General features: G+C 68.0%; 46 protein-coding genes, 3 tRNA genes and 1 pseudogene (1 of these 50 only partly in view). 41 read left to right on the plus strand and 9 right to left on the minus strand.

The genetic code is table 11. The features are described from left to right. From EPN29_00295 to EPN29_00305, 3 genes are all read right to left on the minus strand, one after another. Positions 1–601: the 5' portion of a hypothetical protein gene (locus EPN29_00295; protein ID TAN35101.1), read on the minus strand. The gene continues 2,120 nt to the left of window position 1, outside the view; only the first 601 of its 2,721 coding nucleotides appear in the window; the start codon lies at positions 599–601; its stop codon lies beyond the left edge, outside the window. 145 nt (positions 602–746) lie between these two features. Continuing rightward, positions 747–998 carry a hypothetical protein gene (locus tag EPN29_00300; protein ID TAN35102.1) on the minus strand — a complete coding sequence of 84 codons (252 nt, stop codon included), beginning with the start codon at positions 996–998 and terminating at the stop codon, positions 747–749. 38 nt (positions 999–1,036) lie between these two features. Continuing rightward, the gene (locus EPN29_00305) at positions 1,037–2,680 is read right to left on the minus strand and encodes a fatty-acid--CoA ligase (protein TAN35147.1); all 1,644 of its coding nucleotides are present in this window, start codon (positions 2,678–2,680) and stop codon (positions 1,037–1,039) included. 51 nt (positions 2,681–2,731) lie between these two features. Here EPN29_00305 and EPN29_00310 point away from each other — a divergent pair, with 51 nt between their 5' ends. The 12 genes from EPN29_00310 to EPN29_00365 all read left to right on the plus strand — a co-directional run bounded on the left by EPN29_00310 (position 2,732) and on the right by EPN29_00365 (position 13,255). Continuing rightward, positions 2,732–3,457 carry a PHP domain-containing protein gene (locus EPN29_00310; protein ID TAN35103.1) on the plus strand — a complete coding sequence of 242 codons (726 nt, stop codon included), beginning with the start codon at positions 2,732–2,734 and terminating at the stop codon, positions 3,455–3,457. Positions 3,458–3,581: 124 nt separating this feature from the next. After that, a tRNA-Arg gene (locus EPN29_00315) sits at positions 3,582–3,657 on the plus strand. A 50-nt stretch (positions 3,658–3,707) separates the two neighbouring features. Beyond that, positions 3,708–3,792, plus strand: a tRNA-Leu gene (locus tag EPN29_00320). 1,298 nt (positions 3,793–5,090) lie between these two features. Next, positions 5,091–5,336 carry a hypothetical protein gene (locus EPN29_00325; protein ID TAN35104.1) on the plus strand — a complete coding sequence of 82 codons (246 nt, stop codon included), beginning with the start codon at positions 5,091–5,093 and terminating at the stop codon, positions 5,334–5,336. Between the two features lie 505 nt (positions 5,337–5,841). After that, on the plus strand, positions 5,842–7,257 hold the full coding sequence (locus EPN29_00330; protein ID TAN35105.1) for an FAD-dependent oxidoreductase: 1,416 nt from the start codon (positions 5,842–5,844) through the stop codon (positions 7,255–7,257). A gap of 173 nt (positions 7,258–7,430) precedes the next feature. Beyond that, a complete protein-coding gene (locus tag EPN29_00335; protein ID TAN35106.1) occupies positions 7,431–7,931 on the plus strand; it encodes an Lrp/AsnC family transcriptional regulator in 501 nt (166 codons plus the stop codon). A 113-nt stretch (positions 7,932–8,044) separates the two neighbouring features. Further along, a complete protein-coding gene (locus EPN29_00340) occupies positions 8,045–9,295 on the plus strand; it encodes an ABC transporter ATP-binding protein (GenBank protein ID TAN35148.1) in 1,251 nt (416 codons plus the stop codon). Beyond that, positions 9,292–10,563 (plus strand): extracellular solute-binding protein, encoded by a 1,272-nt coding sequence (locus EPN29_00345; protein TAN35107.1) that lies wholly within the window; start codon positions 9,292–9,294, stop codon positions 10,561–10,563. Before EPN29_00340 ends, EPN29_00345 begins: the two co-directional genes overlap by 4 nt. 41 nt (positions 10,564–10,604) lie before the next feature. Beyond that, positions 10,605–11,477 (plus strand): ABC transporter permease, encoded by an 873-nt coding sequence (locus tag EPN29_00350; protein TAN35108.1) that lies wholly within the window; start codon positions 10,605–10,607, stop codon positions 11,475–11,477. Positions 11,478–11,502: 25 nt separating this feature from the next. Next, positions 11,503–12,375 (plus strand): ABC transporter permease, encoded by an 873-nt coding sequence (locus tag EPN29_00355; protein ID TAN35149.1) that lies wholly within the window; start codon positions 11,503–11,505, stop codon positions 12,373–12,375. A 36-nt stretch (positions 12,376–12,411) separates the two neighbouring features. Continuing rightward, positions 12,412–12,987 carry a sigma-70 family RNA polymerase sigma factor gene (locus EPN29_00360; GenBank protein ID TAN35109.1) on the plus strand — a complete coding sequence of 192 codons (576 nt, stop codon included), beginning with the start codon at positions 12,412–12,414 and terminating at the stop codon, positions 12,985–12,987. Between the two features lie 49 nt (positions 12,988–13,036). Next, positions 13,037–13,255, plus strand: a complete 219-nt coding sequence (locus EPN29_00365; GenBank protein TAN35110.1) for a hypothetical protein — start codon at positions 13,037–13,039, stop codon at positions 13,253–13,255. Here EPN29_00365 and EPN29_00370 read toward each other — a convergent pair. Continuing rightward, positions 13,252–14,223 carry an ornithine cyclodeaminase family protein gene (locus EPN29_00370; protein TAN35111.1) on the minus strand — a complete coding sequence of 324 codons (972 nt, stop codon included), beginning with the start codon at positions 14,221–14,223 and terminating at the stop codon, positions 13,252–13,254. The genes EPN29_00365 and EPN29_00370 overlap by 4 nt on opposite strands. On the opposite strand from EPN29_00370, the gene EPN29_00375 reads away from it, so the two are divergent. The 6 genes from EPN29_00375 (at position 14,144) to gcvH (ending at position 20,201) form a co-directional block, all read left to right on the plus strand. Then, positions 14,144–15,514, plus strand: coding sequence for a homoserine dehydrogenase (locus tag EPN29_00375; protein ID TAN35112.1), 1,371 nt, complete (start codon positions 14,144–14,146; stop codon positions 15,512–15,514). The two genes, EPN29_00370 and EPN29_00375, sit on opposite strands and share 80 nt — an antisense overlap. 8 nt (positions 15,515–15,522) lie before the next feature. Continuing rightward, entirely contained in the window at positions 15,523–16,566 is a 1,044-nt protein-coding gene (locus tag EPN29_00380) for a threonine synthase (protein ID TAN35113.1), read from the plus strand. 44 nt (positions 16,567–16,610) lie between these two features. Continuing rightward, positions 16,611–17,423, plus strand: coding sequence for a homoserine kinase (locus tag EPN29_00385; protein ID TAN35114.1), 813 nt, complete (start codon positions 16,611–16,613; stop codon positions 17,421–17,423). Then, positions 17,420–18,631 (plus strand): aspartate kinase, encoded by a 1,212-nt coding sequence (locus EPN29_00390; protein TAN35115.1) that lies wholly within the window; start codon positions 17,420–17,422, stop codon positions 18,629–18,631. The genes EPN29_00385 and EPN29_00390 overlap by 4 nt, the downstream gene beginning before the upstream one ends. Next, entirely contained in the window at positions 18,632–19,645 is a 1,014-nt protein-coding gene (gene ychF / locus EPN29_00395) for a redox-regulated ATPase YchF (GenBank protein TAN35116.1), read from the plus strand. Positions 19,646–19,826: 181 nt separating this feature from the next. Continuing rightward, positions 19,827–20,201, plus strand: coding sequence for a glycine cleavage system protein GcvH (gcvH, locus tag EPN29_00400; protein TAN35117.1), 375 nt, complete (start codon positions 19,827–19,829; stop codon positions 20,199–20,201). A gap of 7 nt (positions 20,202–20,208) precedes the next feature. On the opposite strand, the gene EPN29_00405 is transcribed toward gcvH, so the two are convergent. Then, positions 20,209–20,766 carry a zinc ribbon domain-containing protein gene (locus tag EPN29_00405; protein TAN35118.1) on the minus strand — a complete coding sequence of 186 codons (558 nt, stop codon included), beginning with the start codon at positions 20,764–20,766 and terminating at the stop codon, positions 20,209–20,211. A gap of 282 nt (positions 20,767–21,048) precedes the next feature. Between EPN29_00405 and EPN29_00410 the strand changes: the two genes are divergently transcribed. From EPN29_00410 to EPN29_00480, 15 genes are all read left to right on the plus strand, one after another. Next, positions 21,049–21,408, plus strand: a complete 360-nt coding sequence (locus EPN29_00410; GenBank protein TAN35119.1) for a hypothetical protein — start codon at positions 21,049–21,051, stop codon at positions 21,406–21,408. Positions 21,409–21,474: 66 nt separating this feature from the next. Next, positions 21,475–21,978, plus strand: a complete 504-nt coding sequence (locus EPN29_00415; protein ID TAN35120.1) for a DUF1003 domain-containing protein — start codon at positions 21,475–21,477, stop codon at positions 21,976–21,978. Further along, positions 21,975–23,243 (plus strand): ArsA family ATPase, encoded by a 1,269-nt coding sequence (locus EPN29_00420; protein TAN35121.1) that lies wholly within the window; start codon positions 21,975–21,977, stop codon positions 23,241–23,243. The genes EPN29_00415 and EPN29_00420 overlap by 4 nt, the downstream gene beginning before the upstream one ends. Beyond that, a complete protein-coding gene (locus tag EPN29_00425) occupies positions 23,240–23,494 on the plus strand; it encodes a hypothetical protein (GenBank protein TAN35122.1) in 255 nt (84 codons plus the stop codon). The genes EPN29_00420 and EPN29_00425 overlap by 4 nt, the downstream gene beginning before the upstream one ends. After that, on the plus strand, positions 23,491–24,201 hold the full coding sequence (locus EPN29_00430) for a site-2 protease family protein (GenBank protein ID TAN35123.1): 711 nt from the start codon (positions 23,491–23,493) through the stop codon (positions 24,199–24,201). Before EPN29_00425 ends, EPN29_00430 begins: the two co-directional genes overlap by 4 nt. Further along, positions 24,147–25,514: an L-seryl-tRNA(Sec) selenium transferase gene (locus tag EPN29_00435; protein TAN35124.1), complete on the plus strand. Its 1,368-nt coding sequence runs from the start codon at positions 24,147–24,149 to the stop codon at positions 25,512–25,514. Before EPN29_00430 ends, EPN29_00435 begins: the two co-directional genes overlap by 55 nt. Continuing rightward, entirely contained in the window at positions 25,511–27,397 is a 1,887-nt protein-coding gene (gene selB, locus EPN29_00440) for a selenocysteine-specific translation elongation factor (protein TAN35125.1), read from the plus strand. Before EPN29_00435 ends, selB begins: the two co-directional genes overlap by 4 nt. Positions 27,398–27,434: 37 nt before the next feature. Then, entirely contained in the window at positions 27,435–28,307 is an 873-nt protein-coding gene (locus EPN29_00445) for a methylenetetrahydrofolate reductase [NAD(P)H] (protein ID TAN35126.1), read from the plus strand. A 29-nt stretch (positions 28,308–28,336) separates the two neighbouring features. Beyond that, a complete protein-coding gene (locus EPN29_00450; GenBank protein ID TAN35127.1) occupies positions 28,337–29,212 on the plus strand; it encodes an ROK family protein in 876 nt (291 codons plus the stop codon). Beyond that, the gene (locus EPN29_00455) at positions 29,191–30,567 is read left to right on the plus strand and encodes an HD domain-containing protein (GenBank protein ID TAN35128.1); all 1,377 of its coding nucleotides are present in this window, start codon (positions 29,191–29,193) and stop codon (positions 30,565–30,567) included. Before EPN29_00450 ends, EPN29_00455 begins: the two co-directional genes overlap by 22 nt. Further along, complete coding sequence (locus EPN29_00460; protein TAN35129.1) at positions 30,503–31,174, plus strand: polymer-forming cytoskeletal protein; 672 nt, start codon at positions 30,503–30,505, stop codon at positions 31,172–31,174. The genes EPN29_00455 and EPN29_00460 overlap by 65 nt, the downstream gene beginning before the upstream one ends. Next, positions 31,161–31,592 (plus strand): hypothetical protein, encoded by a 432-nt coding sequence (locus EPN29_00465; protein ID TAN35130.1) that lies wholly within the window; start codon positions 31,161–31,163, stop codon positions 31,590–31,592. Before EPN29_00460 ends, EPN29_00465 begins: the two co-directional genes overlap by 14 nt. Before the next feature lie 39 nt (positions 31,593–31,631). Then, positions 31,632–32,633, plus strand: a complete 1,002-nt coding sequence (glpX, locus tag EPN29_00470; GenBank protein ID TAN35131.1) for a class II fructose-bisphosphatase — start codon at positions 31,632–31,634, stop codon at positions 32,631–32,633. A gap of 41 nt (positions 32,634–32,674) precedes the next feature. Continuing rightward, positions 32,675–33,421, plus strand: coding sequence for a hypothetical protein (locus tag EPN29_00475; GenBank protein TAN35132.1), 747 nt, complete (start codon positions 32,675–32,677; stop codon positions 33,419–33,421). Positions 33,422–33,596: 175 nt separating this feature from the next. Next, positions 33,597–34,943 carry a DUF2029 domain-containing protein gene (locus tag EPN29_00480; GenBank protein ID TAN35133.1) on the plus strand — a complete coding sequence of 449 codons (1,347 nt, stop codon included), beginning with the start codon at positions 33,597–33,599 and terminating at the stop codon, positions 34,941–34,943. On the opposite strand, the gene EPN29_00485 is transcribed toward EPN29_00480, so the two are convergent. Together EPN29_00485 and EPN29_00490 are read right to left on the minus strand one after the other, a co-directional pair. Next, a complete protein-coding gene (locus EPN29_00485; protein ID TAN35134.1) occupies positions 34,896–35,078 on the minus strand; it encodes a hypothetical protein in 183 nt (60 codons plus the stop codon). The genes EPN29_00480 and EPN29_00485 overlap by 48 nt on opposite strands. Beyond that, the gene (locus EPN29_00490; protein ID TAN35135.1) at positions 35,054–36,157 is read right to left on the minus strand and encodes an MFS transporter; all 1,104 of its coding nucleotides are present in this window, start codon (positions 36,155–36,157) and stop codon (positions 35,054–35,056) included. The genes EPN29_00485 and EPN29_00490 overlap by 25 nt, the downstream gene beginning before the upstream one ends. A 231-nt stretch (positions 36,158–36,388) precedes the next feature. Between EPN29_00490 and rplI the strand changes: the two genes are divergently transcribed. Genes rplI through EPN29_00505 form a run of 3 tightly spaced genes read left to right on the plus strand, consistent with a single transcriptional unit; the run spans position 36,389 to position 40,196 of the window. Continuing rightward, positions 36,389–37,093: a 50S ribosomal protein L9 gene (rplI, locus tag EPN29_00495; GenBank protein TAN35136.1), complete on the plus strand. Its 705-nt coding sequence runs from the start codon at positions 36,389–36,391 to the stop codon at positions 37,091–37,093. 12 nt (positions 37,094–37,105) lie between these two features. Beyond that, a complete protein-coding gene (gene dnaB / locus EPN29_00500) occupies positions 37,106–38,902 on the plus strand; it encodes a replicative DNA helicase (GenBank protein TAN35137.1) in 1,797 nt (598 codons plus the stop codon). 4 nt (positions 38,903–38,906) lie between these two features. Continuing rightward, positions 38,907–40,196: an adenylosuccinate synthase gene (locus tag EPN29_00505; GenBank protein TAN35138.1), complete on the plus strand. Its 1,290-nt coding sequence runs from the start codon at positions 38,907–38,909 to the stop codon at positions 40,194–40,196. A gap of 51 nt (positions 40,197–40,247) precedes the next feature. Here the strand turns inward: EPN29_00505 and EPN29_00510 are convergent, their stop codons facing one another. Continuing rightward, positions 40,248–41,504 carry a hypothetical protein gene (locus tag EPN29_00510; GenBank protein ID TAN35139.1) on the minus strand — a complete coding sequence of 419 codons (1,257 nt, stop codon included), beginning with the start codon at positions 41,502–41,504 and terminating at the stop codon, positions 40,248–40,250. Between EPN29_00510 and EPN29_00515 the strand changes: the two genes are divergently transcribed. From EPN29_00515 to EPN29_00525, 3 genes are all read left to right on the plus strand, one after another. Next, the gene (locus EPN29_00515; protein ID TAN35140.1) at positions 41,495–42,604 is read left to right on the plus strand and encodes a hypothetical protein; all 1,110 of its coding nucleotides are present in this window, start codon (positions 41,495–41,497) and stop codon (positions 42,602–42,604) included. The two genes, EPN29_00510 and EPN29_00515, sit on opposite strands and share 10 nt — an antisense overlap. 65 nt (positions 42,605–42,669) lie before the next feature. Next, a complete protein-coding gene (locus EPN29_00520) occupies positions 42,670–43,146 on the plus strand; it encodes a RidA family protein (GenBank protein ID TAN35150.1) in 477 nt (158 codons plus the stop codon). A 16-nt stretch (positions 43,147–43,162) separates the two neighbouring features. Next, complete coding sequence (locus tag EPN29_00525; GenBank protein TAN35141.1) at positions 43,163–44,047, plus strand: phosphatase PAP2 family protein; 885 nt, start codon at positions 43,163–43,165, stop codon at positions 44,045–44,047. Here the strand turns inward: EPN29_00525 and EPN29_00530 are convergent. Continuing rightward, entirely contained in the window at positions 44,022–45,296 is a 1,275-nt protein-coding gene (locus EPN29_00530; protein TAN35142.1) for a YvcK family protein, read from the minus strand. The two genes, EPN29_00525 and EPN29_00530, sit on opposite strands and share 26 nt — an antisense overlap. A 75-nt stretch (positions 45,297–45,371) precedes the next feature. Between EPN29_00530 and EPN29_00535 the strand changes: the two are divergent. Together EPN29_00535 and EPN29_00540 are read left to right on the plus strand one after the other, a co-directional pair. Beyond that, a pseudogene (locus EPN29_00535) lies at positions 45,372–45,638 on the plus strand (hypothetical protein). Positions 45,639–45,890: 252 nt separating this feature from the next. Next, positions 45,891–45,965 (plus strand) — tRNA-Gln (locus EPN29_00540). The last annotated feature ends 779 nt before the right edge of the window (positions 45,966–46,744 follow it).

Genomic DNA, 46,744 nt, shown 5'->3' on the forward strand with positions numbered 1-46,744 from the left:
GCGCGTGCAGCACCGAGGGGAGGGCGCCGGTGAAAGGCGGTTCCCCATGCAGAAGCTCGTAAAGGATCATGCCCAGCGAGTAGATGTCCGACGTCGCGTCTACGGCCTCGCCCTTGACCTGCTCGGGAGCCATGTAGGCGGGCGTGCCGACCATGCTGCCCGTGGCCGTGAGGCTTTCCTTGTCGTCGACCAGCTTGGAGATGCCGAAGTCGAGGATCTTGGTCTTGCCCCGGTTCGAGATGAGTATGTTGTCGGGCTTCAGATCGCGATGCACGATCGAGTAGTCGTGCGCGACGCCGACCGCGGACAGCAGCTGCTGCACCAGGTCGACCGAGACATCGACGCTGAAGCGCCCGTATTCGTCGAGCCACGAGCGCATCGACCGTCCTTCGACCCATTCCATGACGATGAAGAGCACCGGGCCGTCCTCGTCGAAGTCGTAGACGCGGACGATGCCCGGATGGTTCAGTGCGGCGACCGTCGCGGCCTCGCGGTGGAAGCGCTGCCGGAAGTTCAGGTCACTCGAGTACTGCTCGGCGAGGACTTTGATCGCGACCGGGATGTCCAGCCGCGGGTGCGTCGAGCGATAAACGACGCCCATAGCTCCGCGGCCGAGCTCGGCCTCGATTGGATATCGCCCGAGTTGTGTGGTACTCAACCTGCAGACCGTTGGCGGTCAGTATGCCGCACGGTGCGTGGCAAACCGGCCCGCGGCGAGGCCTGGGATCGGCCTTGGCGGCGGCTCGCTACGCGGACCCGCCGAGCGGGAGTTGGAAGGCAGCCCGGAGGTCCGGCCGGCCGGCGATCCCGGAGATCGCGCTGCCGACCGCATGGCGCCGCAAGGCTGCCGCCTCGATGACGTTGAACCGTAGCGAAAACGTCATCGGACATTCGATCCCGGTAACGCAAACCACGCCGTGTCCCTGCGCGCCCCGGCAGCCGCCGGCTCGAAACCGCGCGCCCCGCACGGTGCCGGCGCCCTCGGCCGGCGTAGGCATCCTGGGCGCGACGGGCTCAAGGCCCGCCGGCGCGCCCATCACCGATGGACGGCTGGGGCGGCGCCCTCCTTCAAGGGGACGGCATTGGCGCGCAGGACTTTCTTGTCGAACTTGCCCACGGACGTCTTGGGCACCTCGTCGATGAACCGCACCTCGTCGGGCAGCCACCACTTCGCGACCTTGTCCTTGAGGAAGTCGACCACCTCCTCCTGCGTCACCTGGTCCTTGAATTCTGGCTTCGCCACGGCATATGCCACCGGGCGCTCGTCCCATTTCGCGTGGCCGAGCCCGATCACCGCCGCCTCCAGGATCTTGGGGTGCGCCATGATCGCGTTCTCGAGCTCGACCGAGGAGATCCACTCGCCACCGGACTTGATCACGTCCTTGGTGCGGTCGACGATCTGAATGTATCCCTCGGGCGTGATCCTGGCGACGTCACCCGTCCGGAACCAGCCGTCCTCGGTCAGCTTGTCCGGGTCGTAGCCGTTGTAGTAGCCCCGCGCGATCCACGGACCCCGCACCTGGATCTCACCGAACGCCACCCCGTCCCAGGGCAGCTCCTGGCCCGACGCCGGGTCGGTGATCCGGATCTCGACTCCCGGCACGACCACGCCCTGGGTCAGGCGGATGCTGAGCTCATCCCGCGGCTCGGTTCCGGCGCGCGGCCGGGCGACGCTCCCCAGCGGTGACGTCTCGGTCATGCCCCAGGCATGCAGCATGCGCAGCCCGAGCGCGTCCATCGATTCCATGAGCGCGCGCGGGATCGCCGAGCCGCCGCAGATGACGGTATGGACCTTGGGCAGGCGCTTGCCCGTCTCCTTCAGATAGGCGGCGGTGTTGATCCAGATCGTCGGCACGCCGGCGAGGATGGTCGCGCCCTCCTGCTCGGCGAGCTCGACGATCGACTTCGCGTCGCCCATGAATCGGTCGGGGAACAGGACTTTGCTGCCCGCCATGCCGCATGCGTAAGGGAGGCCCCAGCTGTTGGCGTGGAACATGGGGACGATGGGGAGGACCACGTCCTTTTCAGTGAGGGCCAGGTTGTCGGCCTGGAGCACGCCCATGGTGTGGATGAACTGGGAGCGGTGTGAATAGACGGTGCCCTTCGGATTGCCGGTGGTGCCGGACGTGTAGCACATGGCCGCCGCCATGCGCTCCGAGAGCTTGGGCCAGGGATAGTCGTCGCTCTCGGCGTTGAGCAGGGTGTCGTAATCGAGCATCTCGCCCAGGCCGTGGTCGCTCGCAAGAGGGCTGCCATCGCTCATGAGCACGATCTGCTTGATGCTCGGGATCTTCCCCGCCAGCGGCTTGAGGATGGGGATCAGGGGTTGATCGATGAATAAGACCTTGTCCTCCGCGTCATTGATGACGAATTCGAGGTGCTGCGGGAAGAGCCGGAGGTTGAGCGTGTGCAGGACGGCGCCCATGCACGGGACGGCGTAATACAGCTCGAGGTGCCGGTAGTTGTTGAAGGCCAGTGTCGCCACCCGATCGCCAGGCTTGATGCCGAGCCGCTTGAGCGCTCCGGCGAGACGGTTGATGCGCCGCACCATCTCCCCGTTGGTGGTCCGGTGCACCCCCTCCGCGCGCTTGGTCACGATCTCTTTCTTCTGGTGCAGACGCTCCACGCGCCATAGCACGTGCTGAAGAGAGAGCTCGTAGTCCTGCATCAAGCCTTCCACGGCCGACACCTCCAGCTTCTTAATCGAGTAGAGAACGGACCAGAAAGTTCGATGGTAAGCCTGCCGGGGGTAGCATGCACACCTATGGTTTCCTGGGGTCGCGCCGACCTCCACATGCACACCACCGCCAGCGACGGCTGGCCGACGCCCGAAGAGCTCGTCGATCATGCGGCGCGGCGTGCGGCGCTGGACGTGATCGCGGTCACCGACCACGACACGATCGAGGGCGCGCTGCGGGCTCGTGAGCATGCGGCGGCACGGGCCAGGCTCCACGTCATCATCGGCGAGGAGGTCTCGAGCCGCGACGGGCACATCGTTGCGCTCTTCCTCGAACGCCGCATCCGTCCGGGCATGTCGGCGGCTGCGACCGTCCACGCGATCCACGATCAGGGCGGACTGGCGATCGCCGCCCATCCTTTCTGGCGCACGCAGCGGCAGGTCCGCGGCGGTCCGGTCCACGGCGTCGGATGGCTGGCCGCCGAGCTCGATTTCGATGCGATCGAGGTCGAGAACGCTACGCCCGGCTTCTACGTGTTCAACCAGTTGGCGCACCGGTTGAGTCTCGGACTCGGGGCCGCGGAGCTCGGGTGCTCGGACGCCCACATAGTGGACGCCGTCGGCAGGGCCTTCACCGAGTTTCCCGGCAAGACCCCGGCTGCCCTGCGCGAGGCGATCGAGGCGGGGACCACGGTGCCGCGGCGTCGCCGCTACCGCGCGGTCGGCTTGATGCGCTACGCCGCCTGGGGACTGAACCACCAGCGCTATGCCGTGGGCTAGCTCGGACTGAGGTCCCCCCCGGGTCACTCCGGGGGATCGCCGGCAGGCGCTGGATCCTTTCGCCCTGGTGACGGCCGCGCTGGCCCGGCCCGTGGCGCCCTCCGAATGAATACGATGACGTTGCGCCCGCTTAGCTCAATGGATAGAGCGCCTGACTTCGGATCAGGAGGTTGCGAGTTCGAGTCTTGCAGCGGGTACCATCGCCGGCACTGCTTCGCCCTTCCTTCGGTAGAATCAACCGGCTGCAGCCGGGCGGCTGGCGGAACTGGTAGACGCGCACGTTTGAGGGGCGTGTGAGGCAACTCATCCGGGTTCGAGTCCCGGGTCGCCCACCATCTGTTCGATGTTCGGTACGAACGGTCCATGCCATGGCCAAGCTGGCTCCGGTCGCCGATTCTCGCGCCCGCCAGGTCGAGCGTGGGAATCGGCACGTTGTCATCTCTCGAAGCGCAGGCCGAGTCTGTGGTGGTAAATGGCGCGGGAGGCTACGAGCCGCTGATCGAAACTCGAGGCGTGCTCCCGGCGAGGAGGCTATGGATGCATGCGTGCCCACCAAGAGCCGCTGGAGGCCGAGACGGTCAGTCAACCGCGTCGGGAAGGCGGACGATGGCGCCCTGGAGGAGGCGGCGACGATGGCGATAGGCGCGACCGGGTCGGCGAAAACCTGGCCCTAATCGGCGTCCTCGGATTTGCGATTGTCAGTGATTCCCTACGACGTCTGACGATTCAATCCCTACGTTCGAAACCAATTGCAGCATTCCCCGGACGGGCTGTGACCGAGTCAAGCCAGCGTCCATTCGGACAGCATTTCTCGACGCCGGGGAATACCTGTCCGGCATGTCAGCAGCTCTGCCTCGAATTGGCGGTTGAGGCCGGGCAGGAATGCATCTAGCCTCACACCCCGGCCGGTGAAGCCTGCACACAGCTAATTAGCTGTGTATATGCATAACAGCGCTGCTAAGCAGCATCTGCACCCGTATACTCCCGCTAATTTTTTTGCAGTCCGTGGTGCCGTTGGGAGGGGACCTTGACAGAAGCGATCGAGGGTAGAGCACCGCAGTTTTCGGGTGACGGGCAATGGTGGTGGACCGGAACACAGTGGGTCTCGGCGAGCCAGGCTCCTTTACCCCCTCCGCCGCCTTCGGCTTCAGCCGCCGTGCCCCCCGCGCCCGATCCGATGAGTGCTTCAGTGCCACTGCCGGTCCAACCGGCTCAGGCAGCGGCCAGTCCTTCGAAATCATATTGGCCGCGTTGGCTTGTCGTTGTCGGGTTTATTTTTCTCCTACCAATTACCGGGCTGGTTTGGATTTGGCGTCGCGCATGGGCGCCCAGAATCAAATGGGCAACCGTAATTGGCTGGGTTGTTCTCTGGTGCATCGTCTTTGCCATTAGCGGCTCAACACACCCAAGCACCCAGGAGACGGCGAACACGAGCGCCCAGCCCGGGGAGACACCGGCCGTTCAAGAAGCGGCCACGCCATCGCCGACGCCGACTGGTGACGATCAACACCAGCTAGTACTCACCTATGCGGCCGCTGCCCGCAACACCGGACCACTTGTCGAGGCATATAACAACATTGGGACCCAGTGTGGCTCCGCCGACCCCGTCGCCTGTAGAAGCGCCCTCGAGAATGTGATTGTCGCGATCAACAACTACGAATCCGTGCTCGACAAAGCGCAGGTCCCTGCATGCCTGCAGCAGGCAGACCGCGACCTTCGCGTGGGGCTTGAGCTTGAGAAGCAGGGAGCGCAACAAGGGATTAACGGAATCGACGCTTCGGACCCTAGCGGGATCAGCGCTGGCGCCGCGCTGATTGGTCAGGGGTCCGATAGCATCGTCAAGGCGTCCAATGAAATCAGTAACTCAAACTGCCTCTAAGAGCACAGTCGGCGGCTTAAGCGGTTCGGGCTAGCAGCTCCCTGAGCTAAGTAGGGCTGTTGCCAAGAAGAACCGTAGTCGTGCTCACACTTTGGCGAGTGAAGAGGCGTATGGAGGCGACTGTTTCGGCCGCCGACGTCCCCGACATCGGTGTCTCCAAGGACGAGATAGCCGCGTACGGCGCGTTCTGCGCGAAGTCACAACCCCGGCCGGACGGGGTTGTCGAGCCTGAGTGCGAGCTGGCGAGTACGAGGCCGCCGAGGACCACCGGGTCCTCGAGCTGACTGCGACTGCCGGTGCATTTGTGAGCGTGAGTGCCAGCGGTCACCGGCTATCGATATTGCCGCGGCGCGGGATAGCTGTCCAATCGCCAGAAGTCTTATTTCACGCGTCGACGCTGAGGCGCTCCTGATCCGCCAGCCTGATCGAATTGCCCTGGACCGTGAGGTCGTCGTCGTGCGCGTTGCGGAAACTATGGCCCACTAACTGATCCGAGCGCGGGCCGATGGCGCTGGCTCAAACTTCGCGCGTGAGCGACTCGCCGCGCCGCTACCAGGACGTCAGCTACTGGTTGTCCTCGGCGGGCCCACTCGCACCGCGCCCGCCGCTCGACGGTTCGATCCGGGCCGACGTCGCCATCCTCGGCGCGGGCTTCACGGGCCTGTGGACGGCGATCGAGCTCCTCCGCCGCGAGCCGGGGCTCAAGGTCGTGATCCTCGAACGCGAGATCGCGGGCTTCGGCGCCTCCGGCCGCAACGGCGGCTGGTGCACGGCCGACCTCAACGCCAGCCTGACGCTGCTCACAAGACGCTTCGGCGCCGCTGGGGCGCGAGCCGTGCAGCAGGCGATGTACGGCGCCGTCGACGAGGTTGGTAGGGCGGCGGCGGAGGAGGGCATCGACGCCGATTTCGACAAGGCGGGAGTGCTGATGCTGGCCCGCGGTCGCCACCAGGTCCCGGCCGTGGAGGCGGCGTACCGCGAATACGCCGAGGCGGGGTTCGGCGATCGCTACCAGCTCCTTGACCAAGCAGCCTGCGCGGAGCGCGTCGCCGTCGACCGCGCCGAGGCCGGCCTTTACTCCGCCGACGGCGCCGTGGTCCACCCGGGCAAGCTCGTGCGCGGGCTCGCCGAGGCGGTCGAGCGCAGAGGCGGCATCATCCATGAGAAGACGGCTGTCACCCGCTACACGACCGGCGCCCGGCCGAGCTTGGTCACCGACCGGGGCACCGTCAGCGCCGACGTGGTCGTGCTCGCGGGAGAGGCCTACCTGACCGAGCTCCCGCCGCTGCACCGGCGTCTCCTCCCGATCTACTCGCTGATCGTCATGACCGAACCGGTCAGCGACTCCCAGCTGGCGGAAATCGGGTGGCGGCGCCGGCTCTGCCTGGCCTCCATGCGCCTGACCATCGACTACCTGTCGCGGACCCAAGACGGGCGGATCCTTTTCGGCGGTCGCGGCGCGCCCTATAACTTCGGCTCGGCGATCAAACCGCAGACCGAGCGGCACGCGCCCACCCACGCGATGCTGCGCTCGATGTTCGCGGACTGGTTCCCGAGCCTGGCCTCGGTGCCCTTCAGCCACGCCTGGGGCGGCGTCCTCGGCATGCCGCGGGACTGGATCCCAAGCTTCAGCTACGACCGCGGGCAGGGCGTCGCCATCGCCGGCGGGTACACGGGGCATGGCGTGGCCACCTCGAACCTGGCTGGGCGCGTGCTCGCCGACCTCATCACGGGGCGCCGTACCGAGCTGACCGAGCTGCCGCTGGTCGGCCATCGCTCGCCGACCTGGGAGCCCGAACCGATCCGCTGGCTCGGGGCTCGCATCGTCCAGACCGGGCTCGCCCGGGTCGACGGCCGGGCGGAGCGCAGCGACCGGCCGCCGACCGGCCGCTCCCTCGCCGAGCGTCTGAGCAGACACTGAGTCTTTCGACGGCGAATCGTCGTTTTAGGCCGTGGTCACGGCGGTAAACGCAGCCTAACAGGCCCCTATCAGCGAAATTCGTTGACAAGCGTGCCTTTGCCCACTAGCATCGGCTGGCGCTCCAGCGGCGCGACGGAGTCTCGGCGGGGCAAGGGGATTGAGGAGAGCTCGGTATGGGGAGACGGGCGGTCAGGACCGCGGACCCGACGATGGTGGGCCATGCGGCGTCGTCGATTGACGCCGCCGACAAGATCATCATCGAGCAGCTCCAGGAGGACGGTCGCCGGCCATACACCGCGATCGCGGCCGCGGTCGGACTGTCGGAGGCGGCGGTGCGGCAGAGGGTCCGCAACCTGATCGACGCCGGCGTCATGCAGATCGTGGCCGTGACCGACCCTCTTCGCCTGGGCTTTCGCCTCATGGCCATGGTCGGGATCAGGATCGAAGGCGACCTGATGGCCGCGGCCGGCGCGCTGGCTGCGGTGCCGGAAGTCGATTACGTCGTCCTCACCGTGGGCACGTTCGACCTTTTGGTCGAGCTCGTTTGCGAGGACCACGACCACCTGCTTCGGCTCCTCACCCAAAAGATCCGTGTGGTTCCCGGCGTCGCTCGCACCGAGACGTTCACCTACCTCCGGGTACTGAAGGAGACCTACACCTATGGCACCCGTTGAGCATCTCCGCCGCTCATCGCCGGCCGCGGCGAGTTCGGCGAGTTGACCTCGGTCCTGGACCAAGTGCGCGGCGAGTCAGAGGTGAAGATGGGCCTGTGAGGCGCCGGCTGGCGCTGGCGGACCTCGTTCCCGAGCCGCCTTCCGCTGGGGAGGCGAACGGCGCCTCGACGGGCGAGGCGGCAGCTCTTGGAGCTCGCCGGGTAGACGCGCGGGAGGCGCCCGGCGACCCGGTCGTGGTCCTCGAACGGGTCGTCAAGCGCTTCGGCGCCGCGACCGCGGTCGACCACCTGGACCTCGAGATCCGGCGAGGCGAGTTCTTCAGCCTGCTCGGGCCCTCCGGCTGCGGCAAGACCACCACCCTGCGCCTGATCGGCGGGTTCGAAGCTCCCAACGAGGGCGTGGTCAGGCTCGACGGCCAGGACGTCACCGGGCTGCCCGCCTACCGGCGTGACGTCAACACGGTCTTCCAGTCCTATGGTCTGTTCCCGCACCTCAACGTCTTCGACAACGTGGCGTTCGGACTCCGGCGGCGTCACGTCGCCAAGAACGAGGTCGACCGCCGGGTCGTCGAGGCGCTCGACCTTGTCGGCCTCGGCGCGTATCGCCGGCGCCGGCCGGCCCAGATGTCAGGCGGCCAGCAGCAGCGGGTGGCGCTGGCTCGGGCCCTGGTCAACCGGCCGCAGGTGCTCCTCCTCGACGAGCCCCTGGGGGCCCTCGACCTCCGGCTCCGCCGCCAGATGCAGCTGGAGCTGAAGAGGATCCAGAAAGAGGTCGGCATCACCTTCGTCTTCGTCACCCACGACCAGGAGGAAGCGATGACGATCTCCGACCGGATCGCGGTCATGAGCCAGGGCCGGATCGAACAGCTCGGCCCGCCGGAGGAGGTCTACGAGCGTCCGGCGACGGTTTTCGTGGCGGAGTTCCTGGGCGTCTCCAACCTGCTCGAGGGGACCTACTTGCGCGGCCATGAAGGTTGGGGCCTGGTCGAGCTGACCGGAGGCGTGATGGTGCGAGTCCCCGCCGATCCGGCCCGCGAGCCGGGGGAGAGGCTGCACCTGGGGGTGCGTCCGGAGAAGATCGAGATCCATCCCGCCGGCGCCGCCCTCGCCGAGCCCTTGAACACGCTGGCCGGCACCCTGCGGAGCGCGGTCTTCGTCGGCGTCAGCTACCAGTACTTCTTCGAGGCCTCGGGGGGTCAGGCCCTGTCGGCCTTCGACCGCAACTCGGGCGGCGGGGCGGTCGCCCGGCCCGGGGAGGCCGTACGGCTGGCCTGGCGGCCGGAGCACACATTCGTCATCCCGGCGGACCGCGACGAGCGGTCTCAACCGAGCCACGAACACCACATTCAAGGAGAGGAATCATGACCCGCGAGCGCGATCTTCCCCGGTACGTCGAGCCGTCGTTTCTCCGCGGGCTCACCGCGAGCCGCATCACGCGGCGAGACGCCCTCAAGGGGGCGGGCGCCCTCGGCCTGGGGACCTTCCTGGCCGCCTGCGGCGTCGGCGGCAGCACCGCGCCCTCCCGCGTCAACTGGGTGTGGGACAAGGCAACCAAGACCGGTCAGCTCGACTTCGCGAACTGGCCGCTCTACATCGACAGCACCCAGGACGCCAGCGGCGCGACGACCCACCCGTCGCTCGACCAGTTCACCAAGGACACCGGGATCAAGGTCAACTACTCGGAGCCGATCCAGGACGACCCCACCTTCTTCGCCAAGATCGCGCCCGAGCTGAAGCTGGGCCAGGCGACCGGCTACGACCTGATGGTCATCACCAACGGCATCCAGATGACCAACCTGCAGCTGAAGCACTGGCTGGTGGAGCTCGACCCCGCCAAGCTCCCCAACTTCTTCCAGAACGCCGCGCCTCGGTTGAAGGATCGCTCCTACGACCCCGGCAACCGGTTCACCATCCCCTGGCAGTCCGGGTTCACGGGCATCGCCTACAACCCGAGCCTGACCGGTCGCGAGATCACCAGCTTCGAAGACCTCTTCGACCCCAAGTTCGCGGGCAAGGTCGGCATGATGGACGGCAACCAGGACACCGGCAACCTGACTCTGATCGGGATGGGCATCAACCCGCAGAAGTCGACCCCCAAGGACTGGCAGAAAGCGGCCGACAAGCTCAAGAAGCAGCGCGACGACGGCATCGTGCGCAAGTACTACGACCAGACCTACATCAAGGCGCTCAGCGCGGGAGACACCTGGATCAGCATGGCGTGGTCGGGAGACATCTTCCAGGCCAACCTGTCCGCGGGCAACGACGACCTCAAGTTCGTCATCCCGGTGGAGGGCGGGGTCATCTGGACGGACAACATGTGCATCCCGGTCGGAGCCGCCCACCCGCTCGACGCCATCACCTACATGAACTACGTCTACCAGCCCGCGATCGCCGCGATGCTGGCCGAGAGCATCGACTACGTGACGCCGGTCCCTTCAGCCAAGGACGCGATCGACAAGGACGTCGCGCAGACCACCGATCCCGCCGCCAAGCAGTCGCTCCAGGCGACGGCCGGCAGCCCGCTCGTCTTCCCGTCCCAGAGCGAGTACGCGCACAGCTACTACTACCGGGAGCTCACGCCGAGCGAGGCGGGTCAGTGGAACGACATCTTCGGCGCCGTCATCCTCACCTAGCGCCGGCAGCTCAGCTCGGGGTGGCGGTCAAGGAGAACGTAATGGGGCGGCCGGCGCTCCGCCTCCGCTGGGGGCGGGCGCTGGCGCCATACCTGCTCGTCCTCCCGGGCGGGGCCTGGCTTTTGCTCCTCTTCGTCCTGCCGATCGTCACCCTCGCCATCACCTCGCTGCAGTCGGGGGACTTCATCACCGGTTTCGTATTCAGCTGGAACTTCGCCAACTACCCGCTGGGGCTGCAGATCTACTCGGAGCAGTACGTCCACGCGCTCGAGTACGGAGGGTCGGCGACGATCGTGGCGCTGGTCGTCGCCTATCCCGCGGCCTACTGGATCGCCTTCCACGCCGGACCCCGCAAGTCCGCCTATCTGCTGGCGGTCCTGCTCCCCTTCTTCGTCTCCTTCGTGATTCGCACCCTGGCCTGGGAAACCCTGCTCAGCGACAACGGCCCGCTCCTCGCACCGCTCAAGGCGATCCACCTGCTGCCCGAGGACGTTCGCGTCCTCGCCACCCCGGTGGCGGTGACCGGCGGCCTCGCCTACACGTTCTTCCCCTACATGCTGCTGCCCATCTACGCCTCGCTGGAGAAGGTCGACCGCCGGCTGGTCGAGGCCGCGGGGGACCTGTACGCCAACCGCTACCAGGTTTTCCGGCGGGTGATCCTTCCCCTGTCCATCCCCGGCGTCTTCGCCGGCGTGCTGCTGACGGGCATCCCGGCGGTGGCTGACTACGTGAACCAGGACATCCTGGGGGGCGTGGGCACGACCATGGTCGGGCGCGTGATCGAGCAGCAGTTCGAGGTCAACACCAACTATCCGCTGGCGGCCTCCCTCGCCTTCATCCTGATGCTCGGCCTGCTGGCGATGTTGCTGGTCTATCAGCGCCTCTTCGGGACCGAGGAGATCATGGGTGGTTGAGGAGGTGCGCGGGGCGATCGGGCCGATGCCCGCCCAGGCCCTCCCGCGCGACCCGGCGCGCCGCCCGGCGGCCGGCGTGCGCGCACGGCGCCGGTTCCGGCTGGGCTCGCTGCTCCTGCCCGCCTACACCCACCTGGTGATGCTGTGGCTGTTCGCGCCCATCATCGTCATGGTGCTCTACGGGTTCAACAACACCCACGGCCGGCTCAACATCGTGTGGTCGGGCTTCACGCTCCGCTGGTACGCAAATCCCTTCTCGATCCCCACCATGACCTCGGCGCTGGTCGTCTCGCTCATCACGGCCACCCTGGGCATGGTGATCTCGACCGTCCTCGGGACGATGATCGCCCTTGCGGGTCACCGCTACCACTATCGCGGCCGGACGATTCTCGACGCCGTGATGGTGCTCAACATCGCCGCCTCCGAGGTCGTGATCGGCTCCGCCATGCTGACGCTGTTCATCTCCGCCAGCATGCCGCTCGGGCTACCCACCATCGTGCTGGCCCAGGTCATGTTCTCGATCCCGTTCGTGGCCATCACGGTGCGGGCGCGGCTGGCGGGCTTCGACCCGTCGCTCGAGGAGGCCGCCCAGGACCTCGGCGCCTCTCCGCTGTGGACCTTCTTACTGGTGACGCTGCCCGTCATCTTTCCGGGCGTTCTGGCGGCGGCGCTTCTGGCCTTCGCCCTCTGCATGGACGACTACGTGATCACCAGCTTTGTTTCCGGCAACACCCTGACGTTTCCGCTCTGGGTCTACGGCGCGACCCGGTACGGCGTACCGCCCCAGGTCAACGTGGTGGGTACCTTCATCTTCGTCGGTGGCGGGCTGGTGGCGGTCACGGGCGCGCTGGTCCGAAGCTGGCGCAGCCGCCGCCTCGCGAAAGAGGCGGCGCTCTGACCTGCGGCTCGATCAGCCGGCCGCCCGGCACACCTCATATCGAGCGCTCAAACTTGTCGCGTGTCCGAGAGCAGGGAGCTCGACCCGGCGACTCAGTTCCGGCAGCTCTACGACCAGGAATATCTCTCGGTCTTCCGCTCGATCCGTGCCGTCGTCCTGGATTCAGCCGCCGCTGAGGACCTGACCCAGGAGACCTTCGTCCGGGCTTACCGAGCCCGCCACCGATACACGCCCACCGCGCCGCCGGGGGCCTGGCTGCGACGGATCGGAATCAATCTCGCGATCTCCCATCTGCGCCGGCAAAAGCTCGCGCGCTTTTTGCCCGCGCGCCTGTACGTGGCGCCCGACCGGCGCGACTACGATCGGGCCGAAGCCCGGGATGTGGTCGAGAAGGCGATGGCGGCCCTGAGCCCCAAGCTGCGGGCGGCGGTGGTCCTCCACTACTACGAAGGCATGACCCGCGAGGAGATCGCGTCGGTGTTGGGAGTGCCGGCGGGAACGGTGGCGTCCCGAATCGCCAAGGCGGTGGCGATCATGCGAAAAACCATCGGGAGCGATCAAGATCGGGACCCTGGGCGTTCGAGAAGTGAAGGTGCCCTACGTGGAAGATAAGACCACACGGGGAGGGTCGAGCGCGCCCTCCGAAGAAGACCTCGGCCGGATGATCCGGACGGCAGTGGATTCATGGACGCCACGGCGAGGTCCGGACTGGTCCGACGTCCTGATCCGCCTCGCGAGCGCCGGTCCGCCGCCATGGCTGGTGTACACCGCGGCCAGCGCCGCCCTCGTGCTGATCCTGGTCACCGCCTTCCTGGTCGGCTCGGCTCTGCAGCTCGGGGCACTGGGTCCGCAGCCCGTGCCCGCCAACCTCCACCACTAGAACAGGCTCACCTCTTCGCCCACGCGCCGCTCCCTGGCGGCCGCGAGCACGACCGAAGCGGCCGCCAGGTCCCACAGCGCCAGGCCGTGCGACTCGAACAGCGTTATGCCCCGCTCGCCCGGAGGCGTCCATTGGCCCGCGAGCACCGCCCCCAGCTCAACGGCCCGGTCCCACTCGAACCGGCCCGCCTCGCGGGCCTGGATCAGGTCCCCGCTCTCGAGTTGGGCCGCGGCCAGCTGATCGACCACCACCGTTTGCGCCCTGGCGACCAGGCCGGCCGGGATTTCGGCCCGGTGGCGGAAGTTCGAGCCGGCGCCGACGACCACCGCATGCGGCTCGACCCACTCGTCCTCGATGACCGGGCGGGGGCTCGTGGTCATCGTGATGACCACGTCGGCGCCGCGAACCGCGAGCTCGGCGCTGGCCGCCGCGATCGCCGGCACCCCGAGCTGGTCGGCCTGGTCGCGGGCGAACCGGGCCCGGCGCTCCTGGTCGCGGCTGAAGACGCGAAGCTCTTGGATCTCGAGCACGCGTGAAACCGCCAGCGCCTGGGTGGACGCCTGCCAGCCGGTGCCGATCAGGGCCACAGTCGCGGGGCCGGGAGGCGCCAGCGCGTTCACCGCGACGGCCGTCGCGGCGCCGGTGCGGTAGGCGCCCAGGAAGTCGGCTTCGATCAGAGCCTGCAGGGAGCCGTCCAGGCCGAACAGCACGACCAGGAACCGCACCCGGCCGTCAGCGACGGAGTAGGCCTTGAGCCCGGTGCAGCCCGCACCGGGGTAGGAGGCGAACATGACGTTGAGCCAACCGCCGGGCGCGGACGCCCGCCGGCGAGGCTCGTTCTGAGCGGCGCCCTCGCCCAGCTCGGTCATCGCGGCCCGGACCGCGGCGATGACGCCGTCCATGTCGATGAGCTCCTGGACGTCGGCTTCGCGCAGGATCAATGCCATGGCAGGGAGAATAGCGCCCATGACTCAGCGTCCCCTGAACGTGGGGCTCATCGGACTCGGCACCGTCGGCTCGCAGGTGGCCGAGCGGCTGCTCACGTGGGGGCCGCAGCTGTCGCGCCGCGCGGGCGTCGAGCTTTGCTTGCGGCGCGTCCTGGTTCGCGACCTCAAGAAACGGCGTTCGGTCGAAATCTCCCCCGAGTTGCTGACCACCGACCCGGGCGCCCTGCTCGAGGACCCGGCGATCGACGTCCTGGTCGAGGTGGCGGGTGGGGACGAGCCGATGCACGGATACCTGGAGCGCGCCATCCGCGCGGGCAAGCACGTGGTCACCGCGAACAAGGTGGTCATGGCCAAGCACGGGCCGGAGCTGCTCGACCTGGCGGCGGAGAAAAACGTCGATGTCTACTTCGAGGCCGCGGTCGGGGGCGGCGTTCCGCTCATCAGCACATTCCGCACCGACCTGCAGGCGAATCGAATCGAGCGGGTGTCGGCGGTCATCAACGGAACCACCAACTACGTGCTCGGGCGCATGGCGGCCGCGGGCCTGTCGCTCGCCCAAGCCGTCAGCGAAGCCCAGGCGGCGGGGTATGCGGAGGCCGATCCCACCGACGACGTCGGCGGTTATGACGCCGCCTACAAGCTGGCCATCCTCGGATCGATCGCGTACGAGATCAAGGTGCGGCCGGACGAGATCTTCCGTGAGGGCATCGAGGGCATCGAGCCGGTCGACTTCCGGTACGCGCGCGAGCTGGGCTACGCCATCAAGCTGATCGCGCACACCCAGCGGCACCCCGGCCGGGTCGAGGCTCGCGTGCATCCGGCGATGATCCCGCTCGACCATCCCCTGGCCCGGGTCGAGGGCGCCGAGAATGCCGTTTTCGTCGAGGGCGACCTGGTGGGCCAGGTGCTGCTCGCCGGCCAGGGTGCCGGCGGCCGGCCGACCGCATCGGCCGTGGTCGGCGACCTCATCGACCTGGCCCGGTCGATCAGGCGAGGTGTGCAGAGCCGGCCGTCGTTCAGCTTCGACGACCGCATCGGCGTCATCCCGATGGGCGAGGTGATGACGCGCGCGTACTACCGGATCCGCGTCGACGATCGCACCGGGGTGCTGGCGGCGATCGGCCAGGTGTTCGCGGAGGAGGGCGTCAGCATCTCGAGCTTCATACAGAAGGACGCGTGGTCACAGGATCGGACGGTCGAGCTGGTGGTCACCACCCATCCGTCGCCTGACGCCAGCCTGCAGCGCGCCCGGGAGCGGATGGCAAAGCTGGGCCCGGTGCGCGCCGTGTCCTCCTTCATCCGGGTCTTCTAGGCAAGCCGTTGGGCGTCATTGCCCGCTATCGCGAGCACCTGCCGGTCGGCCCCTCCACTCCGGAGGTCGATCTCAATGAAGGGTCGACGCCGCTGGTGCCGAGCCGCAACATCGCCCGGGCGCTCGGACTGAAGCACCTCTATTTCAAGTACGAGGGCCTCAACCCGACCGGCTCCTTCAAGGACCGTGGCATGGTCGTGGCGGTGGCGAAGGCGCTGGAGGCCGGGAGCAGGGTGCTCGTGTGCGCGTCGACCGGCAACACATCGGCCTCGATGGCCGCCTACGCCGCGCGCACCGGCCTCCGAGCGATCGTGGTCGTCCCCTCGGGCGAGATCGCGCTCAACAAGCTCTCGCAAGCGCTCATGTACGGCGCCAAGGTCGTGGCGCTGAAGGGCAACTTTGACAGGGCGCTGGATACGGTCCGCGAGCTGGCGAGCCACTACCCGGTCGCCCTGATGAACTCGGTCAACCCCCACCGGATCCAGGGCCAGAAGACGGCGGCTTACGAGATCGTCGACGCGCTCGGCGACGCCCCGGACTACCTGGTCCTGCCCGTCGGCAACGCGGGCAACATCACCGCGTACTGGAAAGGGTTCCGCGAGTATCACGCGGCCGGCCGCGCCACACGCCTCCCGCGCATGGTCGGAGCTCAGGCCGAGGGCGCGTCGCCGATCGTGAGCGGTCACCCGGTCGCCAATCCGAAGACCGTCGCCTCGGCCATCCGCATCGGCAACCCGGCTTCTTGGGAGGGCGCGACCACCGCCCGTGACGAGTCCGGCGGCATGATCGCCGCCGTCTCCGATACCGAGATCCTTGCCGCCCAGATCCGGCTCGCGAACAGCGAGGGCCTCTTCGCGGAGCCGGCCTCGGTGGCCCCGCTCGCCCTGCTGTTCCGGCTGGTCCGCGAGCGCAAGATCGAAAAGGACGCGACCACCGTCGTGGTGCTCACCGGTTCGGGGCTCAAAGATCCCGATGCGGCGCTGAAGAATGTCGAACCGCCCATCGAGCTCGACGGCGACGCGCGCACACTCGCTAAGGTCTTGAAGCTGTGAGGACCTGGCGGCGCTGTACGGTCCGACCTGGAGTGGCGCACTAGATGCGCGTTCGCGTCCCGGCGTCCATCGCGAACATCGGCCCCGGCTTTGATTGCATGGCGATGGCCGTCGACCTCTGGCTCGAGGTCGAAGCCGAGGCGGCCGAAAAACCTTCATGGGACTTCGAGGGCGAGGGCGAGGAATACCTCGCCGCTCACGAAAACCCCTTCACCCGGCTGCCGATGCGCGGACGGGTGCGCAGCGAGATCCCATTGGGTGTGGGCCTCGGCAGCAGCGCCGCCGCAAGGCTGGCGGCGTCGGCGCTCAGCAGCCCATGGGACGTGAAGAGCCACGTCATCGACGCGGGCGCCGACGAGGGTCACCTGGACAACGTGGCCGCGGCCGCCGCCGGCGGCATCCGAATCGTCTCCGATCACGTCGATGAGAAGCTGCCCAACCCGGGCTGGGGCCTGGCGCTGTTCGTCGCCCATGCCCCATTGCCGACGGAGAAGGCTCGCTCGGTGCTGCCGGACTCGGTGTCGATGGGCACGGCTTCCTTCAACGCCGCGCGCACCGCTCTTTTGGTCCGCGCGATCATGTCCAAGCGGCCCTCGCTGCTGGGCGAGGCGATGCGCGACCGCCTGCATCAGCCCCACCGACTGCACCTCTATCCATGGACCGAGGAGGTGATCCGGGTCGCGGAAGCGGCGGGCGCCTACGGCGCCGCGATCTGCGGAGCGGGCCCCAGCGTGTTCGCCTTCTGTGCCCCTTCGCAAGCGTCGCGCATCGCCGTGGCGATGGCGGCCTCGCATCCGCAGCATGGACGTTCGATGGTCACCCGCATCACCGACAGGGGCATGTTCAGAACCCTGTGATCGTCCAGAAATACGGCGGGACCTCGGTCGGCACGGCGGCTCGCATCCGGCGGGTCAGCCGCCGCATCGCGGCCAGCGTGAAGGCAGGACACAAGGTCGTTGTCGTGGTCTCCGCCATGGGCCACACCACCGACCGGCTCATCGCGCTCGCCCAGAGCGTCAACCCCGAGCCGCCGGCACGCGAGCTCGACATGCTCGTCGCCAACGGCGAGACGATCACCGCTCCGCTGGTCGCGATGTGCCTGCAGGGCATGGGTGTGCCCGCGGTCTCGCTCTCAGGGATGCAGGCGGGGGTCCGCACGAGCGCGCATCACTCGAGAGCCCGCATCCGCGACATCAAGCCGGACCGCATCCTCAAGACGCTTCGTGAGGGCAAGGTGGCGGTCGTGGCCGGCTTCCAGGGGGCCACTGAGGACCTGGAGGTGACGACTCTGGGGCGTGGCGGATCCGACACCACCGCGGTCGCGCTCGCGGCGGCGCTCAAGGCTGAGACCTGCGAGATCTACACCGATGTTGATGGGATCTTCACGGCGGATCCGCGAGTGGTTCGCTCAGCGCGCAAGCTCAGCCACATCCAGTACGACGAGATGCTTGAGCTGGCGGCGGTCGGGGCGCGCGTCATGCACCCGCGCGCCGTCGAGATCGGTGCGCTTTACGGCGTGCCGATCCACGTCCGATCCAGCTTTCGCGCCGGCGTCGGTACCATGATCGTCGACCACGTCCCCATGGAAGAAAGACAGCGAGTGCGCGGCATCGCGCAGGAAACCAACGTCGCCAAGATCACTGTCATCGGTGTGGCCGACCGCCCCGGCGTGGCGGCCGCGATCTTCGAGCCTTTAGGCGCGGCCGGAATCTCGGTCGACGTCATCGTCCAGAACATCGGCCGCTCCGGGCACACCGACCTCACCTTCTCGGTCGCCGAATCCGATTTGAAGGCCGCCGAGAAACTGGTGAGGGCGGCGGCCGGCAAGGTGGGGGCGACCAAGGTCTCATCCGCGGCGGGGATCGCCAAGCTGTCCATCGTCGGGACCGGCATGCTCGGCACGCCGGGGATCGCGGGCCGCATGTTCCGGGCGCTCGCCGACGCGGGCATCAACATCGAGATGATCAGCACGTCGGAGATCCGCATCACGTGCATGGTCGCGCGCGACCAGGTGGACAAGGGCGTCCGCATCCTGCACAAGACGTTCGAACTGGACGTCGAATAGTTGCCCGTCAGTGTCGCCGTCGTCGGCCCGGCGGGGGCGGGCAAGACCACGCTTTTCGGTGCGCTCACGGCGGGGCGCGGCGCCGACGGGGTGGGCATGGTCGATGTCCCGGACGAGCGCCTGGCGCGGCTCACGGCCGCGGTCAGCCCGGCCAAGACGACCGCGGCGCAGGTGCGGGTCGAGGACACTCCTCCCGGCAGCCGCGCCCAGCGCGTCGCTTTCGCGCGCCAGGCCGACGTGCTGGTCAAGGTCGCCCGCTGCTTCGGCCCCAACCCTGACCCCGCGGTCGAGCTGGAGGAGCTGGCGCTCGACCTGGTGCTGGCGGACCTCGCCTCGGTCGAGAAGAGGCTGGACGTCGTGGCCAAGGAGGCGCGCGTGGGCAAGAAGGACGCCCAGAGCGAGCACGACGTCCTCACCGCCGCCAAGGCGCACCTGGACGCCGGCCGGCAGCTGCGGACGATGCCGGTGGACCCCGAGCAGCGCGCGCTGCTCCTGGGGATCTTTCCGGTGACCCTCAAGCCCTCGGTGTATGTGGCCAACGCCGCGGACGAGCTGCTGCCCGGAGGCGGCGAGGCCGCGGCCAAGGTGGCCAGGCTGGCGGCGGCGGAGGGCGCGCCGGCGATCACCCTGTCGGCACGGCTCGAGGCGGAGCTCGGCGAGCTCGATCCCGCCGAACAGGCCGAGATGCGGGCCGGCTATGGCATCGATGAGTCCGGCTTGGGCCGCATCGCGCGAGCGGTGTGGGAGGCGGGTGGACTCATCACCTATTTCACCGCCGGCGAGCCCGAGGTGCGAGCGTGGCCGTGCGAGCAAGACGCGCCGGCGCCGATCGCCGCCAGCAAGATTCACACCGACTTCGAAAAGCACTTCATCCGCGCCGAGGTGACCTCGGTGGATGAGCTCGTGGCGGCGGGTTCGATGGACGCGCTGCGCGCGGCGGGGAAGCTGCGGGTGGAGGGGCGCGACTACAGGGTCAAGGACGGCGACGTGGTCTTCTTCAGGATCGGGCGATAGGTCGAGCTCACAAAAGAGTCGTTCCCCCGATCATCTGCCAAAGCAGGCTCGCCAGCCAGACAAGTACCGCCGCTACCGCGATCAGGAGCAGATACCGCATGCCCTGTCTAACGCCGGCGACCCGTGGTGACTTGCGATCCTTGAGGGCCCTGCGTGCCTCCTGCTGCCTCACAATTCACGCATGGCCCAGCTTCGTTTCAGCGGGGCTCACGTGTGGGTGAGGGTGGATGGGCCGGAGGCGGTGCTGGGCCTCAGCGACTACCTTCAGGACCAGATGGGCGAGATCACCGCGCTCGACCTGCCGGATCTCGGCGACATCCTCCGCGCCGCCCGTCGCATGGGCCATGTCGAGTCCGACGAGGCGTCTTCGCCCATCGAGGCGCCGATCAGCGGCGAGGTCGTCGAGGTCAACGGCGAGGTGTTGGAAAACCCCGACATCGTCAACAGCGACCCGTATGGCAGCGGCTGGCTGCTGCGGGTTCGCATCGAAGACCCAGGCGAGCTCGAAGACCTGATCAGCGAAGAGGAGTACGCGGAGCTGACGACCGAGGTCTGAGCGCCCCTCAGGAGACTCCGTACGCCTGGCGCGTCGTGCGCCTCAACAGCAGGATCAACATCGGAACCCCGACCAGGACCAGCGACCATGCCGCGGCGACGATGACGGCGGCGATCCAACCCCAGGCCCGGAACTTTCTCAAGCCGTAGTAGGCGGCCGCGTGCAGCGCCGCCGCCGTGCCTTCAAGCAAAAAGACCAGCACCGATTCGACGGCGAGGACGGTGGAGACGTCCTTCGTGATCCCCGCATTGGTCAGCGCCTGGCGCAGCTCGTCCCGGCCGGTGGGGGCGGCGACGATGGCGGCGAACTGCACGAGCTGGATCAACCAGAAGACCGCGCCGGCGGCGAAAAGCAACGGCAGCCAGCGCAGGCGGGGGGGAGCCGCCGGTCGCGGCGGCGCCGGGCCGAACGGCTGGCTGCCGGCTCCGGGCGGAGGGCGCGAAGACGAGTTCTCTTGCGGCGGCGTCCATCGCTCCGTGCCACAGCCCGGGCAGTGGCGGTGTTCGGCGGCGAGCTCCGCACCGCAGTTGATGCAGTGGCTCACGGGCATGGGGGGACGGCTCATGTCGCCATGATGTTAATGGCCCTTGACACCAACTACATTCAGGGCTATAACTAGGCGTGGGACACAACATATCGTAGCCAACGTTTTACCCCGTTGAGTCCCCACGCCCAACGACAGGCAGGCGGACAACCCCCCAAAGTCGCACCCCACGACCCCGAACAGGCTTCCCCCACCGCCTGCCTGTTCCGTGGCCGGCACGGCATGATCCTGCCACGTGCAGCCCGCTCCGTGGGGTGTTGGACCAGACACGCGTCGCGCTGTCTCTCCTAGACTTCCAAGCTTATGAGCCGAAAGGGCAAGAAGAAGGGTCGAGGCAAACTCAAGCCGCCGGTCCGGCCCGCCGGACCGCTGACGCCGGGTGCGGGCGCGGGAGCCCCGGCCGCCGCCCAGCGCGGCGTGTCGCAGGCCCGAATCGGAGGCGACCAGTCCCTGGTGCGCGCGGTCGAGATGTCGCTGGGCGCTCGCAACCAAGCGGTCAAGCGCCGTGGCGGCAGGTTCATCGTCGAGTCGGCCGACCCCGCGATCCCGCTCGACCGCGTGCCTTACTTCACCAGGGACCTGGTGAGACTGGCGGTGGTCGGCGTGGCCATGTTGGTCCTGCTGGGGCTCGGGTCGATCGCGGTGCCTGCCCTCGTCAGGTAGGCCCTCGCCGGATCCGGGCCCCAGAAATGGACAGGGTCCGGCCCAGACATTAGAGTTCGTGGCGGCATGTCCGTGCGGACCAGCGACTCCGGCAACAAGGCGCTCAAACACATTCTTCGCACGCGCAAGCTGAAAGCGGTGGACCACCGGCATCCCGTCAACCAGGTCCACCACGACGAGGCCACCCTCGGTGAGCGGGTCGCGGACAAGGCCGCGGCGGGCATCGGGTCCTGGACGTTCCTGATCATCCAGACGGTAGCAGTCGCCTGCTGGGTCAGCCTCAACGTCGTCGGGTTCGTCAGCCACTGGGATGCATTTCCGTTCATCCTCCTCAACCTGCTCTTCAGCGTGCAGGCGGCTTACACCGGACCGGTTCTCCTGCTGGCCGGCAACCGCCAGTCGCAGAAGGACAGGTTGACGCTCGAGCATGCCGCCGAGGAGGCGGAGAAGGCCGACGTCCAGAACGTCGAGATTCTCAAGGCCATCGAGAAGAACACCGAGTTGACGCTCACGATCCTTCGCCACGTCGAGGCGCTGGTCACAGACAGCCTGGCCCAGCCCAAAGGCTGACCGTCGGGGCTCCGCCTCGCGGATACACTCAGCGCGTGCGGGTCATCCTCTTCACGGGTAAAGGCGGCGTCGGCAAGACCTCGGTCGCCGCGGCCACCGCCGTCCGGTGCGCGCGGGCGGGGTACCGCACGGTCATCATGAGCACCGACCCGGCCCACTCGCTCGGCGACTCGTTTGACGTCGAGCTCGGCTCCGACCTGACGCCGATCTCGGACAACCTGTGGGCGCACGAGGTGTCGTCTCTGCACGAGATGCAGCGCCACTGGGTCAAGCTGCACGAGTACGCGGTCGAGGTCTTCGCCACGCAGGGGCTGGACGAGGTCGTGGCCGACGAAGTGGCGAACCCGCCAGGCATGGACGAGATCGCCTCGTTGATGTGGATCAAGCACTACGCCCAGCGCGCGGAGCATGACGTGCTGATCGTCGATTGCGCGCCCACCGGCGAAACGCTGCAGCTCCTGACGTTCCCCGACGCCGCCAAGTGGTGGCTGGACAAGATCTATCCCTGGGAGCGTCGCGCCATGAAGGTGGCGCGACCGGTGCTGCAGCCGATGATGGGCATACCGCTGCCATCGGACGAGGTCTACGCCTCGCTCAAGGACCTGCTCCTGGACCTGGGCGGCATGAGGAAGGTGCTCACCGACCCGGCCACGACCACGGTTCGAATCGTGCTCAACCTCGAGAAGATGGTCGTCAAGGAAGCCAAGCGCGCGTATACCTACCTCAGCCTTTTCGGCTACCTCACCGACGCGGTCGTCGTGAACCGCCTGCTTCCGAGTGAGCTGCACGATGAGCTGTTCCAGAGGTGGCAGCGCATCCACAAGCGCTACCAGGTCGAGGTCGAGCAGTCGTTTGCGGGCATCCCGATCTTCAACGTGCCGCTGTTCGACCGCGAAGTGGTGGGCGAGAGCATGCTCTCGCGGATGGCCGAGGAGACCTACGGCGATCGCGATCCTGCCCAGCATTTCGCGACCGCCAGCCCGCAGCGGATCGACAAGGAGGGTGCAGACTACGTCCTGGCCTTGAAGGTGCCGTTCGCGGACCGATCGTCGGTGGACCTCAGCCGGCACAACGGTGAGCTGTTCGTCACGGTCGGCAATTACCGCCGCGAGATCGCACTGCCGCGAGTTCTGGCGCAGCGTGACACGTCGGGCGCCACCATCCATGACGGCGAGCTCCGCGTCAGATTCACGCGGAAAGAGGCGCGAGCCGGCGCCGGCGGCTCGGCCCCATCACCGGACCTCGCTCCCAGGGGCAAGCGATGAGCCGGGACGGCGAGCGAGTGATCGAACTGGCCAACGAGCTGGGCTCGCGAATCAGCCATCTGCTCTCGGACATGGTCCCGCCATCGGCGCAGGTGCACCTGCTGAACGCCCAGCGCGAGCTGATCACGGCGCTGGTGCTCATGTACGAGCACCGGGTCACCGCACCGCCGGGCCAGCGGTCGCGAGCGGCTGCCTCCACGCGGCGGGCTCGCAGCTCGCCGAGGCGGGTCGGCAAGATCCCCATCGAGTGAGCCAATTCGTCGCGTTCGTCCTGGGGGCCCTGCTCCTGGTACCCGCGCTCCTGGTCGCCATCCCGGTGCACGAGATGGGACATGCCGCGGCGGCGTACCTCCTGGGCGACCGGTCGGTGCGCTACTTCGGCTACTTCTCATTGAGCCCGCGCCGGTTTCTCGACCCGCTGGGCGTGATCGCGGTGTTCCTCGCGCTGGTCGGTTGGGGCCGGCGCGTCCCCGTGCAGCCCAACCGGATCCGCACCCCCGGCCAGCACGTGATCCACGAGCTGGGCGGCCCGGCGGCCAACCTGCTCGTCGCCGTCGTCCTCGGCTTTGCTTGGCGAGCGCTCAGCCGAATGGGCATGGAGTCGTCGTACGACCTATCGCCCGGAATCATCGGCGCCGCGCTCTACGTGATCGTCTTCCTGAACCTTTCGATCTTCGCCTTCCAGCTCCTGCCCATCCCCGGACTGGACGGTTGGAACGTTGTCGAAAGCCTGTTTCGCAACCGTAACCCGCGCTTCTTCTTCCAGGTTTCGACGCGGAGGCGGGAGGTCTGGATCGGGCTCGTGGTGGTGCTCTTGCTGTTCCAGATGTTCCAGGGCGCCAACCTGCTGGCCCTCGTGATGTCGCCCTTCTACACGCCGGCGAGCCTAATCTCATTGGGCGGATGCAGCGGCTACGCCATACCCGGGTTCATCGGACTGTTTCCCTGCCTGCTGTAGGGACGCTGGTCAACGAGCCGGCCTACGCCGGGCTGGTCACCGAGTTCGGCCGGGCGCGCGTCGTCGATGCGATCCGAGAGCAGATCGCCGCCGAGCGTGAAGGCGGCGCGGCGGACGCCGGCGAGCGCCTGCTGCGGGTGGTCGAGCGGCTGCGCTCCGACATCGCGCCCAGGCTGCGGCACGTGATCAACGCCAGCGGCGTGATCCTGCACACCAACCTCGGGCGAGCGCCGCTCTCACCCGCCGCGGTTGCAGCCCTGACCCTGGCGGCCGGCTACACCAATCTCGAGCTGGACATCGACACCGGTCGTCGCGGCGAGCGCGCCGCGCTGCTGTCCGGGGTGCTCACGGCGCTGTTCGGCTGCGAGGCGGCGCTGGTCGTCAACAACAACGCCGCCGCCATCCTGCTCGCGCTGACCGCGCTCTGCAAGGGCAAGGAGGTGATCGTCTCCCGCGGCCAGCTCGTGGAGATCGGCGGTTCGTTCCGCATGCCGGACGTGATGCGGCTGTCGGGTGCACGGATGGTCGAGGTGGGGACCACCAATCGCACGCGGTCTGCCGACTACGAGGCCGCCATCGGTCCGCGGACCGCGGCGCTCCTGCGGGTGCACACGTCCAATTTCCGAGTCACCGGATTCACCGAGTCCGCGTCGCTCGCGGAGCTGGCGAAAGTCGCCCACGCTCACGACCTCGTGCTCATCGACGACCTGGGCAGCGGAGCGTCTGAGGCGATCGGGGATGAGCCCACCGTCTTTGAATCCCTGAGGTATTGCGATGTGGTCACCTTCTCGGGCGACAAGCTGCTCGGTGGGCCGCAGGCCGGTGTCGTGCTGGGTCGCGGCGATGCCGGGGTGGCAGCCGTCCGCAGGATGTCGAAGCATCCGCTCGCCCGCGCCGTGCGCATCGACAAGCTGACGCTCGCCGCGCTGGAGGCCACCCTCAGGCAGAGGCGGACCGGGCACCTGGACGAGATCCCGGTCGAAAGGATGCTTGGCGTCGCGGTCCAGGAGGTGCGCCGCCGAGCGGCCCTGTGGTCCGTCAAGCTCATCGAGCGGGGGGTCCGCACGACGCTGGTTGAAGCCGAGTCCGCGGTCGGCGGCGGCTCGCTGCCCGGACACGGGCTGCCGACGGTGCTGGTCGCGCTCGACGGCCCGGCCTCACGCCTGTCGGCCGCCCTGCGGCGCGGTGAACCGCCGGTAATCGCACGCATTGAAAAGGACGCTTGTTGCATCGACCCGCGCACGGTGTTGAGGGGCGAGGACGAGGCCTTGATCGATGCCGTGGAGGCGGCGGTCGGGAGCCTGGGCCGGTGACCGCCGGTTGGGTCCCCTCACCCGAGCCCTCCCCCTTCCAGCGGGAGGGAGGTTATGTCGTCGGCACGGCTGGGCACATCGACCACGGCAAGTCGACGTTGATCACAGCCCTGACCGGGATCGACCCCGACCGGCTCGCCGAGGAGAAGCGGCGCGGGATGACGATCGACCTCGGCTTCGCCCACATGAGGCTGCCGAGCGGCCGCGAGGTGGGGATCGTTGACGTGCCGGGCCACGCGCGCTTCATCCACAACATGCTCGCGGGGACACACGGCCTGGACGCCGTGCTGCTGGTCGTCGCGGCCGACGAGGGCGTCATGCCGCAGACGCGCGAGCACGTCGAGATCGTCGATCTGCTCGAGGTGCGGCGCGGCCTGGTCGTGCTGTCCAAGGTCGACCTGGTGGACAGCGCCTGGCTCGATCTCGTCACGAGCGACGTGGTGGAGGCGCTGAAGGAGACGTCGCTGGCTGGAGCGCCCGTGCTCCCGGTCTCGGCGGTCAGCGGCCATGGACTCAGCGAGCTCGCCGCCGCCCTGGACGCGCTGCTCGACGCCGCCGAGCCGAGGACGGACATCGGCCGGCCGCGGCTTCCGATCGACCGCGTCTTCACGATGAGCGGCTTCGGCACGGTCGTCACCGGCACGCTCGTCGACGGCCCGCTGCGGGTTGGCGACGAGATCGAGGTGGTGCCCAGCGGCCGAAGGGTGCGGGTGCGCGGGCTGCAGAGGCATAACCGCAAGGTCGAAACCGTCACGCCGGGCAACCGGGTCGCGGCGAACCTGACCGGGGTCGAGAAGAGCGAGCTGACAAGGGGCGACGTCCTGGCCCGGCCGGGCACCCTTCGAGCGACGCGCCGTGTGGATGCGACGGTGCGCGTGCTCGCCTCGGCTCCCCAACCTCTGCGCCACGGGGTGGAGCTGCTCCTGCACACGGGCACGAGCGAAGTCGGGTGCAGGGTCATCATGCTCGAGGGCGACGCGATCGCCGCCGGTGGTCAGGGGTGGGTGCAGCTCTACTTCGACCGCGCCATCGCCGCCGCGGCGCAGGATCGTTTCATCCTGCGCATCCCCAGCCCGCCGTTGACGCTGGCGGGCGGCCGGTTCGTCGACGTCGCGCCGCGTAAGCACGCACGCCACGACAGCGCGGTGCGCGAGTCACTGGACCGTCGCGCCGCCGGCAACGTCCTGCAGGAAGAGCTGCGCAAGTACCCGCGAGGCGTCACCGCGGCCGCGCTGCTCAGGGCGACGATGGCGGCCGAAGCGGACGTCGATGGGCTCCGGGCCAGGCGGCTTGGCGACTGGCTTTACGGCGACGACGCATGGCGTGCGATCGCCGACCGCGCCGCTCGCGAGCTCGAGGCGTACCACCAGGCTCACCCGCTCCGGCCCGGCATCCCGCGCGAAGAGCTGCGCAGCCGCCTGGGGGTGCCCCCCGCGTCGTTCCCGGCCGTCCTCAAGGGCCTGCTCGAGGACGGCCGCATCGAGGAGAGGGATGGATCGATCGCGGCTCCGAGCCATCGCGTCGTGCTCGAGGCTGAGGTCGGTCCGGCCTCCGATCTGCTGAAGGTGCTGGGCCGCCAGCCATTCGCTCCGCCGTCCTTGACCGAGGCGATGCAGGAGACGGGCGCCAGCGTCGAGATGGTGCGTGCCCTCACCCAGAGGGGCAGCGTCGTGCGGGTGAGCGACGAAGTGGCTTTCACCAAAGACGCGTACGACCAGGCCGTCGCCATGGTGAAGGAGCTGATCGCGATCAGCGGGTCGGTGACCGTGGCGCAGCTCCGCGATCGCTTGGGCGCGAGCCGCCGGCCGGTGCTCGCCCTGCTCGAGCACCTCGATGCGCAGCGACTGACACGCCGCGTCGGCGACGCCCGCGTCCTGCGCTGAAGATGTGAACCCGGCCGCGATTGGTAATCTTCCGGCCATGCGCATTGCGGAGATGCTCGCCCGCAGCCGCCCCAGCATCTCGTTTGAATTCATGGCCCCGCGCGACGAGACCGAGGTCGACATCCTGGAGCGGACGATCGCCGCGCTGGCAGGCCATGCGCCCGACTGGGTGTCCGTCACCTACCGGCTCCGCACGGGCGAGAAGACGCTCGAGCTGGTGACGCGGATCAAGCGGCAGTACCACATCGAGGCCATGGCGCACCTGACGTGCGCCAACTCCGTGGACCGGACGCGCCGGGTCCTCAACTGGATGGAGAAGGAGGGGGTCGCCAACGTGCTGGCCCTGCGCGGAGATGCGCAGAGCCCTGATCAGCCGTTCAAGGCGGCAGACCCGCAGCTGACTCACGGCAGCGACCTGGTGGCGTTCGTGCGCGGCAACGGCTATCGGTTCGGCATCGGCGCCGCCTGCAGCGCGGAGAAGCATCCCGAGAGCCCGGATCTCGAGCACGAGTTTCGCTATCTCAAGCTCAAAGTGGAGTCCGGGGCGGACTTTCTGATCACTCAGCTCTTCTTCGACAACCGTTTCTACTTCGACCTGGTGGCGCGGGCCCGCGCCGCCGGCATCACGGTGCCGATCGTCCCGGGCCTCATGCCCGTTCCCAGCCGCCGTTCGCTGGCGTTCATGACCGCCATGTCCGGCGCCACGGTGCCGCCAGCGCTCCAGGCTGAGATCGATGCGCAGCCCGATGACGACGCGATCCGCCTGGTCGGAGTGCGCCACTGCATCGCCCAGTGCGTGGAACTGCTCGAGGCGGGCGTCCCCGGCCTGCACTTCTACACCTTCAACCGCGCCCGCGGGCCGATGGCGATCCTGGCCGCGCTCCGAGGCCAGCAGCTGCTCGCCTCGTGAATTCGCCCGACCGCTAACCTAACCCCGTCATGCTGGCCGGTATCGACCTCGGCGGGACCCAGGTGCGCGTCGCGCTCGCCCGCTCCGATGGCAACCTCGTCGCCAGCGTCAAGACCAAGACTCCGCTGCTGGGGACGCCGCAGGCGATGGTCGATTGGGCGGCCGCGGAGATCGACCGGCATCGGGGCCACCAGAAGGTGCGCAGCATCGCCATCGGCGCACCCGGTCCGATCGATATCAAGCGCGGCGTGCTCGTCAACCCGCCCAACCTGCCCGGCTGGCGCAACGTCCCGCTCGCCGCGATGCTCGGGCGCGCGACCGGCGCCAAGGTCCACGTCGCCAACGACGCCGACATGGCCGGCCTCGGCGAGTTCCATCGCGGGGCCGGCCGCGGCACTCGCAACATGGTGTACATCACCTGGTCGACCGGGGTGGGCGGAGGGCTGATCATCGACGGGAGGCTGCACCGCGGGGCGCACGGCACCGCCGGAGAGGTCGGGCACATGATCATCGACCCCAACGGCCCGCTCGACCAATGCGGCCAGCGCGGGTGCCTCGAGGTGTTCTGCGGCGGCGCCAACCTGGCGCGCGAGACGGGCCATCCGGCGGCCGAGCTCTTCGCCGAGGCGGCACGCGGCGACGAGTCGGCCCGGATGGTGGTCGAGCGTTCCGCGCGCTACATGGGGATGGCCCTGATCAGCCTCACGAACGCGATCGATCCGGAGATGTTCGTGATGGGCGGGGGCGTGACGCGCTCGTGGGCGCTCGTCGAGCCGACGATGATGGCGACGCTCCGCTCTTCGCCTTTCATCAAGCCCGCCCGCCGGCCCCGCCTGCGCCGCGCCCGACTGGGCGACCGCGCCGGCCAGGTTGGAGCCGTGGAATGGGCGCGTATCAACCAGTAGGGCCGGGCGCGACCGGGGCGCGGGTCCTGGACGACGCGGAGCTTCTCCGGCTCCTCAGGCGGGCCGCCACCGAGCTGGGGTCGCGCGCCTGGGTGGTTGGGGGTTACGTCCGCGATCTCCTCCTGGACCGTCCCCATCCGAATCCGGACGTGGTCGTGGAAGAGGGGGCGGCCCTCACGCTGGCGTCGCGCTTTGCCGAGCTGGCGGGCGCGGCGCCGCCGGTCACCTTCGAACGCTACGGCACCGCCCAGGTCACTCTGCCGGGACACCTCGTGGAGTTCGTGTCGGCGCGCGCCGAGTCGTACCCTCCCGATTCGCGTAAGCCGGAGGTGCGGCCGGCCACGCTGGAGGAAGACCTGCGCCGGCGGGACTTCACGGTCAACACGCTGTTGATGGACCTCGACGGGGAGATCCACGATCCATTGGGTGGGCGGGCCGACCTCGCGGCCGGCATCCTGCGGACGCCCGCCGATCCGCTGCGCACCTTTGCCGACGATCCCCTGCGAATGCTGCGGGCGATCCGCTTCGCCGCCGAGCTCGGCTTCGAGTTCGCGCCGGACCTCGTCCCCGCCATGCGGCGGATGCGAGGAAGGCTCGCGCCACCCGTCCTCTCGGTCGAGCGCACGGCGGAGGAGCTGCGCCGCATGCTGCTCTCCGAGCGGCCGCGGCTGGCGCTCGAGCTGCTCGATGCCGGCGGACTCCTGGAGGTCGTCCTGCCGGAGCTGGCGGCCTGCAAGGGCGTCCAGCAGGGCGGCTATCACACCCACGACGTCTACGGACACACCCTGCTCACCGTCGCGAAGACACGAGCGGACCTCCCGCTGCGCCTGGCGGCGCTCTTCCACGACGTCGGCAAACCGTCCACGGCCACCCCGGACGGCGCCTTCACCGGCCATGAGGAGGTGGGCGCCGGCCTCGCGAGAGCCGCCCTCGAGCGGCTTCGCTTCTCGCAGAAGGACATCGATGCGGTCGTGGTTCTCGTGCGCTTGCATCTGCGTCCGGTGTACTACCGGTCCGAGTGGTCGGACGGCGCCGTCCGCCGCCTGGCGCGCGACGCCGGCTCGGAGCTCGACCGGCTGCTGGCGCTGGCCCGCGCGGATGTCGCCGCCTCCGCCTATCCCGAGCCTGAAAAGCTCGCCGAGCTGGAGGCACGCATCGAGGCCGTGATCGCCGAGCAACCCTCGCGCTTGATGACGCAGATCCCAGGCGAGGACATCATGCGATCTCGCGGCATCGGTCCCGGCCCGGAGGTCGGCCGCATCAAGCGGAGGCTGGAGGAGCTCGTGATCGATGGCGAGATCGCTCCCACACGGGAGGCGGCCCTCGCCTACCTCGAATCGCATCCCGACCTCTGACGGGGGGCGAACGCGGCGCCCTCGGACCGTCTGCAGCCGCTATGCTGCCGATAGGTGGGGTACCCAGCGCGAAGCTGGCAGAAAGGGAGGGGCGACATTGGCGGAGATGGGCGTCGAGAAGGTCGAAGCACCGACGAGGAATGGCGGCCCGGAGCCTCATGGCCTGGAGCCGAAAGCGACTGTCCTGGCGCGGGACGACGTGCTCGCCGGCAAGCTGCAGCTCAAGGGCGGCGGCCAGGTCCTGGGCAATTTCAGCGGCCAGATCGAATGCGACGGCGACCTGCTGATCGGCTCGGAGGCGCATGTCGAGGCCGACATCCGCAGCGCGAAGGTCACGATCGCGGGGTTCGTCCGCGGCAACGTGATCGCGGTCAGCCGGCTGAAGATCATGAGCACAGGGCGTCTCGAGGGGGATGCGACGGTGGGTGCCCTGGTCGTGCAGGAAGGCGGCGTGCACCATGGCGTGATCCGCGTCCATCCCGAAGGCGTGCCGGAATCGGAGCAACACCCCGTCCCCGACGCTCCGGCGCGGCCGGGGGTCGCCGCCTTGAAGGGCTTGCCCAACTCGGTGGGCCGGGTCAGGAAATTCTGGGGTGAGTTCTTCTAGCCGGCCGTCGGGGAAGCCGTCCCGGCGTCAAAGCCGGGCGCCGCGCGGCTCCACCCGCGAGGCCGACGCCGGCCGGCCGTCTGCACCGCCCAGGCCGGCGCTGCGCCTGCCGGGCTCGGCTTCGTCCCGGCTCACGATCAAACCGGGCCGGCCACAGGGCACCAGGCCGCGGCTCGAGCTGTCGACCAGGGCCCGGCCGAGCGGCACCCGTCCCCTGAGCGACGTCGAGCTCGACGAGGACGAGGTGCTCATCGACGCCTTCGACGCGGTGCTGGAGGGCGCCAAGGTGCGGATCACCGCCGTGCTCGAGCGCACCTGCGTGTACGTCGATCGGAACGGCGATCGGAGGCTGGCCCGCAAGCAGGACCTCTGGGTCGAGGCGGACAAGCTGCCGATCCGCCGGCGGGGCATTGGGTAGGGATTCGGCTACGCTACCGGCCGCGATGGTGTCGGCAAGTTGATCGAACCCAAGATCAACCGCAACCTGGCCCTGGAGCTGTTGCGGGTGACCGAGGCGGGAGCGCTCGCGGCGGCCCCCCTCCAGGGCAGAGGCGACGGGATCGCGGCCGACGGCCGTGCGGTCGAGGCGATGAGGAGCGCGCTGGCGGCGGTGGACATGAGGGGTACCGTCGTCATCGGCGAAGGCGAGAAGGACAAAGCGCCGATGCTCTACTTCGGCGAGCAGATCGGCAACGGCCTCGAGCCCGAGGTCGACGTGGCGGTCGACCCCATCGAGGGCACCAGCCTCACCGCGTCCGGCCTGCCGGGAGCCATATCCGTGGTCGCGCTGGCCGAACGCGGGTCGATGTTCACGACCCACGTCCACTACATGCAGAAGCTGGTGGTGGGCCGGCGCGCGCGCGGCGTCATCGACCTCGAGATGCCGGTCGAGTGGAATCTCCGGCGCATCGCCAAGGCGGAGGGCCTGCCAGTGCAGGAGCTGAGCGTGGTCGTGCTCGACCGCGACCGCAACAAGGAGATCGTCGCGCAGATTCGCGACGTCGGGGCGCGAATCAAGCTCATCACCGCCGGCGATGTGGCCGGAGCGCTGGAGGCCGCCCTGGAGACCAGGTTCGGCATCCACTGCATGATGGGATCCGGCGGTGCGACTGAAGGCGTGCTGGCGGCGTGCGCGATCAAGACCATCGGCGGCGACATGCAGGCCAAGCTTTATTTCCGCAATGACACAGAACAGGCGATGGCCGTCGAAGAAGGGCACAAGCCCAACCAGGTGCTGTCCCTGGACGACCTCTGCTCCGGCAGCGACATCTTCTTCGCCGCCACCGGGATCACATCGGGCGAGCTGTTGAAGGGCGTGCGCTACGAAGACGTGTACGCCTACACGCAGTCCATGGTTTTTCGTTCGGCGTCCGGCACGATGCGCATTGTCGACGCCTACCACCCGATCGACAAGTTGCGGGCCAAGGGCCTGCTGCCCGAGCAGGTCGCGGTCCGCTGAGCGCCTCGGAGGCGGGGCAGTTCCTCGTCGCAGCCAGCAAGTTGCTGGGCACGCCGCAGTGGGAGTGGATCGCCGCGGCGCGCATGCTCTCGCGCCAGCGGCAGTCGGCGGCTGAGATCGAGCAGGTCCTGGACCGGTTGCTGTCCGGCGCCGACCAGGCGATGGTCAACGCGTTCACCGGTGGGTTCAGGGTCGCTCAGACCCGGCTGGCGATCGGCAAGGCGCTGCCCGACCCGACGGCGGCGGCGGCGGCGCTCGAGTCGGCGCAGATCGTAGCCCTGGCCATCCTGGTCCGCGAGCAGCTGGAGCCGGTCCGCTTCGACGCCGTGTACCGGCCTTTCGCCACCATCCTGCCCGGGCCTGGCTACCAGCCGCCGGCCCCGGTGGACCGCCAGATCGCGGCCTTCCTGCGCGCCCTGCCCACGCTGTCCGGCGCACCCGAGGCGGAGGTGGCCGCGGTCGCCAAAGCGCTCAGCGAGCGGGCGAAGCCTGCGCCGCCCGCCGGCAACCTTGCCCTCATCCCGCCGGCGGGCCTCGACCCGGCCGCGAATTATGCCGTGGCGTGGAAGGCGGCGATCGCGAGCGCCAACCAGTCCGGGCGTACGCAATCGTTCCGGGCCATGCAGGACGGCGCCGAGCAGGCCGCTCCACATGACGGGTTGGGGATCGTCGGCTTTGCCGGCGTGGCGGCGGGCGGGATTTTCATGCGGGACGTGCTGCCCATCGAGCAGGTGCTGCTGCTCTATGAGCCCTTCGCCGCCGCCTTCCCGTATGAGAGATTGCAGTAGGGGGGCACGAGCGTTGTGCTGGGAAAACCAACCACTTGACAACACGCTCGATAACCAGGCAAGTTGGACGCAATTCGTCGTCCGTCCGGGTCCGCCGACAGTCCACGCAAAGGTTGGCCTCCACAAGAAGGCAACGGCCGTAAAGCGGCGCAGAAAACCATAAGCGTGTCACCCGGTGGCCTCGGTCGAGGCGGTGTCCGCTGCAGGCGCCGCCTCGTTTCGCGTCCGGGCCCATAATCTCGGCTCGGTGAATGCGCCGGCCGGGAACTGGCAAGCGGCATTTGCCAACCGTCGTTTTCGTGGCCTGCTTGTCGTCTGGGCCGGTGTCCCACTGGTGGTCGCCTACCTGTGGCTGGGGATCCTCCAGCCGCTCCTGTTCGGATCCTACCTGGGCGATTTCCAGGAGAGCTACATGCGGGCCGCGGCGCGCATCGCCGCGGGTCGAGATCCTTACGACCTGTGCCGGACGATGGGCTGCCTGGAGCCGACCGGTCCCCAGTACGTGACGCCGCCGCTGCTCGCCTGGCTGCTCCAGCCGGTGGTTGGGGTCGACAGCCACGTCGTCGCCATCGCCGTGATCCTCGCCCTCAACGCATCGCTGGCCGTTTTCCTCTTTTGCGTCCTGCGCGCGTTGAACGTGAGGGATTGGCAGCTGGCGTGGCTGCTCGTCGCGGTCGCGCTCGGCTTTGAACCGGTGGTGGGCAACATCGTCGAGGGCCAGGTCAACCTCGTCCTGCTCGCGCTGTCGGGCGTGTGGTTTTGGGGATGGGTCGCCGACCGCTGGTGGGGGGGAGCCGCGCTTGGGGTGGGGGTGGCTTTGAAGTTGATCCAAGCCCCGGTCGGCCTGTTCTTGCTGTGGGCCAGGCGGTGGTGGATGCTGGCGGCGGCCGCCACCGCGGGTCTGGGGCTGTGGCTCGTCGCGGCCCCGCCGTACCTGCTCGAGTACGTGTTCAAGGTGCTGCCCGCCATCAGCGCCGGCACCGGCCTGTTCGAGAACCACTCGCCGGGCGGCACGGTCACGCGCCTCCTGGAGCCCGACACCTTCTTCGGCGCCGTGCGCGGCAGCCCGCCGACCGCAAGGGCCATCACCGCGGTGATCGCGATGGCGGCCGTCGCCGTAACCCTCGTGGTGCTGCGGGAGCCGGCGACGGCCGCGGTGGATCGCGCCCTCGAGGCCGCCGCCATCGTGGCGCTGGCGCCCCTGGTGGCCACCTACTCCTGGGGGACGCACCTGGTCCTGCTCCTGCTGCCGATGGTCGTTTTGGCCGCCTGGGCCCTACCCCGGCGAGACTGGATGGTGCTGGGCCTGGTCGCCGCGGGCTGGATCCTGATCGGCCCCGGCCACAACCGGTTCCAGGCGCTTTTGGTGTCGGGCTATTCGAACCTGGTCGTGCTCCGGCTCATGGCGGAGTTCGGCGTGGTGGGCATCGCGTCGATCTGGGTGGCGAGCCTTATCGCCGTGCGGCGCCAGCGGTCAGCGAACCGACTTGATGCGGCTCACGAACACGGTGCCGATGGCTAGCAGGACGATCGCGCTGGCGAACACCACCCGGTAGCCCGAGTTGTGCGCCAGGCTGTTGAAGTGGTCGATGGCCGGCCCGGCGATGAACGGCACCACGAACTGTGGCAAGGTCAGCGCGATGTGGAACAGGCCCATGTCCTTGGCGCTGCTCGAGCGATCGGGCAGGGTATCGCAGGCAGCGCCCAGTCGACCGCGTAGTACAGGCCGTATCCGATCCCGTAGGCGACGCCGAGCGCGAACACGACGGGAATGGCCGAAGGGAAGAACACGATGAAGACCAGGGCGACGAAGGCCTGGAAGCCGCCGCTCAAGAAGACGAAGACCTTGCGACGTTGGGTGCGGTCCGACATGTAACCGCCCGCCAGGCCGAAGGGGATCGCGGCCAGCAGGACGACCAGAAACCAGGTCGATGTGAATCGCGCGGGATCGGCGACTCCGACGACGTCGCGGAAGAAGTTGTTCAGGTAGTAAGCCACCGCGGTGATGCCTGCCGAAACAAAGAACCGGGTGAAGATCACCCACGCGAAGTCGCCACCGAGCATGGGGCGGAAGAATTCATGGACGGCCGCGCCCCAAGGCACTGACGGGCGCGTCGATAGCGCGTGTGAGCCTTCGCCCCGAGCCGCCAGCGAGGTCGGGATCAGGGTCAGGAGCATGACGACGGCGAAGGCCAAGTAGACCCAGCCGAGCTGGTGGGCGAGGAGCGAGGTCGCGAACAGACCGGCGCCGCTACCGAGCTGGACCATGGTGGCGAGGAAGCCGCTGGCCCGGCCGAAGTCCTGGGCGGGGACGACGTCCGGGATGATGCCGGCGAAGGCGGCGCCGGCGGCATTGAAGAAGAGCTGCACGATCCCGTAGCCGACGACGATCTGCGCGTAGCTGTGCGCCGTCGCCAGGACCAGCAGGCCGGGCAGCGTCAGCAGGGTGGCGCCGATCATGATCGGGCGGCGGCGGCCGAAGGGCGTTGTCAAGCGGTCCGAGATGGCGCCGACCAGCGGGGGCACGGTCATCGCGACGAGCCCGCCGACGCTGACGGCGAGGCCGATGGCGGTGTTCTGGTTGGTCTTGACCACACCGTCGATCTGGTTCTGGATCACGACCGTCGTCAGCGGCTGCCACAGAAAGAAGTTGCCGAACCAGAAGGCGCTCAGGGCGGCGTGGCGCAGGTTGCCGAATCGGGCCGGCGCCGGGGCCGCGACCGCGACCGCGCTCATATGCGCGCCAAGGCTAAGTTAAGTTAGTTCCCCGTGCCGGCCAAAAAGCGCTAGGCTGTTGCGGCCCCCCATGCAATCTGTCCTTTCGCGTGCCAAAGAGGTTCTGTTCGATGTGCCGAGACACGGCAAGCTTGCTTATTGCCTGCTCCGGGACGAGCGGGTGCCGCCCGCGCCGAAGGCGATGCTGATGGGCGCGCTGGGCCTGATCGTCAGCCCCGTCGACCTGCCCGCATGGATCCCCGTTCTCGGCGAGCTCGACATGCTGGCACTGGGCGTGCTGGCCGTCAAGACCTTCATCGACGCGTGCCCGGAGGACGTCCGCCGCGAGCACGAGGCGGCGTTGAAGGCAAAAGACAGCGTTTTCGACCGCGATTTCCGCGACACCGTCGCGGCCGCGCGAGAAGGCACCGGGCAGGTGTTCAGGCGAGTCCGATCGCGTGTCCGGCGCCGCGACGAATATCCATCGGTATCGGAGGGCTAGGGAAAGTGAAGGTCATGCTGACCAAGGATGTCGACAACGTCGGGCGGGCCGGCGACGTCAAGGAAGTGGCGGATGGGTACGGCCGTAACTTCCTTTTTCGCCGCAAGCTGGCGATCCCGGCGGGCAAGGGCGTCGAGGTGGAGGCCAAGCGTCTCCGCGACGCCGCACTCAAGCGGGAGACGAAGGACCGGGTCGAAGCGCAGGGTCTGGCCGATGAGATCAACAACAAGACCGTGGTCGTGCGGCTGAAAGTCGGAGCCGAGGACAAGGCCTTCGGCTCGATCACCAACCAGGACATCGCCACGGCTCTGAAGGCTCAGCACCGCGTGGAGATCGACCGCCACAAGATCGACATGAAGGAGCCCATCAAGACGCTGGGCGAGCACCAGGTCGCGCTGAAGCTCCATCGCGACGTGGACGCCCACATCAATTTGATCGTCACCCAGGACCGCTAGGCCGCGAGGAGCATGGCGACCACCATCCCTCTCTCACCCGGGAGGGTGCCACCGCACGACCTCGAGGCCGAGATGTCGGTGGTCGGCTCCATCCTTCTCGATCCGCTCTCGGTGGCGAAGGTGCTGCAGTTCCTGCACCCCGAAGACTTCTATCGCGAGAACAACGGGCAGATCTACCGGGCCGCGCTCGACCTGTTCGCCGCGGGGGAGCCCATCGACAACGTCACGCTCGCCGCCCAGCTGCAGACGATGGGGCTGCTCGACCGGGTGGGCGGGCGGGCGCAGCTGGCCTCGATGCAGAGCGCGGTGCCGACCGCGGCCAACATCGAGTACTACGGCCGGATCGTCAAGGAGAAGGCGTACAAGCGCCGGCTGATCTCGGCCGGATCGGACATCGCCGGCTACGGCTATGACGACTCGGTCGAGGCCGAGGACGCGATCAACCAGGCGCAGTCGCTGGTCTTCGGTGTCGCCGACGACCGAGACCAGCGCGAGCTGTCACGGCTCTATGACCTGCTGGGTCCGGCGATGGAGCGGATCTCGCTGCAGATGGAGAGCGGGCAGGGGATCGTCGGCATCCCATCCGGCTTCCACGACCTGGACCGGATGACCGGCGGCTTCAAGGAGTCGGACCTGGTCATCGTCGCGGGGCGGCCCGCCATGGGGAAAACGTCGTGGGTTCTCAACGTCGCCCTCCACGCGGCCCTCGAAGTCAAGAAGTCCATCGCCATCTTCAGCCTGGAGATGTCCAAAGAGCAGCTCACCGAGCGGCTGCTCACCGAGCAGGCACAGATCGACGCGCAGCGCATGCATCGCGGCCTGTTGAGCGAAGCGGAATTCGACCGCGTGTCCAATGCGCTGGGCCCTCTGGGGGAGGCCGCGATCTTCATTGACGACACCCCGGTCATGGACGAGCTGACCCTTCAACTCAAAGCGCGCCAGGCCAAGATGCGCCACAACATCGACATGATCCTCATCGACTACCTGCAGCTGATGCACGGCCGCGCTCGTGGCGACGACAACCGGGTCCAGGAGGTCTCAGCGATCTCCCGAGCCCTCAAGGGCCTGGCTCGTGAACTGCGCGTCCCGGTGATCGCGATCTCACAGCTGAGTCGAGCGCCGGAGCAGCGCCCGGACAAGCGCCCGATCCTGAGCGACCTGAGAGAGTCGGGATGCCTGGCCGGCGACACGCCGATCTATCTCCCGGACACGGGGACGTATGCGCCCATCGGGGAGCTGGTCGGCAAGAGCGGCTTTCGCGTCCTCGCCCTGGACCAGGCAGGGGGGCGCATGGAGGCCAAGGAGGTCTCCAACGCATTCGCCACCGGGCGCAAGTCCGTGTTCAGACTGTCAACCGGGCGGGGCGGCGGCGTCCGCGCCACCGCCAATCACAGGTTCCTGACCCTCCAAGGTTGGCGGCGTCTGGACGAGCTGAAGGCCGGCGATCGGATCGGGTCGGCCACCGAAACTGCAACACGAGCGGCGGGGGCCGGCGAAGTGCGTTGGGACGCGATCCAATCCATCGCTGCCGACGGCGAGGAAGAGGTCTATGACCTGACCGTCAACGACCTCCACAATTTCACTGCGGGAAATGTGATCGTGCACAACTCGATTGAGCAGGACTCCGACGTCGTGATGTTTCTCTTCCGGCCCGAGTACTACAAGTCCGACGAGCGGCCCGGGATCGCCGAGGTGATCGTGGCCAAACACCGCAACGGGCCCACCGGGATGATCGAGCTCAAGTTCCGCCGCGACCACACGCGGTTCTACAACCTGGAGACGCGCCGGCCCGAGCCGGGGACCGCGTAGAGCCTTGGTCATCATCCTTGTCGGCGGCCAGTGGGGCGATGAAGGGAAGGGGAAGGTCATCGACTTCCTCTCCGCCAAGGCGCACATGGTCATCCGGTCGCAGGGTGGCAACAACGCCGGCCACACCGTGATCACCGAGAACGGCGAGTTCAAATTCCAGCTCATCCCGTCGGGCATCCTGTATCCCGAATGCACTTGCATCATCGGCAACGGGGTGGTCGTCGACCCGATCGTCTTGCTGCGGGAGATCTCCCAGCTGCGGGACCGCGGCATCGAGCCGAAGAACCTGATCGTCAGCGAGCGGGCGCACATGGTCATGAGCTACCACCCCCTGTTCGACCAGCTCGAAGAGGAGGCGCGCGGCGACGATCGCCTGGGCACGACGTGGCGCGGCATCGGGCCGGCCTACGCGGACAAGATCCGCAGGATCGGCTTCCGGATCGGCGACCTGCAGAAGGAGGCCTTCATGCGCAAGAAGCTGGCCTTCGTGGTCGACCAGGTGAAGAACCCCGTCCTCACCAAGCTGTATGAGAGGGAGGCTTTCGACTGGTCGAGGATGCTCGACGAGTACATGGGTTACGCCAAGCAGCTCGACCCGCACATCAAGGACACGTTCCCGATCATCCAGGAGGCGCTGGACGGCAACGCCAACATTCTGCTCGAAGGCGCTCAGGCGACGATGCTCGACCTGGACTTCGGCACGTACCCGTACGTGACCAGCTCCAACCCGACGGCCGGTGGCGCGCTCACGGGCAGTGGAATCCCGCCGACCAAGGTCGACCTCACGATCGGTGTCTTCAAGGCCTACACCTCACGCGTCGGTTACGGACCGTTTCCATCTGAGCTGCTGGACGAGGTTGGGGACCAGATCCGCGAGCGGGGCCACGAGTTCGGCACGGTGACCGGCAGGCCGCGCCGGATCGGATGGTTCGACTCCGCGGTCGCTCGCTACGCGGCGCGCTTGAACGGGATCGGGTCCGCGGCGCTGATGCGACTGGACATCCTCGACGATCAGCCACGGTTGAAGATCTGCACGGGTTATGACTTCCGCGGCCGGCGTTACGACCATCCGCTCGCCAACATCTCCCATTACAAGCACTGCGAACCGATCTACGAGGAGATGGAGGGATGGCAGTCCGGCATCGGCTCCGCTCGATGCTGGGACGACCTGCCCCAGCGATGCCGTGACTACGTCGAGCGGATCGGCGAGCTCGTCGGCGTCAGCGTCGACCTGGTGGGCACCGGCCCGCGGCGCGACCAGTTCGTCACCCGCGGCCGCAAGCTTTTCGACTAAAACGGCGGGGCAGCCGAGCCGCGGGCGGCGTGCCCGCAAACGCCCTGAGTCTCAGCTCGCGCGTGGAACGCTCTTGACGACCCTGAGGTTGGCTTCGCGCTCGCGCAGGCGGCGGGTTCGCCGCCACCGCTCGGCGCCGATGGAGCCTCCCCACAGCGCCACCGCGAACAACGCCATGACCGCCTGCACGCCGGCAACGGTCAGGAACGCGGCGTCGATGCCATAGCCGCGCCTTCGCAGGCCCACCGCAAGGAGCCCGGCGCCAAACCCAAGCACCGGCCGGATCGTCCACGAGCCGGGAAGCAGGCGCCGATTCGCAAGCAGCAGCGCGGCCACAAACCACGTCGGTCCACTGTCCAGCTGGAACAGGTAGTCCCAGTGGAAGAAGTAGATCGGGACCAGGGCGCCGATCAGGAAGGTCACGAGCACGACCAGGCTCATCCGGCGCGCGTAGGCCAGCCATGCCGCACCTATCGCCACCGCCAGGAGGGAGGTCGCGAACACCGGCCCCGGGACGTTGCCCACGTAAAGGCGGATGGGATCGATGGGCGCCGATGCGGGGCTGAAGAAGTGATACCAGACCCCGATGGGATCGTTGAAGGCTCTGCCGCTCGCGGGGTTGGTGTACACGAATGGCGCGCCCCTGCTGATCAGGGCGACGGCCGCGTACGCGAGCAGGCCGGCCTGCGCCCGGATCGCCGGGATGTAGCGCGCACGCAGCAGCTCGGCGATCACGGCCAGGGCGGCGATCTCGATTGAGGTGATGAGGCTCGCGCCCGCCCCGATCAGCGCGACGCCGAACACCGTCGCCAGCAGCGGACTCGCGCTTGGTCGGGGTATTTGACGGCGCCACAGCCATCGAGCCGCCAAGTGTCCGCCGATGCCGAACGCGAGGGCGACCGCCAGCATCTCAAGGGCAGGCACCTTGAAAATGACAAGACCGGCGGCAACCGGTGGAGCCAGCGCGATTCCCGTAATCAGGCCGTCCGGGAGCGAGGCCGGTTTGAAGGCGGCCCGGTCCAGCCAGGCCGCTGGTCGAGCCAGCACGCCAGCGATTGTAGGCAAACACCGGTGGTCGGAGGCGGCCGCCGCCCGTCGCGGCGATTCGAATCTCATCCGCCCGCACGCCGGGTTGGGTGATAATCGGCAGGCCCTTGTCGCTTCTTGGCCGACGTCTTGCCGCGACGCTTGCGACGTTGTGGGTGGTGCTCTTCGGCGCTCTGGGCGTGCTCGCGAGCGTGCTACCGGACTCCACCTGGGTGGCGGTGAAGCCGTTGCCGCACCAGGGCCGATCGCCGGTGTTTGCATTGGCCGTCGATCCCACCGACAACCAGCTCCTGATCGCCGCCAACTCCGAAGGCACCCTGATGAGGAGCGCCGACGGCGGATCGACCTGGGACTCGGTGCACACGGGCCGGGCGAGCGTGGACACGCTCGCGTTCAGCCCGTTCAAGGCGGGGCTGGTGCTTGCCGGGACGCGAGGCGCGGGCGCGCTGGCCAGCAGGGACGGCGGGCTGACCTGGTCGACAGTTTCCGGGCTCGACGGGCGCACGGCCCGGGTGTTCGCTTTCTCGCTCACGGTGATGGCCGCCGGCACCGATCACGGCGTCTATGTCAGCCAGGACGGGCTCTCCTGGTCGCCGTCGGGGCTGGCGGATCGCAGCATCGACGCGATCGCCGTCGCGGCCATCCATTCACCGGTGCGCCTGATCGCCGGCAGCGACTCGCCGGCCTCGGGTGGAGGCTTGCCCATGTTTCAGAGCACGGATGGCGGCGCCTCGTGGACTTCGTTGAACGCCGCCATCAGCGGGACGGCGGTCCTCAGCCTGGCCGCGGGTCCGCTGCCGCCCACGAAAGACGTGCGGCCGCTGCTCGTCGGGACGAACGCGGGCCTGTTCGTGTCGACCGACAACGGCGCCTCGTTCACCGCACTCAGCGGCGGGGGTCTGCTGCCGTCGACCGACTACACCCAGCTGGCCTTCGTCACCGATCACCACGATCGCTTCTACGTCGCCAGCGACGGTGGCGGATCGCGCTCGGGCGGCGTGTGGCGTACGGATGACGCCGGCCGAAGCTTCACCTCTCTGGCTCCCCCGGAGCCCTCGATCACCGCGTTGGCGGTTGCCTACAACCAAACGCCGATTCTGTACGCGGCCACCTTCGGTCCGGCTGACCATGCCGCCGCGTTGTGGGCCTATCACGACACTGGCGCTCCGCCTCAGGGTTCGACCGGGTCGCCGCCGCCCCACGCCAGCGGAAGCCGGACCGCCACCGCCAGCCCCGGCGTGACCCCAAGCCTTCTCGCCCTGCTCCAAAAATCGCAGACCCCATACGTGGCGCTCGGGGTCGGGGCTCTGGTCGTGATCGCACTGGCGATGGTGGCCAATTTCCGCGGCGGACGCAGGTAGCGGTGCCTGTGAACGAACGGCAGGCCTCGGAGGTCGACCGGACCGGTCCACTAGACTCCCTCGACGTGACCAACCCGCACGAGCGCCTGCGTGAGCTGGGACTGATGCTGCCGGCGCCTCCGGCAGCCGTGGCCTCGTATGCGCCGACGCGACTGGTGCCGATTGGCGAAGGCCGCGCGCTCCTCTACGTGGCCGGCCAGGTGTCAGTCCAGGAGGGCCGGCGCTTGACCGGCCGCTGCCCTTCGGAGGTGTCGGTGGAGGAGGCTGGGGCGAGGGCACGCGTGTGCGCGCTCAATCTCCTGGCTCAGATGGAGGCGGCGGCGGGCCTGGAAAATGTCGAGCAGGTCACTCAGCTCATCGGTTTCGTGCTGTCGACAGATGATTTCGGTGAGCAGCCCAGGGTGATGAACGGTGCCTCCGATCTTCTGGTCGAGGTGCTCGGCGATGCCGGCAGGCACACAAGAGTGGCTCTGGGCACGAACGCGCTTCCCTTCTCGGTGACGGTCGAGATCGCGGCGGTGGCGGTTGTCCGCACCCGCTGAGGCGCGACCGGCGAGCGTGCGCCGACCTCGTCTGATCCTCCTGGGGAGCGTCTTGTACCTGGCCCTGATCTTCGGCGTGATGCTGTGGCGCGGCATCTCGATCGAGCCGGAGTGGGTCGTGCTCGCGCTGCTGGTGATCGCGATCGCTCTCGGGCGCGGACGCACTTTCATCGCCGACTGGACGCCATTCCTGCTGCTCTTCTTCGCCTACGAGGCCATGCGCGGCTTCGCCTCCAAAACCGGCTTCGCCCCGCACGATCTCTCCGGGCTCGAACGTGCGTTGTTCGGCGGCACGATACCCACCCTCACGCTCCAGCACGCCTTCTACCGGCCCGGTGTGGTCGGCTGGCAGGACGCGGTCGCGATGTTCTTCTATTTCATGCACTTCCCGCTTCCGATCGTCGTCGGCTTCGTCTTCTGGATCAACAGTCGAGAGCACTACTGGCGATTTGTGGCCGCGTTGCTGCTCATGTGCTTCGTCGCCTTCGCGACGTACCTCTTCTGGCCGAGCGCGCCGCCCTGGTACCAGCTCCATGAGGTCGTGAAAATCAACGACCGCACGGTGGCGGCGCTGTGGAACAACCAGTATTTCGTGTCGGAGATCTACAACAGCTTCAATCCCAACAGGTTCGCCGCCTTCCCCTCACTGCATGCGGCGTTCCCGGCGCTGGCCGCGGTGTATGCGTGGTCGAGATATCGCGCGCTCGCGGTCGGCCTGATCGCATGGACCGTGGCGGTGATGCTGTCGATCGTCTATCTCGGCGAGCACTACCTGGTCGACGCGCTGGACGGGTTCCTTTACGTCGCCGCGGCCGTGCTCATCGTCGAGGCTTTCAACCGCCGGCGGACCCGCCGGACGCCGCGAGTCGCTCCGCCTACGCCTGCCAGACCTTCCGCATGATCGTTCGGGCGAGCTTGTCGGGGTCGTGGTGTGAGGGCACTCTCACGTTGACCACATCCGAGGCGATGAAGCGGACCTCGGGGTGCCGGGTGCCATCGCCGGGCTTGAAGATCACTTGCGACTGACCGCCGGTCGGGGTGTGCGAGTGGTTGGAGTTGACCAGGACGAAGTCGAACAGGTTGGTACCGACGTGGTCCCGGATGACCCGCAGGTAGTCGTCGACGGTGTAACCGTCCGTCTCGCCCTGCTGGGCCGCCAGGTTGCAGATGTAGACCTTGAGCGCGGGGGAGGCCTTGATGGCTTCGACCATGCCTTCGACCAGTAGGTTGGGCAGGATCGAGGTGTACAGCGAACCGGGGCCGATCACGACCAGCTCGGCGTTGAGGATGGCCTGAGCCGCCTCCGGGTTGACCTGTGCGCCGTCCGGCTTGAGAAACACCTGGCTGATCGGGCCGTTCTGCTTGGGGATCTTCGACTCGCCTTCGACCGTGCCTCCGTTGATGGAGGCGACCAGCGTCACGTCCTGCAGCGTCGAGGGGACGATCGTGCCCTTGACCGCGAGCACCTTGCCCGACTCGCGCAGCGCGTGCTCGAAATTCCCGGTGACGTCCGCCATCGCCATGATGAACAGGTTCCCAAACGAGTGGCCCTCCAGCGATCCCTCCTTGAAGCGGTGATCGAAGAGCTGCTTCATCAGGGGTTCGGCGTCGGCCAGCGCGATCAGGCATTGGCGGAAATCGCCGGGGGGGAGGATGCGGTACTCGTCTCGGAGCTTGCCTGAGGATCCGCCGTCGTCCGCCACAGTGACGATCGCCGAAAGGTTGGACGTGTAGGTCTTCAGGCCGCGGAGCAGAGAGCTGAGCCCGGTGCCTCCGCCGATGGCGACGATTCGAGGCCCACGCCCTCTCAATCGAAACGCGTGGATGACCTCGACGATGCTGCTGGTGCTGTTGCCTGGGAGAAACGGGCCGAGGACGGATTGAGTCAGCTTCAGGTAGCTGAACACGAGGAGGCCGACTCCGGCGAAACCGAAGATCACCGCGCGTGCCCAGTAGGGAAGGAACTGGAGGGTGATGTAGTAGAACTCGCGGGGCAGCGTGGCGGCCTGGTAGATCTCCTTCAAGGCATAGGCGACACCGAGCACGAGAACGAGCTCGGCGAGCATGAGAAGAAGCAGCCAACGCTTGATCTGGAGACCTGGCGTCAGCCACCGGAGCCAACGCGTCGTGGACTGGAGCCTTCTGGCCATCTACCCCGCCTGCATCAACGAATTCAAAACGTGCAAAGTTACTTTGGTACTACGCTTCTCTGAAGTATGCGCAGTTTGCGTCGGGTCCGGCGGCTGGTCCGGCTGGCTGCGTTCGGCCTGATCGCCGCGGCGGTGGCCACCGAGCTCGCCAAATCGCAGGCGGAGCGTACCTGGGAGGGCAAAGTCCTCGGCGTCGTCCCATATGACTTCCGGCCTCCGACCTGGGAGCGGATCCGCGCCGCTTACTGGAACCCCGATTCGAACCGGCTGTTCAGCGACCGGGTGTTCGGGGTGGGTTGGGCGGTGAATCTGTATCGGGCGAAGGCGCTGATGGAGGCGGCATTCGAGCGCCTGATGGGCGCGGCGCCCCCGGTGTCGATCCGGATGAGCGAGCGTCCACGTGGCGCACGGCGCAGCACCGGCGCCGGCGTGTCTCGAGAGCCGTAGCCCCTTATCGATGGTGGCCAACCTACGCCGAGGTAGCTTGCGGCTCTTCTCACGGGAGGCGACCAAAGGCCGGTTGGCGACCGCCGGGAAGCGCAGTCGGAGCCGGATAGGGGCTGGTTAGAATAGGCGGCCCGGCCCAAAGGCCTTTGGGGAGTGGCGCAACGGTAGCGCAGCTGACTCTGGATCAGAAGGTTGAAGGTTCGAATCCTTCCTCCCCAGCCAAACACCCCTTGAACAAGATGACGAGTGGGCCGACGCTCACGTCGTCTCAGTCCAGCCGCCGGGACCGGCGGTGCCGCTCTCTGAAAATGAGACTCAGGTCACCTTCAATTGAGAGTTCGATCTCCCGCCTGGATGGCGGGGTCGCCTGGTGGAGGTCCTGCTCGGCCGCCAGCTGCGGCCCGGCCCAGGAGACTCGCTCGCCCGCTTGAAAGCCGCCGCCGAGAAGAGAAGAGGCTGAGGAGAGAGCGTCGGGGGGAGGTCTGTCCGTGGCGTGTCGGTAGGCGGAAGTGATTGGGAAGTGGGTGTGCGCGCGGCGCTCGGAGCCCACCAGCGATGTCGGTGGGGAAAAATCGCCCCTCTCCCCTACGGGGAGAGGGTCAGGGTGAGGGGCGCGAGCTCGCTGCCGCCGCGGGCAGAGGTTTCTTGGGATTTACAGCCTTCTTTTGCTTGACGCCCGAACGGATGTTTGGTGGCATGGTCGCATGTTGGGGGTTGGGGGCACAGACCTTGAGGAGCTGGCGCTCGCGGTGCGCAAATTCCAGCACCGCGACCAGGAACTAAGCCAGGACGATCCCAACCGCCTGCGCGCCGTCATCGACGCCTTGGGGGGCCGAGTTCGCCGCCATGGCGCGCCGCCTCCAGGAGTCGGGCGAGCATCTGCAGGGCGGCAGCGTCTCCGCCGTCGCCTGGCTGAGCCGGAGCTGCGCCATGTCCGCCACCTCCGCCGCCGACCGCCTCTGCGTCGGCGAGCAGCTGGAGTCGCTACCCAAAGTCGCTGA

The sequence above is a fragment of the bacterium genome (genome assembly GCA_004299235.1).
Taxonomy (GTDB): Bacteria; Chloroflexota; Dormibacteria; order Dormibacterales; family Dormibacteraceae; genus SCQL01.

What these genes read in the sequence shown, in the direction of transcription:
- EPN29_00300 (TAN35102.1), bottom strand. Translation starts at nt 998, where the DNA reads ATGCCTACGCCGGCCGAGGGCGCCGGCACCGTGCGGGGCGCGCGGTTT.
- EPN29_00310 (TAN35103.1), top strand. Translation starts at nt 2,732, where the DNA reads ATGGTAAGCCTGCCGGGGGTAGCATGCACACCTATGGTTTCCTGGGGT.
- EPN29_00330 (TAN35105.1), top strand. Translation starts at nt 5,842, where the DNA reads ATGGCGCTGGCTCAAACTTCGCGCGTGAGCGACTCGCCGCGCCGCTAC.
- EPN29_00335 (TAN35106.1), top strand. Translation starts at nt 7,431, where the DNA reads ATGGGGAGACGGGCGGTCAGGACCGCGGACCCGACGATGGTGGGCCAT.
- EPN29_00345 (TAN35107.1), top strand. Translation starts at nt 9,292, where the DNA reads ATGACCCGCGAGCGCGATCTTCCCCGGTACGTCGAGCCGTCGTTTCTC.
- EPN29_00350 (TAN35108.1), top strand. Translation starts at nt 10,605, where the DNA reads ATGGGGCGGCCGGCGCTCCGCCTCCGCTGGGGGCGGGCGCTGGCGCCA.
- EPN29_00355 (TAN35149.1), top strand. Translation starts at nt 11,503, where the DNA reads ATGCCCGCCCAGGCCCTCCCGCGCGACCCGGCGCGCCGCCCGGCGGCC.
- EPN29_00365 (TAN35110.1), top strand. Translation starts at nt 13,037, where the DNA reads ATGATCCGGACGGCAGTGGATTCATGGACGCCACGGCGAGGTCCGGAC.
- EPN29_00375 (TAN35112.1), top strand. Translation starts at nt 14,144, where the DNA reads ATGACGCCGTCCATGTCGATGAGCTCCTGGACGTCGGCTTCGCGCAGG.
- EPN29_00370 (TAN35111.1), bottom strand. Translation starts at nt 14,223, where the DNA reads ATGGGCGCTATTCTCCCTGCCATGGCATTGATCCTGCGCGAAGCCGAC.
- EPN29_00385 (TAN35114.1), top strand. Translation starts at nt 16,611, where the DNA reads ATGCGCGTTCGCGTCCCGGCGTCCATCGCGAACATCGGCCCCGGCTTT.
- gcvH (TAN35117.1), top strand. Translation starts at nt 19,827, where the DNA reads ATGGCCCAGCTTCGTTTCAGCGGGGCTCACGTGTGGGTGAGGGTGGAT.
- EPN29_00405 (TAN35118.1), bottom strand. Translation starts at nt 20,766, where the DNA reads ATGAGCCGTCCCCCCATGCCCGTGAGCCACTGCATCAACTGCGGTGCG.
- EPN29_00410 (TAN35119.1), top strand. Translation starts at nt 21,049, where the DNA reads ATGAGCCGAAAGGGCAAGAAGAAGGGTCGAGGCAAACTCAAGCCGCCG.
- EPN29_00415 (TAN35120.1), top strand. Translation starts at nt 21,475, where the DNA reads ATGTCCGTGCGGACCAGCGACTCCGGCAACAAGGCGCTCAAACACATT.
- EPN29_00425 (TAN35122.1), top strand. Translation starts at nt 23,240, where the DNA reads ATGAGCCGGGACGGCGAGCGAGTGATCGAACTGGCCAACGAGCTGGGC.
- EPN29_00435 (TAN35124.1), top strand. Translation starts at nt 24,147, where the DNA reads ATGCAGCGGCTACGCCATACCCGGGTTCATCGGACTGTTTCCCTGCCT.
- EPN29_00445 (TAN35126.1), top strand. Translation starts at nt 27,435, where the DNA reads ATGCGCATTGCGGAGATGCTCGCCCGCAGCCGCCCCAGCATCTCGTTT.
- EPN29_00450 (TAN35127.1), top strand. Translation starts at nt 28,337, where the DNA reads ATGCTGGCCGGTATCGACCTCGGCGGGACCCAGGTGCGCGTCGCGCTC.
- EPN29_00455 (TAN35128.1), top strand. Translation starts at nt 29,191, where the DNA reads ATGGGCGCGTATCAACCAGTAGGGCCGGGCGCGACCGGGGCGCGGGTC.
- EPN29_00460 (TAN35129.1), top strand. Translation starts at nt 30,503, where the DNA reads ATGGCGAGATCGCTCCCACACGGGAGGCGGCCCTCGCCTACCTCGAAT.
- EPN29_00485 (TAN35134.1), bottom strand. Translation starts at nt 35,078, where the DNA reads ATGGGCCTGTTCCACATCGCGCTGACCTTGCCACAGTTCGTGGTGCCG.
- EPN29_00490 (TAN35135.1), bottom strand. Translation starts at nt 36,157, where the DNA reads ATGAGCGCGGTCGCGGTCGCGGCCCCGGCGCCGGCCCGATTCGGCAAC.
- rplI (TAN35136.1), top strand. Translation starts at nt 36,389, where the DNA reads ATGGATCCCCGTTCTCGGCGAGCTCGACATGCTGGCACTGGGCGTGCT.
- dnaB (TAN35137.1), top strand. Translation starts at nt 37,106, where the DNA reads ATGGCGACCACCATCCCTCTCTCACCCGGGAGGGTGCCACCGCACGAC.
- EPN29_00510 (TAN35139.1), bottom strand. Translation starts at nt 41,504, where the DNA reads ATGCAAACACCGGCGATCGGCCCTGGTGCGGCAACGGCTTCACCGCCA.
- EPN29_00530 (TAN35142.1), bottom strand. Translation starts at nt 45,296, where the DNA reads ATGGCCAGAAGGCTCCAGTCCACGACGCGTTGGCTCCGGTGGCTGACG.